The sequence below is a fragment of the Enterococcus sp. CWB-B31 genome, from assembly GCF_020567645.1.
In the GTDB taxonomy this organism is placed as follows: Bacteria; Bacillota; Bacilli; order Lactobacillales; family Enterococcaceae; genus Enterococcus_L.
In genome coordinates, this window is the sequence record NZ_JAJDJW010000002.1 from 57672 (window position 1) to 115342 (window position 57671).

The 57671-nt window shown below is 34.9% G+C and carries 56 protein-coding genes, 4 pseudogenes and 1 other annotated feature (2 of these 61 cut by a window edge); of the genes and pseudogenes, 17 read left to right on the plus strand and 43 right to left on the minus strand.

Annotated features, from left to right (window positions below):
• Positions 1-215: pseudogene (locus LI954_RS02890) on the plus strand (tyrosine-type recombinase/integrase); its annotated part reaches 301 nt to the left of the window's first position; the annotation flags it as partial.
• Between the two features lie 306 nt (positions 216-521).
• On the opposite strand, the gene LI954_RS02895 reads toward LI954_RS02890, so the two are convergent.
• From LI954_RS02895 to LI954_RS02910, 4 genes are all read right to left on the minus strand, one after another.
• Complete coding sequence (locus LI954_RS02895) at positions 522-1226, minus strand: hypothetical protein (RefSeq protein WP_229443526.1); 705 nt, start codon at positions 1224-1226, stop codon at positions 522-524.
• Positions 1227-1431: 205 nt separating this feature from the next.
• Positions 1432-2568 carry a helix-turn-helix domain-containing protein gene (locus tag LI954_RS02900; protein ID WP_229443529.1) on the minus strand — a complete coding sequence of 379 codons (1137 nt, stop codon included), beginning with the start codon at positions 2566-2568 and terminating at the stop codon, positions 1432-1434.
• A complete protein-coding gene (locus tag LI954_RS02905; protein WP_229443531.1) occupies positions 2546-3211 on the minus strand; it encodes a hypothetical protein in 666 nt (221 codons plus the stop codon). Before LI954_RS02905 ends, LI954_RS02900 begins: the two co-directional genes overlap by 23 nt.
• Positions 3212-3376: 165 nt before the next feature.
• On the minus strand, positions 3377-3619 hold the full coding sequence (locus tag LI954_RS02910) for a helix-turn-helix domain-containing protein (RefSeq protein WP_229443532.1): 243 nt from the start codon (positions 3617-3619) through the stop codon (positions 3377-3379).
• A 113-nt stretch (positions 3620-3732) separates the two neighbouring features.
• Between LI954_RS02910 and LI954_RS02915 the strand changes: the two genes are divergently transcribed.
• The 3 genes and pseudogenes from LI954_RS02915 to LI954_RS02925 all read left to right on the plus strand — a co-directional run.
• Entirely contained in the window at positions 3733-4026 is a 294-nt protein-coding gene (locus LI954_RS02915; protein WP_229443533.1) for a hypothetical protein, read from the plus strand.
• Positions 4027-4126: 100 nt separating this feature from the next.
• Positions 4127-4558 (plus strand): annotated as a pseudogene (locus LI954_RS02920) (transposase); the annotation flags it as partial.
• Positions 4554-5218, plus strand: a pseudogene (locus LI954_RS02925) (site-specific integrase); the annotation flags it as partial. The pseudogenes LI954_RS02920 and LI954_RS02925, both read left to right, overlap by 5 nt.
• A gap of 291 nt (positions 5219-5509) precedes the next feature.
• On the opposite strand, the gene LI954_RS02930 reads toward LI954_RS02925, so the two are convergent.
• From LI954_RS02930 to LI954_RS02940, 3 genes are read right to left on the minus strand one after another with little or no spacing between them, the layout of a single operon-like run.
• A complete protein-coding gene (locus LI954_RS02930; RefSeq protein ID WP_229443534.1) occupies positions 5510-7234 on the minus strand; it encodes an AIPR family protein in 1725 nt (574 codons plus the stop codon).
• Positions 7231-9117, minus strand: coding sequence for an FRG domain-containing protein (locus LI954_RS02935; RefSeq protein WP_229443536.1), 1887 nt, complete (start codon positions 9115-9117; stop codon positions 7231-7233). The genes LI954_RS02930 and LI954_RS02935 overlap by 4 nt, the downstream gene beginning before the upstream one ends.
• A gap of 14 nt (positions 9118-9131) precedes the next feature.
• On the minus strand, positions 9132-11006 hold the full coding sequence (locus LI954_RS02940; protein ID WP_229443537.1) for a Dam family site-specific DNA-(adenine-N6)-methyltransferase: 1875 nt from the start codon (positions 11004-11006) through the stop codon (positions 9132-9134).
• A gap of 928 nt (positions 11007-11934) precedes the next feature.
• On the opposite strand from LI954_RS02940, the gene radC reads away from it, so the two are divergent.
• The gene (gene radC / locus LI954_RS02945; RefSeq protein ID WP_229443538.1) at positions 11935-12579 is read left to right on the plus strand and encodes a RadC family protein; all 645 of its coding nucleotides are present in this window, start codon (positions 11935-11937) and stop codon (positions 12577-12579) included.
• A 265-nt stretch (positions 12580-12844) separates the two neighbouring features.
• Here radC and LI954_RS02950 read toward each other — a convergent pair whose 3' ends face one another.
• Positions 12845-13180, minus strand: coding sequence for a helix-turn-helix domain-containing protein (locus LI954_RS02950; protein ID WP_229443539.1), 336 nt, complete (start codon positions 13178-13180; stop codon positions 12845-12847).
• A gap of 159 nt (positions 13181-13339) precedes the next feature.
• Here LI954_RS02950 and LI954_RS02955 point away from each other — a divergent pair, with 159 nt between their 5' ends.
• The 6 genes from LI954_RS02955 to LI954_RS02980 all read left to right on the plus strand — a co-directional run bounded on the left by LI954_RS02955 (position 13340) and on the right by LI954_RS02980 (position 19058).
• On the plus strand, positions 13340-14188 hold the full coding sequence (locus LI954_RS02955; protein ID WP_229443540.1) for a hypothetical protein: 849 nt from the start codon (positions 13340-13342) through the stop codon (positions 14186-14188).
• Positions 14189-14253: 65 nt separating this feature from the next.
• Positions 14254-14490: a hypothetical protein gene (locus LI954_RS02960; protein ID WP_229443541.1), complete on the plus strand. Its 237-nt coding sequence runs from the start codon at positions 14254-14256 to the stop codon at positions 14488-14490.
• Between the two features lie 74 nt (positions 14491-14564).
• Positions 14565-15908 (plus strand): CAP domain-containing protein, encoded by a 1344-nt coding sequence (locus LI954_RS02965; protein ID WP_229443543.1) that lies wholly within the window; start codon positions 14565-14567, stop codon positions 15906-15908.
• A 1817-nt stretch (positions 15909-17725) separates the two neighbouring features.
• Positions 17726-17962 carry a hypothetical protein gene (locus LI954_RS02970; RefSeq protein WP_229443545.1) on the plus strand — a complete coding sequence of 79 codons (237 nt, stop codon included), beginning with the start codon at positions 17726-17728 and terminating at the stop codon, positions 17960-17962.
• A 32-nt stretch (positions 17963-17994) separates the two neighbouring features.
• On the plus strand, positions 17995-18558 hold the full coding sequence (locus tag LI954_RS02975; protein WP_229443546.1) for an antirestriction protein ArdA: 564 nt from the start codon (positions 17995-17997) through the stop codon (positions 18556-18558).
• 110 nt (positions 18559-18668) lie between these two features.
• The gene (locus LI954_RS02980) at positions 18669-19058 is read left to right on the plus strand and encodes a hypothetical protein (RefSeq protein ID WP_229443547.1); all 390 of its coding nucleotides are present in this window, start codon (positions 18669-18671) and stop codon (positions 19056-19058) included.
• Positions 19059-19095: 37 nt separating this feature from the next.
• Here LI954_RS02980 and LI954_RS02985 read toward each other — a convergent pair whose 3' ends face one another.
• Together LI954_RS02985 and LI954_RS02990 are read right to left on the minus strand one after the other, a co-directional pair.
• On the minus strand, positions 19096-20703 hold the full coding sequence (locus LI954_RS02985) for a DNA primase family protein (protein WP_229443548.1): 1608 nt from the start codon (positions 20701-20703) through the stop codon (positions 19096-19098).
• A gap of 119 nt (positions 20704-20822) precedes the next feature.
• Positions 20823-21017 carry a hypothetical protein gene (locus LI954_RS02990; RefSeq protein WP_016633611.1) on the minus strand — a complete coding sequence of 65 codons (195 nt, stop codon included), beginning with the start codon at positions 21015-21017 and terminating at the stop codon, positions 20823-20825.
• 114 nt (positions 21018-21131) lie between these two features.
• Here LI954_RS02990 and LI954_RS02995 point away from each other — a divergent pair, with 114 nt between their 5' ends.
• Both LI954_RS02995 and LI954_RS03005 read left to right on the plus strand, forming a co-directional pair.
• The gene (locus LI954_RS02995) at positions 21132-22358 is read left to right on the plus strand and encodes a hypothetical protein (protein ID WP_229443549.1); all 1227 of its coding nucleotides are present in this window, start codon (positions 21132-21134) and stop codon (positions 22356-22358) included.
• Between the two features lie 380 nt (positions 22359-22738).
• Positions 22739-23935, plus strand: a complete 1197-nt coding sequence (locus tag LI954_RS03005) for a site-specific integrase (protein ID WP_229443551.1) — start codon at positions 22739-22741, stop codon at positions 23933-23935.
• Positions 23936-24095: 160 nt separating this feature from the next.
• Here LI954_RS03005 and LI954_RS03010 read toward each other — a convergent pair whose 3' ends face one another.
• From LI954_RS03010 to LI954_RS03030, 5 genes are all read right to left on the minus strand, one after another.
• The gene (locus LI954_RS03010; protein ID WP_229443552.1) at positions 24096-25100 is read right to left on the minus strand and encodes an NADP-dependent oxidoreductase; all 1005 of its coding nucleotides are present in this window, start codon (positions 25098-25100) and stop codon (positions 24096-24098) included.
• A gap of 64 nt (positions 25101-25164) precedes the next feature.
• The gene (locus tag LI954_RS03015) at positions 25165-25905 is read right to left on the minus strand and encodes an SDR family NAD(P)-dependent oxidoreductase (protein WP_229443553.1); all 741 of its coding nucleotides are present in this window, start codon (positions 25903-25905) and stop codon (positions 25165-25167) included.
• A 19-nt stretch (positions 25906-25924) separates the two neighbouring features.
• On the minus strand, positions 25925-26497 hold the full coding sequence (locus tag LI954_RS03020; RefSeq protein WP_229443555.1) for a TetR/AcrR family transcriptional regulator: 573 nt from the start codon (positions 26495-26497) through the stop codon (positions 25925-25927).
• Between the two features lie 494 nt (positions 26498-26991).
• Positions 26992-28344, minus strand: coding sequence for a hypothetical protein (locus LI954_RS03025; protein WP_229443557.1), 1353 nt, complete (start codon positions 28342-28344; stop codon positions 26992-26994).
• A 167-nt stretch (positions 28345-28511) separates the two neighbouring features.
• On the minus strand, positions 28512-28826 hold the full coding sequence (locus LI954_RS03030; protein ID WP_229443558.1) for a helix-turn-helix domain-containing protein: 315 nt from the start codon (positions 28824-28826) through the stop codon (positions 28512-28514).
• 153 nt (positions 28827-28979) lie between these two features.
• Here LI954_RS03030 and LI954_RS03035 point away from each other — a divergent pair, with 153 nt between their 5' ends.
• Positions 28980-29267 carry a hypothetical protein gene (locus LI954_RS03035; protein WP_229443560.1) on the plus strand — a complete coding sequence of 96 codons (288 nt, stop codon included), beginning with the start codon at positions 28980-28982 and terminating at the stop codon, positions 29265-29267.
• A gap of 170 nt (positions 29268-29437) precedes the next feature.
• On the opposite strand, the gene LI954_RS03040 is transcribed toward LI954_RS03035, so the two are convergent.
• The 9 genes from LI954_RS03040 to LI954_RS03080 form a co-directional block, all read right to left on the minus strand.
• A complete protein-coding gene (locus LI954_RS03040) occupies positions 29438-30718 on the minus strand; it encodes an FRG domain-containing protein (RefSeq protein ID WP_229443562.1) in 1281 nt (426 codons plus the stop codon).
• 173 nt (positions 30719-30891) lie between these two features.
• Positions 30892-31776 (minus strand): AP2 domain-containing protein, encoded by an 885-nt coding sequence (locus LI954_RS03045; protein WP_229443564.1) that lies wholly within the window; start codon positions 31774-31776, stop codon positions 30892-30894.
• A 49-nt stretch (positions 31777-31825) separates the two neighbouring features.
• On the minus strand, positions 31826-33265 hold the full coding sequence (locus tag LI954_RS03050) for an SMODS domain-containing nucleotidyltransferase (RefSeq protein ID WP_229443565.1): 1440 nt from the start codon (positions 33263-33265) through the stop codon (positions 31826-31828).
• Positions 33266-33269: 4 nt separating this feature from the next.
• Positions 33270-33998, minus strand: coding sequence for a DUF6602 domain-containing protein (locus tag LI954_RS03055; RefSeq protein ID WP_229443566.1), 729 nt, complete (start codon positions 33996-33998; stop codon positions 33270-33272).
• A 217-nt stretch (positions 33999-34215) separates the two neighbouring features.
• Complete coding sequence (locus LI954_RS03060) at positions 34216-34389, minus strand: type II toxin-antitoxin system RelB/DinJ family antitoxin (RefSeq protein WP_229443567.1); 174 nt, start codon at positions 34387-34389, stop codon at positions 34216-34218.
• Between the two features lie 439 nt (positions 34390-34828).
• Positions 34829-35086, minus strand: coding sequence for a hypothetical protein (locus LI954_RS03065; protein ID WP_229443568.1), 258 nt, complete (start codon positions 35084-35086; stop codon positions 34829-34831).
• A complete protein-coding gene (locus LI954_RS03070) occupies positions 35055-35504 on the minus strand; it encodes a hypothetical protein (protein ID WP_229443569.1) in 450 nt (149 codons plus the stop codon). Before LI954_RS03070 ends, LI954_RS03065 begins: the two co-directional genes overlap by 32 nt.
• 174 nt (positions 35505-35678) lie before the next feature.
• Positions 35679-36704 (minus strand): hypothetical protein, encoded by a 1026-nt coding sequence (locus LI954_RS03075; RefSeq protein ID WP_229443570.1) that lies wholly within the window; start codon positions 36702-36704, stop codon positions 35679-35681.
• A gap of 144 nt (positions 36705-36848) precedes the next feature.
• Entirely contained in the window at positions 36849-37139 is a 291-nt protein-coding gene (locus tag LI954_RS03080; protein ID WP_229443571.1) for a DNA-binding protein, read from the minus strand.
• 186 nt (positions 37140-37325) lie between these two features.
• Here LI954_RS03080 and LI954_RS03085 point away from each other — a divergent pair, with 186 nt between their 5' ends.
• Positions 37326-37877, plus strand: a complete 552-nt coding sequence (locus tag LI954_RS03085; RefSeq protein WP_229443572.1) for a helix-turn-helix domain-containing protein — start codon at positions 37326-37328, stop codon at positions 37875-37877.
• Between the two features lie 47 nt (positions 37878-37924).
• Positions 37925-39079, plus strand: a complete 1155-nt coding sequence (locus LI954_RS03090) for a site-specific integrase (RefSeq protein WP_229443573.1) — start codon at positions 37925-37927, stop codon at positions 39077-39079.
• A 98-nt stretch (positions 39080-39177) separates the two neighbouring features.
• Here the strand turns inward: LI954_RS03090 and sufB are convergent, their stop codons facing one another.
• From sufB to LI954_RS03120, 6 genes are all read right to left on the minus strand, one after another.
• Positions 39178-40572, minus strand: coding sequence for a Fe-S cluster assembly protein SufB (sufB, locus tag LI954_RS03095; protein WP_202064483.1), 1395 nt, complete (start codon positions 40570-40572; stop codon positions 39178-39180).
• A 169-nt stretch (positions 40573-40741) separates the two neighbouring features.
• Complete coding sequence (gene sufU, locus LI954_RS03100; RefSeq protein ID WP_229441671.1) at positions 40742-41203, minus strand: Fe-S cluster assembly sulfur transfer protein SufU; 462 nt, start codon at positions 41201-41203, stop codon at positions 40742-40744.
• Entirely contained in the window at positions 41190-42425 is a 1236-nt protein-coding gene (locus LI954_RS03105) for a cysteine desulfurase (protein ID WP_229443574.1), read from the minus strand. Before LI954_RS03105 ends, sufU begins: the two co-directional genes overlap by 14 nt.
• Positions 42422-43708: a Fe-S cluster assembly protein SufD gene (gene sufD / locus LI954_RS03110; RefSeq protein WP_229443575.1), complete on the minus strand. Its 1287-nt coding sequence runs from the start codon at positions 43706-43708 to the stop codon at positions 42422-42424. The genes LI954_RS03105 and sufD overlap by 4 nt, the downstream gene beginning before the upstream one ends.
• Before the next feature lie 17 nt (positions 43709-43725).
• Positions 43726-44499, minus strand: coding sequence for a Fe-S cluster assembly ATPase SufC (gene sufC, locus LI954_RS03115; protein WP_229441674.1), 774 nt, complete (start codon positions 44497-44499; stop codon positions 43726-43728).
• 346 nt (positions 44500-44845) lie between these two features.
• Positions 44846-45784: an amidase family protein gene (locus tag LI954_RS03120; protein WP_229443576.1), complete on the minus strand. Its 939-nt coding sequence runs from the start codon at positions 45782-45784 to the stop codon at positions 44846-44848.
• Between the two features lie 685 nt (positions 45785-46469).
• Between LI954_RS03120 and LI954_RS03125 the strand changes: the two genes are divergently transcribed.
• Positions 46470-46997, plus strand: coding sequence for a hypothetical protein (locus tag LI954_RS03125; protein WP_229443577.1), 528 nt, complete (start codon positions 46470-46472; stop codon positions 46995-46997).
• Between the two features lie 337 nt (positions 46998-47334).
• Here the strand turns inward: LI954_RS03125 and LI954_RS03130 are convergent, their stop codons facing one another.
• The 13 genes and pseudogenes from LI954_RS03130 to LI954_RS03185 all read right to left on the minus strand — a co-directional run.
• Positions 47335-48189 (minus strand): MetQ/NlpA family ABC transporter substrate-binding protein, encoded by an 855-nt coding sequence (locus LI954_RS03130; protein ID WP_202064505.1) that lies wholly within the window; start codon positions 48187-48189, stop codon positions 47335-47337.
• A gap of 17 nt (positions 48190-48206) precedes the next feature.
• Entirely contained in the window at positions 48207-48893 is a 687-nt protein-coding gene (locus LI954_RS03135; RefSeq protein WP_202064506.1) for a methionine ABC transporter permease, read from the minus strand.
• Positions 48886-49920 (minus strand): methionine ABC transporter ATP-binding protein, encoded by a 1035-nt coding sequence (locus tag LI954_RS03140; RefSeq protein WP_229443730.1) that lies wholly within the window; start codon positions 49918-49920, stop codon positions 48886-48888. Before LI954_RS03140 ends, LI954_RS03135 begins: the two co-directional genes overlap by 8 nt.
• Positions 49921-50017: 97 nt before the next feature.
• Positions 50018-50281, minus strand: a binding site (T-box leader).
• A gap of 58 nt (positions 50282-50339) precedes the next feature.
• A complete protein-coding gene (locus tag LI954_RS03145; RefSeq protein WP_229441684.1) occupies positions 50340-50666 on the minus strand; it encodes a glycine cleavage system protein H in 327 nt (108 codons plus the stop codon).
• Positions 50663-51022: an arsenate reductase family protein gene (locus tag LI954_RS03150; protein WP_229441685.1), complete on the minus strand. Its 360-nt coding sequence runs from the start codon at positions 51020-51022 to the stop codon at positions 50663-50665. Before LI954_RS03150 ends, LI954_RS03145 begins: the two co-directional genes overlap by 4 nt.
• Positions 51023-51042: 20 nt before the next feature.
• Positions 51043-52227, minus strand: a complete 1185-nt coding sequence (locus LI954_RS03155; RefSeq protein ID WP_229443578.1) for an FtsW/RodA/SpoVE family cell cycle protein — start codon at positions 52225-52227, stop codon at positions 51043-51045.
• A gap of 1082 nt (positions 52228-53309) precedes the next feature.
• A complete protein-coding gene (locus LI954_RS03160) occupies positions 53310-53729 on the minus strand; it encodes a pyridoxamine 5'-phosphate oxidase family protein (RefSeq protein ID WP_229441686.1) in 420 nt (139 codons plus the stop codon).
• A gap of 412 nt (positions 53730-54141) precedes the next feature.
• Positions 54142-54282, minus strand: a pseudogene (locus LI954_RS16310) (IS3 family transposase); the annotation flags it as partial.
• A 443-nt stretch (positions 54283-54725) separates the two neighbouring features.
• Positions 54726-55553, minus strand: coding sequence for a peptidoglycan amidohydrolase family protein (locus tag LI954_RS03165; protein ID WP_229443579.1), 828 nt, complete (start codon positions 55551-55553; stop codon positions 54726-54728).
• Positions 55540-55788: a phage holin gene (locus LI954_RS03170; protein ID WP_202064515.1), complete on the minus strand. Its 249-nt coding sequence runs from the start codon at positions 55786-55788 to the stop codon at positions 55540-55542. The genes LI954_RS03165 and LI954_RS03170 overlap by 14 nt, the downstream gene beginning before the upstream one ends.
• On the minus strand, positions 55785-56123 hold the full coding sequence (locus LI954_RS03175; protein ID WP_202064516.1) for a hypothetical protein: 339 nt from the start codon (positions 56121-56123) through the stop codon (positions 55785-55787). Before LI954_RS03175 ends, LI954_RS03170 begins: the two co-directional genes overlap by 4 nt.
• A gap of 15 nt (positions 56124-56138) precedes the next feature.
• Positions 56139-57440 (minus strand): hypothetical protein, encoded by a 1302-nt coding sequence (locus tag LI954_RS03180; RefSeq protein WP_229443580.1) that lies wholly within the window; start codon positions 57438-57440, stop codon positions 56139-56141.
• 43 nt (positions 57441-57483) lie between these two features.
• Positions 57484-57671, minus strand: partial view of a hypothetical protein gene (locus LI954_RS03185; RefSeq protein WP_229443582.1) — the 3' end only. The gene runs 709 nt beyond the window's last position; the window shows 188 of its 897 coding nt (coding positions 710-897); the start codon falls outside the window, past its right edge; the stop codon is at positions 57484-57486.

Genomic DNA, 57671 nt, shown 5'->3' on the forward strand with positions numbered 1-57671 from the left:
ATTTAAAGAAACGTATCACACTTCATGAGTTTCGTAAAACTCATGTCTCTTTGTGTGCAATGGCTGATATGAAGCTTGAAGATATTATGTACAGAGTCGGTCATAAAGACTCAAAAATGACGAAGCAGGTTTACAACTATTTCTATCCTGAGCGAGAAGAACGCAGCGCTGATAAGTTCGCACAATTTATCGAAACAGAAAAAGATTTATTCTAAAAAAAGCCCATTGGTGCTAGAATTGGTTCTACTTTTATTTTTTAGCATTAGAAAAAGCTAGGAATACCTATATAACAGCGTTCCTAGCTCATATTTTGTTATTATCCAACTGACCCTTCCATTCAGAAAACACCATTTCACGCTGTTTCAGACACAATTAAATGAACGAATAAGCCAAAACAAAGAACACACAAATTTCACTTACTATCATGGAATTTTTTCTATTCCGGTGTAAGTATCGGTGTAACTAAATTCTCATAAGCGTGGGGCGCTAAACATAAAAAATGCGAAATACCTTCATTTTTGCTATTCGAGTTTTATAGAGTAACTCAATACATCTTCTAACACATTACAAATATACATTTTCTTTTTATTTATTCGATAAATGTATCCTCCTACCGTAACCCCATAAACTGATAGTGCTACAAAAAAAGGAATGCTTGATTTTAAAGTTTCAAAGTTAAATACAGTTGCTATTGTTGCCAAAACAGTCAAAATACCAAAAATATTATATCCTGAGAAAAGGTTAAAAGTATTACTATTATAGTTTTTGATATGTATCAAGGCAATTCTCTTTTGGCTAGGATCTAGTTTTCTTACTCCTAAATCTAATCTCTTTATGAAATCAACATTCTTTCCCCTTATTCCTTCACCAAGATACACACCTTTGATAAATTCATTTGGAAATGAAAAATCAAAATTAGAAGTGTCTCCTTCATATTCTTGCAACAATTTATCTAGATCTCTCCACTCTTTTGTATATAAATAGTAAGTGAACATGAATAATTTAACTAACGCATAGAACGCCATAATTAAAGCTACCCATTGAAATACCCAACTGTAATTTTTATATAGCTTTGGGGTAAAAATTTGAAATAGCACGATTGCTATTTGTAAAAAAAAGATTTGAATTGCCACTTTATAAAGAGGTAAAGTTTCTTTGAATCCTTTTTTTATGCTTGGAAAATGTTTTTTTATCGTTCTATACAGTTTTTTTATTTTTTGAATCATAATAATAACTCCTATCCGAATTGAATAATACTAAAAACACGAAAAATGGCTATAGTATTCTGAATTGTTTCACCCTTCTAACAACGTAGATATCTTTAATGGCACTTTGCCAATAATCTTTTGTATTCACTTATATTAGGAATTTTAAAACTGATAAAAAATACATAAAAAAGAGGACTTGCTTAGCCCTCTTTTATACTAAAAATTATTTAATTAGTTTAAGCAAAGGTTTTTGTTTTTCCTCATTATCAAAATCCATTATAGAAACGCCAATAATCTTTTCTATCTCGTCTCTAGGTATTTTAAAGGATGTATTTAATTCATTGCGCTGTAAAACATTGTTTTCCACAATCATTGAATACACTTTTTCTAATAATTCTGGCTTCTCTACCTTCATGTCATCATCAAAGGGTTCTTTTGTTCTCCATTTATTCCATGATATCTTTTTATTTAAATATAATCTTTGATCATCGTTAATTAACCCGAGAAAATGAGTCTTAAAAATCATTGCCTGAATGGAAACTTTCCAATATTTTTTTAAATCTACATAATACTCTAGGCTTGTTGATAACAAAGATTCCTCAAATGCTTGTGAAGGTAACAAGAAGTGAGAGGCAAACATATTTGCTTGTTTCTCAATTATATTTTTCAATTCTTGAGGTGAATAGTCATGAATACTTTCAACACTATTATGCAATATAATGTGTCCTATCTCATGTGCGATATTAAACCTTCTTCTAACAGCTGATTCATTATTATCTGTAAGCATGATAAAAGGCCTGTCAACAATCCATCTAGATACTGCATCTAAATGCTTATCAGACATATTTGCTTCTGAAATAATAATACCATTTCTTTCCGCTAATTTTACTATGTCATTTATAGGCGATACTGAATCAATGCCCCATACCTCTCTTAGCTCGCTAGCCTTAAGAGCAATGTCTTCTTCAGTAATATTATGGACATCCTTTTCAACGAGTTCAGGTAGATTAACCTCAGGAAAATTCACATATTTAGAAAGAATCTGAAATACTTGATATAAGTATTTCAAACGTTCTTTTTGCATATCTCTAACTTTTTTAGTAGCTGCACTTTGGCTCCTAAAATAAATCGCACCTGAGTGAACTTCCGGCATATCACTTGAAAAAAAGTTTCTAGGAAAATTTAAAACTGAAATTAAACTTAATAAGCTCTCTGCCTTTGGCTTTGTTTTACCTGTTTCATAGTTTGATATCATTTGTCTAGACAAGCCGGACTTCTCCGCCAAGTCTTTCATAGTCATACCTCTTGCTATTCTAGCAGATGTTAACTGTTTAGGATTAAACTCGATCCTCGTTTGCATATTCTTCACCTCTTCTAATTATTTCTTCTGCTTCAGACGTGAAAGTTAAATGTAAATCATTTCTAATATCTTGGGAATTAGTTAATAGTACAGGAGCATTAGTTATATCCACTTGATCAATCCAACCCACAACATCAAGATTTGGTATACCAAGTCTAACAAAATCTAGTTTATGATTTCTCCCTCCGTATGTCAACAATAAGAAAGGAGGAGTATTTTCATCATATTTCTCATTAATATCTTCTGGTTTATCGAATAAATTATACTGCTTATTTAATAAACTTCCTTTGCTACGAAAAATAGCTTTTCTAGGAATTGAATCTTTATTTAAAACTTTAGCTGGAGTTAAAATGGCTCCTCTTGCTTCGACCATTAAATAGGTGTGCCCATTTGCATACTTACTACTTGCTTTATCTGCAATCTCATGTTGAATATTAGAACTCTGTAAAACTTGTTTGATTCCAACATCAACTAATCCATGTCGAACATGTCCCCACACTTTTTTCATTTCAGTTCTTTGAAATATTTTCTCTTTGGTAACTAACTCATCTAAAAAGCGATATGCTTCTCTAATACTCAGCGATAAAACACCTGGCAGTTGAGGATCACAATTACTTTTTAAGTGACTTGATAAAATTTCCATACAATCTCTCCTCTATTAACATACTATATACCATGTTAATAGTTTGCCATTTTTTTAAAAAAATGTCAACACTTGAGTTTATTTTTCAATAAGCTTTCATAATCTATGCAATTCCTTTTTCCATTATGAATGATATCTAAATTTTCTTCATACATAGAACTACCTTCAAGGCTTACCCTGTTTCTTCGATAGTTTCAGGATTTTTGAAATATCATCAATCTCCAAAGCATCTGCGATCCGTTCGATATGCTCTAAATAAATCCTCTTCCGTTTTCCATTCGCAAGGTTACTTAAATTTGATGGTTCTATACCGGATAGCCTTGCCAATTCTCTTAATGACATATTTCTTTCGGCTAATAGCTTATTTATCAACACTTCCACCTTTATTTCACTATGATCTGCACTCATTAGAATTTCCCCTATACTCAAAATTTTGTTGTCTGTATGAACATGATATAGTAAGATATTCTTACACTGTTGTTTATATAGACATGAGTTTTAGAAGTATGGAGGTATGACAGATGGAAGAACAGCCAAACAATGTGATTAAGGACACGCAACCGATCAAAAAAGTTACTCACCAAGATATTTATACATTGTATGATCTGGTGGAACAACTCAATTCATGGAAAGAGCCGCTAAAGCTATTAGAAAAATTTTTCAGCGATACAAAATGCCCTGTTAATAAACAGCAGATCGCCAAGCAATACTATACACAGGCGAAAATTTTCAATGCTTTCGTTTCCGATTTTCATGAGCTAACTAATAAGATGGATAGTCAAATAACTATCTTAAGAAGCAGCGAAAAGCTCTAACGGAAGTAAACTTCAATTTGAACAAAAGAAAAAACCTTACTTCTATGTACCGACCCCCAAAAGTTAGACCTGAAAATCTAACTTTTGGAGGTTTTTTTGCATGGCAAAATACAGTTTTGAATTTAAACTTAAAATTGTCCGTGACTATTTATCTGGTCAAGGAGGCACATTGTTTCTCGCAAAAAAGTATGGATTTAAAGATAATTCTCAAATAAGAAAATGGATTAATGCTTATAAAGAATTTGGTGAGGAGGGACTACTTCGTAGTCGAAAAAATAAGAATTACTCTGTTCAATTTAAGTTAGATGCGATAGAGTTGTATTTAACTACGGAGTTGTCCTATCGAGAAGTAGCTAATTGTCTCAAACTTAACAATCCATCGCTAATTGTGAATTGGCTTAGAACTTACCGGAACCTTGGTATAGATGGACTCTCTAAACAGAAAGGACGTCCAACTAAAATGCCTAAGAAGAAATCAAAAAAGAGCAATTCATCGCAAAGTGAACAAACACAAGTAGATAAGCTGGAAAAAGGAAGTACAGCAACCCATCAAATTTTACACAAAGCCAGAACTGCAGCAATTCTTTAAGCATCTCCAAGAAATGCAGTCAGACAAGCTTTACACGTTCTTTAGGTTGCTGGCGTTTACTGGTATGAGGAAATCGGAGGCCTTTGCATTACAGTGGAAAGACCTAAATTTTTTCAATAAAACCTTGTTGATTGGCAAAACTATAGCGATGGATGAATACGGCAAAGTTATCGTACAGGAGCCAAAAACAACGAACTCTAACCGGACCATCAAGCTTGATGATATAACCATCAGCCAGCTGCTAAAATGGCAAGCAATCCAAAAAGAAACCTATTTGAAGTTAGGCATAACACAGCAAGTGAAAACCAGCTTATTTTCACCAATAGACGGAATGAATTGTATTATCCACAGGTTGCCAACGATTGGATGAACTGGATATATGAAAAGGCAGAAAAGAAAGAGCTGGAGATGACCAAGATTACACCTCATGGCTTCCGGTTCACTCACTGCAGCTTACTCTTTGAAAGTGGTGCATCGATCAAAGAGGTTCAATCTAGGTTAGGTCATAAGGACGTTCAAACTACCATGAATATTTACGCTCAGGTTACCCCTCAGATGATCGAGGACACCGGCGAAAAGTTCGCAAATTATATCGGTTTTTAGTCGTGACGGTGTAAGTTTCGGTGTAAGTCTTGAATACAGGCAAAACAAAAAGGCTCTAAACGCTGTCGCATCAACGTTTAGAGCATATCTTTTACTATTAACCTACACTGCCTTCCAGCAAAGGGATAGTGTTTTCAACAAGTTTTAACAGCTTCTAAATGCTGTTAGACCAACATTCGTTGTTTTTGGCGGTGCCATGAAATTCTATCGAATTTTCGGGATTGGTGCTAGTTTGGGTGTTAGTTTTTTATCTAAGCTATCCTTAACTTAGTTAGACTCGTATACTTTATTTTAGCCTAATAGAACATTTAAAAACTCATAATCCTTTTGGTCGTATACTTCTATCATAGCATCATACATCTTTTTTGTTTTCATACTATTCACACTAATTCCAACATTTTTTTTATTCAGATTATCGACTACCGTTTTAACAAGTTCTTTAAGCAAATCCTTTGTTAATATTTGCAATTTCTTTTCGTCAAGATCCCAATCACTAAAATCGGATATCTCCCCTTCACGCAAATGATATATTATGAATGATACCAAATACCATTTTCCATTACTTATAAATATTTTTTCAGACTCATCTTTCGTTTCCAATTGAGGTAGGGTATCTTCTATTCTGGTCGAAAGTTGGACACAATAATTAAAAGGTGAATATTTTTCTTTGAATATGCGATCAGAGTTTTCTTCATTTAGCAGAGGAAATATATCTTCATCTTTAAACATAGAACTATCTTTTTTCATTTCGAGTAATGTTTTGGTACTAGAAGTTCTCGATTTAGCAGGGTCTTGAGCTAAATAAGCATTCACTACTTTTGCAAATGTTTTTAAAGAGTATTCTCTCCTTCGTTCACTAACATCTTCACCTCTACGAGTAATTTTGAAATATATACTATTACCTTGATTTCTATCAAACTGATCTCCCAATTGATTAATTCTTGTAATCAATGGACTAGTATAGACTATATCTTCTTGTTTTATAGGTTTTTGTCTATTAAGAGCTATCGAGATTTTTTCAAACTCGGATTTTTCCTCATCTTCTTTTATATCATTAATTACACGATTTTCTGAAGAATAGTCCAAATAAATTACTCTTAATAAAACTTTTGCATTTTTTTTTGCTTTTTCAATATTTTCCTCAGTATAATTTCCGAAAAAAAACTGGCTAGATGCACTTATTGTTTGAGCACCATTAATAACTGAAATATTTTTAAATTGTTCGTTTTTGGTTACTTTTAACTTAATATAATTAGATAAATTCCTTTCTATGGAATTATCCGTCACAACCAAAGTAATTCCATTATTTAAAAACCAAAAATTTTCAGGATTTTGAATCAAAGTATTTATAATTTCTTTATTAACTCCTAGTTCATCATCAATTCCATATCTCAAATTTTTTGAAAATAACTTATTACCCATTTTTGAATAAATTTCAACCATATCAAATAGAGGTACAGAATAAATCAATCCATTGACACTATAATAACTCGCTCGATTCGCCTGTTCTTCTAAGCTATCAACTCGATTTCCAATATTGATTAAAAACTCCATATCGTCTTCAAGTTTAGAAAACATAGCTAGAAATAAGTTCGATGAACTAATTTGTTTTGAATCAGCTAATGTTTCTTTTATTTTTGAAAAATCATTAATTAACTTTATCTTATTCGAAATATTTGAGGTAGCCACTAATAAATCAACTTTCGATGTCTCATCATCCGACTTAACATTTTTTTCCCAGTATATATAAACATCTTTAATAAAAAGGCTAAAATTATTCTCATTTAAGATATATCCATCATGTAAAATAGCTACTATAACTGAATGCTTTTCACCTTTCATGTTAGGTAAATTCAGTCCTATTTCTTCATCCTTAAGAAAAGCATACTCATTCGATTTATTTAATTCAACTATCTTGTCTAGTATTTTCTTCTCAGAATGTTTGTCTGAAGACATTTCACCCAACTCATCAGTTATACAATCTAATATTGCATTTTTTACAACTTCAAAGTTCAAATTTTATTCCCCCTATCTATTAACGATTGTTTAATATCCAATTCTATTCCATATAAATCTAATAGCGTTCCCAGACTTACTGGGATACTCTCTACCAATAGATTAAACTTTTCATATAAATTTTCTATTGCTAGGTTATTCTTTGAATAGAAACATTCATTTTCTTTTAAATCTAACAATTCTAATTTGTACGTTTTTACTTTTCTTTCTAATTCTAAAATGCTTTCCAACAATGTACTTTGGGTCAGCTCATTTTGAAAACTTTTCTTGTATATAGTATCTAATTGATTCTGTAAATCTTTTTTTATGGTTTTCAAAGAAAGAGTTAACTCACTCAATTCATTAAAATCATGATCATCTATATTTTTTGTTTTTTCTACAATTTGATTTACTAAATTTCCAGCTTCCGGATAAATACTCCCTGTATGAATCCCAAAAAGCTTCTTTAAATCAATCTCAATTCTTCTTTTTGCAGAAGAAGCAATGATTATCTTCTTTATAGATTCTTTTTCAAAAGGAACAAAATTATTTCCTTGAAAAAGAATAAACGCCCCTTGCTGAGCAATTATTCTTTGATTTGAACGAACATGATCTATCAATTTATGATTTCTATTAAATAATTCAAATTTGTTAATCCAAGCATCTTTTTCTCTCTTCACAATCATATTATAGGCCTCTGTTATATTCTCTCCAGAAGGACAAAACATTTGATCTATTGAAAATAGATAAACACTACCATCTTTATTATACTTCTCTTCTCCCTTTTTATCCGTAAAATGTGGTGTAACTGCAAACTGTAAAGCAACTAAACTATTATATGTCACATCTAAAAGTCTGCTTGGGAATCCACCATGTTGAGCGTCAACAGCCTTTACTAAATAAGTTCTTGCATCAGATAAATTGTTAGCAGTCATTTGATCAAAAATATTTTTTTCAAATTTAAAATCTTCATTCAGACTATTGGTTCGAAATATATTAGGGCAACAAGGTACATCATATATTTCTGTTTCTCCTCTGAACACACTAATGTTTTTGCCGTTTGAGTTAACATACTTATTAATTACAGAAATGTATTCTTCTAGAGAGTTAACAACTATAGCATCACTGGTTATACTTGAAATTAGTTCGTATATCTTACCAAAATCCATATTTTTTTCTAATATTTTTTTAATAACTTTAGTTTTAGTTTCATCGACTTTAAGCATATCTTTTTCTCTATAAAAGAGTCCTGTTTTAACAAGGTACCTAAAGGAGGCATCAGCATATGTTTTTACTGTAGCAAATTTGGGACGTTCGAACTTTTTCTCCAGAGACTGAACAAAATTCTTCTTACTGTCTTTATCCCCAAGCTTTTCATTATTTAACCTAAAATAAATTATTTCTTTTCCCATCTCTTGTGCTGTCTGAATATCGTTTTCGTTCTCATTATTTAAAACAAATAGAGCCATCTCTTCTTGCGTCAAATAACGACCTACTCCTGAGCCATCAATATACCTAAAGAGCATTAATATCTTTATAAGCGGATTAAAACTACTAACAGGATTTATATAAATTTTTTGCTCCAATAAACCAATAGTAAAACAAGCATTTTTTTCTTTCTCTGTTCTCGCATTAACAAATTTTCTCCCTAAATCTGTCAACAAATAACTGTTTGATGGTTCAATAAAAGATAAGCGTTCAAAAGCATTTTTCCATTTTCTCGCTAGAGTATTATCTCCTTTCTTTTTATTTTCATTTAAGCCTTTTTCTTCAAAAAGTTTAACAAATTCTTCTTCATTATCAGAATTTAAATTTCCATATAAACTCGAATTAGCATATAAAACCAGTCCTTCCCATAAACGGTCAGGATTTCTCATCCCTGTATTCGCTATTGTCCAAACCAAGTTAAATCCCTCCTTTAATACGCTATAAAAATATATTCCTTCACCTTATTATTAGGGTTTCCCTCTCCCTTATTAGCAAAGGAATAGGTATATTCGACTGGCAAAACCTCAACTACACGTTTAAATTTAGACAGTAAACCGATCATTTCTTCTTTTGTTGGAAATGAATTTGAAGAATATGACACCATAATTATACTTTCTTTGTACTTCTTAAACAGTTTTTCAAAAGCTTCATACGCATTCGCACGATTACTAAAAGGAGTTGGATAATTTTTTATTTTTTTAGTTTTTGTATTTTGTTGTATATCTACTCCTACCCAGTTCTTTGATAATCCTTCTACAAAATGATATCTTCTAACATATTCATTATCAGAGAGGGGGCTATAATAAGGAGGATCTAAATAGACTAAATCTACTTTCTTTTTTAGATCCATTGCATCAACATTGAAACTTTTATTTCTTTGTTTATTATCAAAGACTGCATCATTAAATTCTGTCACAGCATTTTCAAATTGCTTTTTCAGAGAGAGCTTTACATCTTTTCTGCCATCATCATACTTATCAAGTCCAATATAAGTAAAGATTCCTCTAGGTCTTTTCTTCATACAAGCTCTAACAAGAGCTGACATTGCTAGTGCTCGCTTATACTCATTGTCTAAATTTTGTATATTATTCTTAGTTCTATCAATAAAACTGTTATCAACATCAGAAAAGTATAGATGTTGAAACGTATTAGAAACAAATCGATCTTCATCATTTTTATTTTCAAGTAAGTAGTTAATATCATCACTATCAAGTCTAACTTTATTATTTTCTATCAAAGCTTTGGAAAACAAATAAGAAAAATGCATGTAATCATTAGAATATACTTTCTTACCCATTGTTTTGAATAAATATGATACAATTCCACTGCCAGAAAATAAGTCCAAAACTGTATCAAACTCAAAATGAGAGGATACGTCATAAATTATATCAATCAATTTACTTTTACTTCCCATGTATCTAGTTGTCGGATAATTTCTTATATTTAATGGTACATCAACATCATTAGATAAAACTATGTCTTTTTTAGGGTCAAGTTCTATTACAACATCTTCTCCAGTTCTTTTAGAAGCATCACTATTAATTCTTCTCGATGTACTATAGACTGTAATTGTAGTTCTTTCATGACTAAATAAATCATATACCATTTCATGATTTGAATTAGTAATAACAACCGTACATGCTCTATTTCTCATATTATGTGCTATATCTGCCAGTTCCTTATGATCTTCAATGTAAAATTGCTCTTTTGTATAACGTTTAAAGTCAGAATATTTGCTAATAGGGAGATATGGAGGATCTAAAAATATGAAATCTCCAGCTTTACAATATTTATCAAGAACCTGTTTATAGTCAGCACAAATAATTGTCGCAGTTTTAAGAAGTTTACTTGCGCTTCGTAGATTATCTTGATCACAAATTTTTGGATTACTATAATTACCAAAAGGAACATTAAATTGTCCCTTCTTATTAACTCTATACAAGCCATTAAAACAAGTCCGATTAAGATAAATCATCCTTGCTGCACGTTCAACCTCAGTCAAATTTTCTACTTTTTCTGCTCTAACTAACAAAAAAAATTCTTTATCATTAATCATTTGATTTAGCAAATAGATTAATCCTTCCACATCATTCACAACTGTTTTATACATATTTATCAGCTCTTCATTTGTATCAGCTATAATTGCATTTTTGGGTTGTAAATGAAAATAGAGCGCACCTCCACCTATAAACGGTTCAATATACTTTCCGTAATTAGTAGGAATAGTTTTTTCCAGTATTTCTATCATCTGACTTTTGCCACCAGCCCATTTCAAAATTGGCTTAATTTTTGTTTTTTTTTCCATCTATAACATCTCCACATCATTTCACTTTTACAAATATTTTTACCTGCGAATAAATGTACCCTATCTACATCATTAAAAAATTGATATGGCTTATGCATCTAAATAGATTAACTTAAATTACCTATCATTTCTATTATAAACTTATTTTAAATTTTTTGTGTACTTGTACAATTAATTAAATACAGATATACCAATTCATTTTAACATAAAAATGTTTCAATTTCGACATAATAAACACCCGCCAAGAGAACGCTAGTTCTCGTTTGACTTTTAACTATAAAAGTACTTTTCAACATAATGAATTAAGATCATTTGGTTACGTTAGCAAGATGAGAAATACTCGTTATTAGTCCACGTCCATACCAACAGATACTTATCAGAATAAAAATTCTATTTCAAAAGAATTTAATAAAAAATAGAAACCTACGAGAGCAATCTTATGAAAACGGACTGGAAAGCTCTTATTTTTAGCTCTTTCCTTTTTCTCGCTCATCAAGTCATCAAGATTACTGAAAATTACAGATAGTTACTTAAAAAAATACACTTTTCAATTCTCTAATCCCCTATAAACACTCACTTTTTTGATGAAATTACACTTATTACACTTTTTTATAATAAAATATATAAAATTGTATCTATGAGTGTATATCGATATAAGATAAGAACTTCCAAAATATGTAATTTTGTAATCACAACAGGAATTGCATTAGAAATGCTATCACATCAACCTTTTAATGATTACAGTAAAAGGTAATATTTATTGCAAAAATACACTTCTGTCCTCTTATTCTAGATTACACGAGAACCAAGAAGAAGCTGTCTATACTACTCTGTTCTTACTTCCATAATGAAACCTTTCTTTTATAAATCAATGCAAGCCATGCTTGCCAAAAAGAATGATGAATAAATAGAAAAGGAATGATGAACAATGGCAGCAACAGCAGAAAAAAATCTAAAAAAGCAGCTAATAGCTTCTAATGTGTTTAATAATCGAATAAGAACGACAAATTTTACTGAGCTAAGCACCCAAGAATTAATTGAACTCTCATTCAATCTAAAACCTTCAAAAGCAGCTGAACTATTAGAAAATATAGATACTCTAGCAGATTTGAGAAATGGACTTACCGAATTTCCACCAACTATGGAATTCCAATTTAAGGCAAGCTTTGAACTATCAAAACGTATTTTACAATTTGATGTAAAAAAGGAGAAAATAACAAGCTCGTATGGACTTGCTCAACAATTAATTCAAGAAACACGTGATTTAGAACAAGAGCATTTCATTCTCCTAACTTTGAATACTAAGAATCAAATTATCAGAAGACGGACATTATTTATTGGAACATTAAATCAAAATATTGCACACCCTAGGGATATCTTTCGGGAAGCAATAAGGGATAATGCTGCACAAATTATCATTGCACATAACCACCCCTCAGGAGATCCAACACCCAGTGAAGCTGACTCCATATTCACATCACGACTAACAAAAATTTGTGAACTGATTGGAATACAAATGCTGGACCACCTCATTTTAGGAGAATCGACTTACTACTCTTACGCTGAAAACTAATCAGTAATTTTAGTCGATTTGACAAAACTTGACACGTATATTAAAATTAATTTTATTCAAAAATATTTATTAGATTAACGAAATTAATTCATGAACTTTTGAGCTATTCACAAATCAAAAATAATGTTGTATTCTAGCCTTAGCTGTTTTAGCTAAGGTTTTTTTGACGTCAAAAATCTTCTAATTCAGCACAATATGAAAGTGATGATTGCTTAGATTTAGATAAAAAATAAAAAGATTACACAATTGTAATCTTTGAATTTTTCTATTCAGATAAATCGACGATGTTTTCAATCAGCTTAGTCATTTTCTCTCTTTTTGGGGAACCCTTGACTTCTCGCATTAGATGGGCTAATGCGGGATCATCACTTTCTAAATCTAAAAAACTAAAAAATTCAGATGGAGTCATCTTCAAACCAACAATAATTTTGTCTAAGGTATTCAATGTAATGTTAATTTCATTACGCTCCACTCTACCAAGGTAGGTGTCATCTATTCCCGAAGATTGAGCCAATTCAGCTAAGGTCATTTTTTTATTCGTACGATACGTTCGTATTTGATTTGCAATCCGATCATTTAGCACACCATCACCTTCTTTCAATTTAATGATATATCCTTACAGACAAAAAAATAAGATGACAAATGTATTCTTACAACCTATAATATGATATATATGTATTTATTTTTAAATTTAAATACATCTTGGTATGGTAAGTGAGTAATTTCAATACTGTAAAAATAAAAACGAGGAGTGATTGAATTGAAAAAACTAGTAATGACAGCAATATTTTTTTGTGGACTTGCTCTGACAGGGTGTAAAAATGAGAGTGCTGATAAAGAGCTTTCGGCCTCGGGTGCTGAAAGGAGTACCGCAATTCCAGAAGAAACAACGATTAGCGAAGCATTAAATAAAAAGGGACGTCAGATATGGTATAAAGTAGATGAGGAAACTAGCAAAGATTCTAAAGCTTCCGTTTATGTATTTAAAAATAATACTTTGCGTGTATATAGCCTCGGTGCTCGTGGTAATTTGACTATAGGCGATCTTAGCAAAATGACAGACGATGAAATAATTAAAACAGTTCAAGAAATGGAAATTTTACAATTACAAGATGATATAAATTCTAAATTAAGTAGCTATGAATTATCGCTTTCATCAATAAAACAATCTAAATCAAAAGGCTATAATCCAACAGGTGACACTACCAAAATAGAAGCTGTTATATCAGCTCTTAAAGAAATATCTGCCAGTGACTTTGAGATACCAGCTGTTAAATACTCACTCAATATTGAAAGTGACTCAACTGGAAATAATACTGAAACAGAAGAATTCATTTTCACTAAGAATAAAGTATCATTACCAATTTACACCAATGGTGACGATGTAGGAAATAATTTTAATGTTACAGCTAGAGTTGTTCAGGAAAAAGATGAAACGAAACTGGTATTTGAATCTGGTTATTCAAAATTTCAAATTTATGATACCTGGTACTCAGGTCTAAAAATGAAGTCCGGTGATTATTTCGTCACACGTGATCAAAATAAAGATGGCTCAATTTCTTTCGTTTTAGACCAACCAGGTACAAAAGGAGTAACAGTTGATGAGTAGATTTTTATATTATGCTCATATTATTGATTATTCAGGTATTTTCAATGACTAAAAACGAGGAATTTATGATGGAATTACACGACTTTAAACAAATTTGTGCTTATGAACGTCAATCTGCTAACTACCAAAAAAAGTGGTTGGAAATTGAAAAGCAGATTGGGGCTCTTTCGTTAGAGATTCATGAAAAAGAAATACAACGTCATTTTTTAGAAGAATATCGTGACTATATTGAATCTCTTCAAATAACTTCTAATAAGTATGCTCAAGCAATTCGTAACAAATCATTGGGAGAAAAATCATGAATTGGTTATATTCATTTACCTATTTATATCTTCAAAACTTCTAGCCTTACCATCAGAAAAAGGAGCCTATCATCATGAAACCAAAATTTAAAACATTAATCGTAACAACATTAACTATTTTAGCACTAAACATTTTAACCCCCGCAGCTACTTTCGCTGCAACTTGGAATGGAGTCGCTGGCGTATCAGATGCAGTTGTAAATTCAATCACTCAATACGAGAATGAAGCGGCAAGCTACAATTCACAAATTATTACATTGACTAACGCTATCAATATGAATCAAGGTGCAATCACTGAATCAGAGAAAACGATTAAATTTCATCAAGACACAATTAATTCCAACGCATCCGAAGCAACAAAAGAAATTGCTCGACAAGCGATTATAAACGAACAACAACGAATCGAAAATAACCGTGGACCAATGAATCAACGTATTGCAGAACGAAATCAATTATATGCATTGCAAAATCAAGCATTAGCAAACGCTGCAAATGCACGCGCCCAAGCAGACGCTGAAGCGGCAGCCATCACAACCAATGATGCGGGAAACGCTAACGGTGGGTCAGCAGGTGGCGGAACAAGCAATCCTGGTACAGTACCAAGTGAGACACAACCGTCAGAAACAAGTCCTTCTGAGACAACACCTTCTGAAACAGTGCCAAGCGAAACTGAAACGTCTGAATCAACAAAACCATCAGAGTCTACAGAAGAATCAAAAATGCCTGAAAAAGACAAGGATAAAAACAAAGATAAAGACAAAACAGAAGAATCGAAACCTAAACCAGACAAACCTAAAGACGAATCTGAGGCTGGCGAAATCGTCATTGACAACAAGAACGAAATCAAAGATGAACTAAACGACTTCGATCACAGCAAAACTGTCGAAGAATTAGTCAAAGAAAATGTTAACGGGACATATACAGTGACAGAAGAAGCAATGCGCAAAGCCATTCTGGACAAAATCAATATGTACCGTAAAGCAAATGGTTTAAAAGAAGTTGAAGTATCTGATGCTTTAGTCGATTATGCGGCATCAAAAGCAGAAGACCACAAGAACGGTTTAGGTCACTGGGACACAGAAAAATCAAAACAAGAAGAAGCAAACATTCTTGATATGTTCTCAAATGTCCTATACGTAACAAATGACTTAGCAACGTTCCAAAGCGACTTTGACTCACGAGAAGTCAAATCTATGGAAAAAGCATTAGCACTTGCTGACAAGATCGCAGAAGGAATTGTCGGAGAATACGGCGGTTTTCTATCAGATGGACACAAGTTCGACATTCTCGACCCTAATGCGTGGTTAGCAAACTTGATTTTAACATCAAAACAAGAAGCATACACCGATGTATGGACTGGTGAAACAAAATACACGACTGTTTGGTATTTAGCATATGTATATACTGCAACAAAATAACTTCATAAAAAATATTCTTCAAAGCCAATCCTAATTTCTGGATTGGTTCTTTTTTTAACACCAGATAGACCCATTTCCTCGCAAATCAGAGTACAACTAATTATCTACCCCTAAATAATACCATTCTACTGACTTTTTGAAGCAATTTTACATCAACACACCCTCATTTTTATAACGAAATTGCACCAGATTGCTACCATCTTTTCTTTTTTTATTAGACCCTTGTCATAAGACACGTTCATCTCTTGATTCTTACCATCATTCCTTCATTGGGTCCCCTTCCTTTCGGCTATTCCCTTGGTATCACTACGTTTTCCGGCTCAAGTCAGCCCAATAAAGCAATAATATACTAGGCTTCAAAATGAGCAGGGAACCCCTTCGCCTCGGCTAATTGTTTAGTAACCTTTCCAGTGTCCGGCTCGGCTCAGCCCTCTCCCATTTTGTACACCCACTACATATTTTAATAGGCTTGCAGCCGGCTTTTTTGTAATAGGTTTCGGCACGAAACCTTTACCACCTTCAGGACGTATTATATAAAAGCTTCACTACGTTACGCTACCGCCTTGTGCACGATCGGGGCGTCACTACGTTCTCGCCCTAAAATTCATTTGATCAATCGACTTTCTAATATTGCAACACCTATACAGTGAATATTTTGATACTCCTCGACATGACGCTGCGCTATTTTGTTGAGAAACGCTCGATACTCCCTGTACAGCAGAAGACCCTTCATTTTTGCAATATTATACTCCTGATTTTAACGGGGCAATGCGGCTTACAGCCTGCCCCAGACGCCTGATACTCCTGAGACGCCCAAAAATCACCGCAGCGATGCTCGCTGTGAATGGCGTTATATCAATGATTTTTAAATATCAGGCGTATGATGTTGCAAAATCGGTACGCCCAAGGAAAGAGCATAAGGGGGATGTATGTACAATCAAAACTTCGTTTCAATTGTCCAGTCAGCATAGCTGACCATCCCCCTTACTGCGACACTACAAAAACCTCTGCGAGCTTTTCTCCGGTCTTGCCCTTCACTACGTTTCGGGTGCTCTTTTGTTGCATTTCATTGTCTATCGACAAGTGAAATCCTAACAAAAAACGGAACAACATGTATGTTGTTCTACAGGAGCTTCATATAAAACAAAATGGCTTATTAACACAAAAACATTAACTCATTACATCTTCGTGACAACAAATACAACGTATGTACACAACGCAATCACAGCCAAAAGAATGGACTGAAATTGATCGTAAAATCCATTGTGTAATTTGCAGCGAGTGACAAAACAATTTAATAAGAAACAATGTGAAACATAAGCCGATTAGCAACGATTTTATAATAGACCATCTAAAAACCATTGCCTGAGCTTTGTTATTTTGATAACAAAACAAATTGTTGGAAGCAACGGTGCACCGTTGCTAATGCTGTGATAAATCACAGCCAAAAATATGAATGCACTAATAAAAAAGAAAGTAGTGATAAAAATGAAACGACTTATTTCTTTACTAAACTACTCCTACGATGGACGTAAATCTCAAAGAAGATTTTTACTAACACTTAATACTTATCTAACTATTAAGCTAATTCAATTTATTAATTTTCTATTTTACTCACCACAAATTCAACCAACACCTTCAAACGCTATTCAAACGATTCATTTTGTACTTCTTCTATTCATTCTTACTTGGTTCTTTGCAATTAGACCGTTACGAAGTGTAAAAAGAGCTCAATGGAATTTTCTAGTAATTACATTACGTTGGAAAATAGCACTACTTACACTTAAAGTAGAACAAAAATTTAAGGAGGTGATTCAATGATTCTAGATACGAACAAACCCAAAGTTAATGACATCTTTTGGATTAATAATGGTGATAACACTGTTCATGTGATTGAAAAAGAGAACAACTTATTTGCAGCTATTCATTCTGGAGATAGTAATTCCTCAATTATCGAAGGTCTTTCACTAAGTGCAGAAAAGACTTATGTAGAGCAAGGCTTCAAAATTTGGAAACCAAGCATAGTTCTTACAGACGATGAGCTATTACCTTAAATTTACAACAATAATAACGTAGGTGATGACAAATGAAGAGATTAGTAACTGATACTATGATGTTAGAAGCGAATGGGCACCGATTTGGTGGAAGTAGCGAGTACTGGATTTATTTAACTAATTTAAAGGCTTATAATGAAGGATGTTTACTAGGCGTGTATCTACACTTTCCATTCGATCAATCAGATTTAGATGAAACCTATGAAGCAATATGTGTAGGCAACGAATTCATAGATAGGTTTGGTTACCCTTACGAAGAATACTTTATCACTGATTATGATGCTCCCTTTTCTGTAAAAGAGTATGATTCTCCAAAATCATTAGCAGAAAAATATGATTGCTTGGAAGAATACATGAATTATCCTGATGAAGTTGTTCGAGTAATTTCAAATTACGAAGGTGAAAATCCTACTATTTATGACCTTTTCGAGGGTTCAACAGACGAGGAAAAACTAGGCTATGTTTTAGTTGATAACGGACTGATAATCGTTCCAGAACATTTACGAAATTATGTTGATTATGAAGCCATTGGTCGCGACTACGCACTTAATACGAATGGCGAATTTGCTGAAGAACATTTTATTGAGTTTTTGTAGAACAGCCAGAGATGTTTTAATTAAGCTTTTTCCAACTACTTTGCCACTTCTTCTCTCTATAATGTATTATAATACGATTGAGAGTATTGAAAAATAAAGGGGATAAAAGGATGTTTGATCACAAGGCTTATTTACAAAAAAATGATTCCATGACTTTTGATGAGGCAGTGGAAATTTACAATTCGATTTTTAAAATTCTGGAATGTAACGATGAATACTTGCATGAGTTGTGGAAAGAGGTCATAGATTCAGCATTGGTCTACTCTAATATGAGAGTAAGTTGGAATTACTTTTCTCGTGAAGAGAAGCATGAAAAAGATAATTTACGAACTAGCTATCACAATACGTTTATGATCAATTTAAAAGCATTTCATAAATTGAGCGAACAACTAAAATTAGATGGCAATTGGATAAAAAAGTTAGGCTCGTCAGAGAACAGAAAACGTTGGGGCGATTTTGCAGGGTACATTTTATGTATTGAAAATATTAAAGCAAGATAGAAAAAAGCATCTCAGACGACGAGATGCTTCTTTCTTGCTATAGACGTACGAGACAGCTACGATAAGTATTTGCTCGAACGAAGGCTCGTTGTTGTGGTGGTGGACTACTTGCTGCTTGGGAATCCATCCACTTCACAAGGTTGTATTCTGTAATGAGTGGTTCATCAGCATCCATTTTTTTTCCTGTATTGACTGTGCCGTTTTTAAAGAGCCAGACATCTGATTCCTCAAACAACTTAGATATGTCTTCTTTGAAAACCTTTCTACTTGTTGGTCGACCTGCTGGATTTGTTCTTTTGACCCACGACACATACAAATCGTATAAGAATGCAATTGGAATTAAATCCCATTTCAGCTCAGGCTCAGGCTCAAGCTCCTTCCAAAATTGCAGGACTGGATTGTTATCTTCTTTGAAATCACCCAACAGTTCTTGACAAACTTGTGGAACAATATATTCATCAAAATCCACTTCCAACGCTTTTTTCAGAACATATTCCAGCACTTCTTCACGATAAATGTACTCTTCTTTTATATATTTGCACTCGCCATTATTCGTAAATGATTTCAGGAATGGTACAAGAATAATCCGACGATAAAGTGAGTCCGTCTTATCCTTGGTTCGTGGTAATCCATTCATCATTTGTATATTCGCACCAAAAAACTGGTAAGCAAATGCTTTTTCATATTTGTCATTGATGATGATATCATCTGCCGTCACACACGCTTTAAAGTCCTTGGCTGAATCAAGATATGCACTCGTGTCATTCTCATCAGCAATATTCGCTGCCTTACCAAAAATTGTTGCTCTTTTCGCATCATTTTTAAATTCATTAATCGCGATTGCCGAGTAGTTCCCTTTACCCAAAATGTTTTTTATAAGCTGTCCTAGTGTTCCCTTACCATTATTTCCCGACTCCGAATAAAAGATAACTGCTTTACCGCTGGAGCTGCTAATTGTTATGCAATCCCGAATTACCTGCCAAATTAATGTTTGAACATCGCTGTCTGCCGCAAGCTCGCCAATCCATGAATCAACATCCCATTCCGTCCCATCCTTGTGTAAAATCGTAGGATTGGTTGCTTGAGGATTGTATGCAACGGCTAATTTTGTTAGAAAAACAAAATCAGGAGTGAATGGCAGAAGCACTTTGGCATGTGTATCATAAATTCCATTCTTTAAAGGGATTAAATATTTTTCATGATTAATATTAACTGCTTCACCAGCATTAAGTTTGAGGTGATGCAAAACTGTATAACATTTTTGTGGATCAAAGGTTGGTGATACCTCACAAATTTCCTTCATAATCTGATCAGAGTCTGTAGTATATATTCCATCTTTATACATTGCTAGTCGTTTTACTTTTCCGTTTCCTTCTGAATCACTTGTACGAATAATACGAAACTCTTTCGTAAATAATAGAAGCAATGCAGTTTCTAATGGATCTAAACACTTAGGAATACGTTCTCTATCTCGACCCTGCAAAGTACCATTGCGATCCTCTATATCCTTTGCTTTTGCGTTCAGTACTGCTTTACCAAGGTTCAATAAGTCATTTGATTGAACCAATTTTTGATTTGCTGTATCCTCTAAAAATTCTCGAAGATACGGTTGCGCCTTTTCTAAGTTAACATTTTGTTTTGACATAGTTGTGTCGTGTCCTTTCGCTTACCCCACAGATAGATATTAAACTGCTCATATGTTAAAATAGCATTGTCGAGATACTATTTAAGAAACGATTCGCGGTTCATCTGTGGGTCGTTTTTTTACTTTTTCAATTGATTAAATACTGCTTTTACATCTTCCACATCATAATATTTTTGCCGTCCAATTTGGACTGCTTCTAATCCAAGCAAGCGTAGTTCTTGCAATGTAGCGAAGCCAATATGAAGCTCCTTCAATAATTCTTTTTGATTGATATACTGACCTAATACTGCTGATTTATTCTCCGATTTCTGCATACTCGCATTCACCTCCTTTGACTCTTTCAGACTACCATTGTTTTTTTAGATCATCATCGGTAAAATTAAAGGTGAAATTTTGAAAAAAACTACTACAGTTTCTAGGAGGTTCTAATGATTAAACTTCAACGCTATTTATATAAAAATATTGGAAAAAGAATACGGATATATCGAAAAAAAATTGGAACTGATAGCATAGAGAATTTTGCAGAAAACATGAAAGAAGATTACAACCTTTCCATTGATAGAGTTCTTTTATCAAATATAGAAAATGGAAAAGCTATAGCAGGTAAAAATAAGTACCTATTTTCAGCAAGCTTGTTAGAGGGTTTCTGTAACATGATGGCAGTTACTAGAGATGAATTAATATTCGGTGATACTGAGCAAAAGGAACAATTAATAAAACTCATCTTACTATCTCTGCTTATGAATGGTGATAAGGCTGCTGATGATACGGCTATTGATGATGATAACAAAACTCTGATTCCTTTCATCGAAACGGGTGACAGCATTGAACACTACATGACAAACGATCGACACTACATCTTAGATCAGTTGTTTTATTCAAACAGAATAGACACCTCTTCTACAGATGAATATCCATTGAGTTTAGAAAATATCGAGCAATTTTTATCCAAAAATTATCCATTTTTTTCAAATTCCCAATTTCGAAAAAGCTACCTACTTCTCACGACAGAAAAACAGCAAGATTTTACAAAGCTATCCAATTTACTACTAAAACTACTATTTGGAAGCTTAGATTTCGCCACTGACTTCATTGAAAGATTTCGTCTTCTGTATCAAAATCAGGATTTACTTGTTTCAGAAGCACAAATATTTTTGCAAAATAGAGGTTGCTACGGAAGCCTAGCAACAGATTGGACTAATTCAAACTTTTACTTATTTGTAGATGCATTTAACAGTTTTTGGACACGACACAAACAGGATATAATGACTTATTTTGAAGAAAATTTATTTGATTTAAACAATAAAAACTTTAACCAAAATAGAATTATGTGGCATTTAACTGATGAATATTTTAACGAGCTCATAACCTCAAAAGATTTTGAAACCTTATTAGAAAATCTACTTACCACCGATGAATACAGCGAGCAAACAATGATTGGACATAATCACGTTAGAAGTGTCATCCAATCTGCCTTAATGATAGACCCAAATATTGGATATATGAACAATCCAACTATTAAAGGTTATGACTTAAACAAACTCAATTCAGATATGCAGAGTCTGACACGTTTTTTTGAAGAAATAAGCAAGAATAATCATAGTAAAGCTGTCATATTACCGCTTTTTGCTAGTAAATATGCAAAAATCCAATGATAAGGATTATTAAAATAAAGAAAATTACACCTCTTGCTTATCTTGCAAAAGGTGTTTTTTGTAGTAGTTTTTTTCACATTTTCTACTAAAAACCTCCTGTGGTTTAACGTTAAGACATCGAAGTAAAATAAGGGCATAGCTTAGCTAAGCAAAAAACGAAAGAGGTAAACTTTTATGCAAACACTTAATAAAACAAAATTGATCTTGGAACGATATGTTAATCAAAAAATGCTGCTTAAAGAACTCGGGATTGGCTATGAAACTCTGAAGGTGCTACACCTACAAGGCTTGCAGGTCATCCATCTTGGTAGACAACGTCTTTATGATATAAACGACGTAAACGAACTACTTTCACAGCTAAAAAATGAGGTGTGAATGGTATGGCGATTACTTCTTTGAAGCAATATGAAAAACGAAAACAAAAGCTTTGGAAATTCAAGTGCTATTTGGGAAAAGATGAATTTGGTAAGGATGTGCGAACAACACGCAGTGATTTTAAGACACAAAAAGAAGCCAAGCAAGCATATCGTGAATTGCAAATTGACTTTGATAAGAATAAGCTGAAGCAAAATGGCAATATCACCTTTGAAAAGCTTTATGAAGAATTTTTACAGAGCTACCGAAACAAGGTTAAACCCTCAACTATTATGATCCTGCGACGTGCAATTGAGGATCATGCTCTTCAATATATCGGTAAGAAAAAAATTAAGGATATTAATGTTCGTTTATGTACTCGAATGAATGAAGAATGGGTCTCAGATGGATATAAGCAAGCATATTACTTTCGCAGAGCCGTTGCTCAAATCCTACAATATGCCGTGCAGCAAGAACTAATTTATGAAAACGCAATGCGTAAAACTGCCCCTATCAATCGAGCAGAAATAGATGAAAACCTCGTAGACACCGAAACAATCAACGTATATACCCCAAAAGAGTTATCAGAATTCCTTCACTATAGCCAAAAGCATGGCAATCTAAAAATTGAAGCTTACTTTAGAACTCTAGCCTACACAGGAGCGAGAAAATCAGAAATTCTTGCTCTTGAATGGAATGATGTTGACTTTGAAAACAGCAAGCTAACAATCAGTAAAACCCTCGCAGAAGTAGAACTCAACCCGAAGACTAAGAAAACAAAGGTTGCTAGCCAAAGTGCTAAAACTAATGCTGGAAAAAGAACCATCTCTATCGATACAGAAACCATGATCCTTCTGAAAAAATGGAAGGAACAACAAACTATCCATCATACTATTCAAGGATTCGATCCTTTAATTCCACACCAACTAGTTTTCCCAAACAAATCAAATGAATTTTGTCGTCCAGGTCAACCAAATGATTGGTATGACATGATTGTTAATAAATACAATTTAGAGAAACGTATTACACTTCATGAGTTTCGTAAAACTCATGTCTCTTTATGCGCTATGGCTGACATGAAGCTTGAAGATATTATGTATAGAGTCGGTCATAAAGACTCAAAAATGACGAAGCAGGTTTACAACTATTTCTACCCTGAGCGAGAAGAACGCAGCGCTGATAAGTTCGCACAATTTATTGAAACAGAAAAAGATTTGTTCTAAAAAATGTCCATTGGTGCTAGTATTGGTTCTACTTTCATTTTGGAGCATTGAAAAAAGCTAGGAATGCCTATATAACAGCGTTCCTAGCTTTTAGTTTATTTGGTTCCAATCATCTTTCAGTCGTATTTTATATTTGGATAAATCACTTTTTCACAGATATTCACTCAAACTTAATCAGCACTTTTCCTTTGGGATGCCCTGATGCAACCAGAGCTAAAGCCTTATTAATATCTTCTAGCTTAAATTCAGTTGGGTCAATCGCAGGTACAATATTATTTCTTTCAACAAGATCCGTAATCCGACTTAACTGTTTTCCGTCTGCACGGACAAATATAAACCGATATTCAATTCCTTTTTCTTTCGCTTGCTTATCATATTTTGAACCCGCTAAGCCAAATAGAATCTGTTTCCACTTTGCCAGCTTTTTATCTACTGCAAATTGCTTATTTGGACTTGTTCGCAAGCTCAATAAGCGCCCACCTGACTTAATGACTGACAATTCATGCTCAAATTCATCCGGACCTAACGTATCAATGACAAAGTCTACCGGCTCAAGTGTTTCCCAATAGTTCTCTTCTTTATAATTAATATAACGATCCGCACCTGCTGCTAAGGTTCTCTCTTTCGCTTCTGGGCTCCCCGAAACAATCACCTTCACCCCTATCGATTTTGCAATCGGAATCGCCATTTGTCCAAAGCTACCTGAGCCACCGGGGATAAAAACTGTTTGACCTGATTTAGCAGCCAACTCTTCATGTAAGGCTTGATAAGCAGTTAAGCCTGTTAACGGAACAGCCGCTCCCGTTGTAAAATCCAAATTCTTAGGTAAATACCCTATAGCATCAACACCAACAGCAGCATATTCTGCAAAAGCACCGATACTATTCACTGGCAATCTACAATATACTGCTTCTCCTACTTTAAAGCCTTGAACATTTTCCCCAACTTTTTCGATGATTCCTGTTAGTTCATTTCCCAAAGTTAATGGCATTTTATAATCTTGGATCAGCTTTACAGCTCCTGTAATATTCAAAATCTCAAGAGGATTCACCGCAGAAACCTTCACTTTGATTAATACCTGATCAGCCGATATCTCTGGGATAGGAATATCTACTATTTTTGCCATCAATTCTTTGGAATACTTTTCTATTTGTGCAGCCTTCATGTTTATAGTCTCCTTAATTTATTAATTTTTTTAGAACGTTCATTCTAGTTTTGTTCAAAAAAATTTATAGTGAAAACGTCGGAAAAATTGAGTCCTTTAGTAAAAATTCGTTGTGTTCATTTACAAGTCCAACTGTCTTCTCACTTTCATACAATCTTATCAGGAAATTAGCCACTTCTGTTGGCGTACGCAACTGTAGCTTTTGATTGTTCATGCCAGCGTTACTAGCTTGTTTAATAAAATCTGTGGCTGTGAGTGCAGGAGCTAATACTTTTGCGTTTAATTCAGCGTCTTTTAACTCCCCCGCAAGACCTTCAGTTAAAACACTAACAAAAAATTTTGAAGCTGAATAAGCCACATTTCCTAAAGCAATAACATACCCCATTGCAGAAGATACATTGATGAGCTGTGTTCCTTTTACATTCGCATAATCTTTTACATAGAGGGTCGATAGGATTGTTGTTGCTTCTACATTTACATGGATGAGTTGTTCAATTTTTTCTAAATCCGCATTCATCAACACTCCCGATGTCCCTAAACCAGCATTGTTAATCCATGTTTCAATGTTGTAATTGGTCAAGGAGTGATACAATTCATAAACTGCTTTTCGATCTGACAAATCACTTTTTCTTAATACAATATCTAAATCAGGATACTCCTTTTGAATCCTTTTTTTCAAAGAATTCAACCGATCTTCTCTTCTTGCAACTAAAATAAGATTTTTTTCTTTCTTAGCAAAAGCAAGAGCTGTTTCATAGCCGATACCAGAGCTGGCTCCTGTAATGACTGTATATTTTTTCTTCATTTCTATTCCTACTCTCTTTTTATAAAATGGACAACGTTACTTTAACAATTGAACGCAGCTTTTTCTGATCATTGGTCGTTTTCGCTAAAACTCTAATCCCTACCCACGCATTATGTAAGTAGCTAGCCAATTCGTGTAAATTTTGCTCTTTTAAAGCTATATCGTTCTTTTCTGCTTCAGATAGTAGCTGAAAAATATAATTCTCACTCTTAGAAAATGCACCCTGAACCTTTTCTGTCACTTCCGAATCCAGTAAAGCTAGCTCAGTAGCTGTATTAACAATCAAACAACCTTTTGGATGATCAGAATTTTCTTGTATAACAATTGAAAATAATTCCTCAAGCTTTTCTTTTGTTGACATTGTCGGCTTTAAACGTTGGGAAATTTCTTGCTCTAACTCAGTTTCGTATTGGTCAAGAGCCTTCATAAAGAGCGCATGCTTATCCCCGAACGTATCATAAATACTCCGGCGATGAATCCCCATGTTATCGACTAAATCCTGCATAGACGTCTTTTCGTACCCTTGTTCCCAGAAGGTCAGCATTGCTTTATCCAACACAACTGATTCATTGAATTCTTTTGTTCTTGCCATTGACTCAGTCCCCCTTTTTTTATTATAGAATGATCGTTCTTATATTAGCAACTATTTATATAGATGTCAATGAATCAGAATTGATTCCTCCATTTCAAAAAGATATGTCAGCTTTAAAAGTTTGTATAATTCATCAAAACAGAAAAAGATTGGTTCTAAAATGCCCATTGGTGTTAATATTGGTTCTACTTTTATTTTCAGACATCAAAAAAAGCTAGGAATGCCTATATAACAGCGTTCCTAGCTTCTATATTGTTATTATCCAACAGACCCTTCCACTTGATTTTCAAGTGGTTATTGCCTTTCAAAAAGTAGTAAAATCGTGGTATTAATAGTTTTTGATAGAGTTATAAAAGCATATACTATCACTGAATTTCACACTATTCGTATTCAAAACCGTATTCAAAAAATTGAGGAGCTATCTTAGAAATTAATTACGAAATTAAGATATTTGCTAAAAGTATACAATCGTTTTCATATTTAAGAAAATTAAGTCATCTTTCAATTTTAAAAAAAGCCTTAATAGTCGGTCTATTTAATTGACTTTTTAAAAACTCTACTTGTTCTGCTAACCCTTCTATCTGGTAATAATTTTTGAATACACCTTTTTTAGTATTTCGCAAAACAGAATCTAATCTCTTTATTCTTTTTTCAAACTGATACTCTTCGATGTCATTTAGTGATGCTCTAGCTGCTTTTACTGTTTTTATTGCTTTTCTTAAAAGCTCTTCTTTCGTTTTTAGCAAATTATCGTAATCGTTTACGTAAGCTTTCCCCTTTCCAATTTCAATCACAGTATAAGCCAATTTTCTTTCTATAGATTCATGTTTTGAATATCTATAGAAAAAAGAAGGAACTTCTTTTTCTAATATTTTTTCCAACTCAAAAATAGTTCTTCTTGCATTACTATTATTAAATATTTTTACATCTACTTCTATCTCATTAAGACTTACAAACTTCTCTAATTGAATCTTTAAGGATGAAAGATCTGAATAATCTTGATTTGACAGTTCCTTATTCAAAATACTAACTTTACTATCTTCTTTCTTATACTCATTTTGTAATTTTGCTTTTCTACTTTTTTCTTTCCTCTTTATTTTCAAAAGTTCCTTATAAACTTTTAACTCTTCAGCTGATAGCTTAGTTGGATCAACTTTTTTATTGGAGTCATTTTTTTCAACTTTCTTTTTATTAGAGCTAGACGGGCTAATTTGAGTTAGTGCTCTCTTGGATAATTCTACATTTCTTTTTCTCTCTTCTCTTTTTAAAACTTTTGATATTTCCTCTTCATCAGCAATTAAGAGTGGTAACTTTAGCCTTCTAAAATTTAGTAATCTGTCTACTAATTTTTTATTCCTTATGTTTTTATCAAGTCTCATATAAGATTGATATAGAGACTCAGGAAATTCCTTATCCTTTGATAGTTTCAAAAGCACTTCATCAACTCTAAGGTTTATAATATTTACGTGATAATAAATTTCTTTTCCTACACGTTCATCTATTCCAATGTGTTCACTGAAATGATTGATTCCTAAAGAAAGTAATTGCTCTGTTTTTTTAGATTTAACTATAAATTGATATTTTAATTCTCTTCCACAAATGCAAAACAATTTCTTTTTTATATCAATTTCAGGAATTTTGTAATATGGATTTTCTTTATACTCTACAAATTCCCATTCACAGTCTTTAAAATAATTCTGCGTTTCAAAATGCTCAAGTATTTTGTACCTTTTTAGACTATTAAGATAAATTATTTGTTCATCACTTAGTTTATTAAGCAATTTTGATCGCTCTTCTAAACTAAGTGCACTCTCCATCTTAGGTGTCCTTTTTAGAAATTCCTTCATAGTATCCTCCTTCTTGAAGTAATCACTGTGACCAATACAATAAAATCTATTATCATCAGATTAACATAACAGTCAAAAAGAGAAAACTAAAAAATGAAAAAACAATTTTGTTTTTCCCACCATCAATACTACTTTGAGAGCTTCATTCTCAAAAATCAATTTACAATCTATAAATTTTTTAACATTCCTAAAATGTATTCTAACTGCTCACTTTCAAGATCAGATAACTCTTTATTTATCTCTTTTAGATAAAACTCTTTCGATCTTGTTTCTCTTAAGAATTCTTCTACTGAAATTTCTAAATACTCACAAATAATATATAGCATTTGAATAGAAGGAGTAACACGCTTATTTTCAATTGAATTAATATAATTATCACTTTGTCCGATTGCCAAACTCATTTCTCTAGCACTAACATTTTTTCTAGATCTAAAATAGCTTAATTTGTTTGCTAAAAAATCTTTTAACTCAGTCTCATTCATCGTTCTACCTCCTTATATGCAATTTTACAGCACACAATTCGATATTTATGAGTTTTAAAAATCAATTTAGCTTGAATCACACTTTAAAAAAGTTTATAATAGCTATAATCTCTATTTTTAACGAATACTTTGAAAGTCGGAGGTATTAAACTAATGGATAAAAAAATATTAACAAAGAATAAGCAACCTGTTAAAATAATTTCCCACCAAGACATCTATCTTTTAAGCGATACTTTTGAACAATTAATTTCTTGGAATGAACCTCTAAATCTCCTAGAAAACTATTTTTCTGATAAAGATAGACCAGTAAATAAACAAAAGCTTGCAAAACAATACTATGCCTATTCAAAATTATTCAATGTTTTCTACACAGATTTTAAGCACCTTTTAGAAACAATGGATAAACAGATCAGTGAACTTAGGTCTAAAGAAAAACTATAAAATATATCTACTACATTGAATTTTAGTAGGTCTCAGACTGAGACGAATTAACTTTGTCATTTTTCTTTATTAGATGTTTTATAAAATGTACTTTCCAGATCAGAAAATCATTTGGAGTAGTTTTGCTTTTCTAATAAATATGAGTTTATCTATTCATTATTTTGCAGCAATCAGACACTGCCATTACTAGATTTATTATTGAAGGTGCTCATTATATATGACGCAATGCTATCGGCATCCCCGAACATAGTTGCCTTATTCACACCAATCTTATCAAGCTCAGCTAATATAGTCTCTTTTGAATTACCGTCGATAACAATTTTTTTAGTATAATTTGCCTGACATTTCAGCAATTGTCTTGGTGTCATTTGATGTGGTTTCATTGTGTCCACATCATTTATTAGGTTGAGCTCGTGCTTGTCAAATAATGTTTGTGAGAAGAACGCACTTTCCTGACTCAATCCTCTTTTGAACGTCATTACTGGACGATATAATAAATTTGGCAGGAAATCCATTTTCAAATTATCCAATTGAATTATGCTTGCTAAATTCCCCACTGCACTTCTATCGTATAAAAAGGCAATTAAACACTCCAACGATATTAAATATTCCCTTACCTCAAGATCAAATTCTCTGTATTGTTCATTATAATAACTATATCGTTTTTCCTTGTATGGGTGCACGAAATCAATAGCAGGAGTATTTTCTGTATAATCGGTTGGCAACAACATAGTAGCCATTTCTTCCTTACCTGAGACTATCTTAATTATCCAACTTTTTATCCCACAAATCAGAGAATTGAGTTTTTCTTTTTTTTCTACAAATGAGCTATCTTCTTTAGAAATACCTCTTCCAATAGAATGCTTAGAGTGCCCACCACACAAATACTTCTGTCGATATCGCTCAATGCATTTGCCAAAAGAATTAAGCTCATCATGTTCGATTGAAAGGTAATTTTGCTCATTAACATGATCTTCTTTCTTAGACGATATTTGGGAACTATGTAACATTAATTGATCGCTTAACATATTCACATGTTTTAACAATTCATTCTCTAAGTCAAAACGTGGATATTTCTCAAAGATTTCAGTTGCATCCGCATAATCATCAAATACATAAACATAGCCATCTGAAGTATCATTTGCTTTTTGACAGGCAAAATATAACGCAACAAGTGCATTTGAAGTTATATCTAAAAGTTTCGTTGCAAGACCGCTATGTTGAGCATAAGGAAGAAGCAAGTCTGGTTTGTCAAACAAGGCATTTTCTCGTATCTTTCTATCAAAAAAATCAATTCTACTTGAATACATATCATAATTTAAAGCATCACGTATAGCCATTGCAGTACAAGCTGTTTCACCATAATCCATGCTCTCTCCCCGATAGAAAACCGTTTCAGGATATTTCATAGTAAAGTCCAAAAACTCAGATATATGCATTATTTTATTCATTATTACCTCCGTAAATTTAATTGAGTAAATTACATCATGATCAAAACAACGTAATAGTATTTAATACCATTCTATTAAATCGATTTTATTTGCATTCTAAAGCCTACTATATTGAATTTTAGTAGGTCTATTTTTACAATTTGATTTTTCAAATCCAAGATAGTGAAACTATCTCATTTTTTCGTATATTTATTAAGTATAGGTATATGGTATAGTTCTTCTCCTTTTTGCCTAGCCTCAATCGCTTCTTCTTTTGTATTGTAGTAACCAAGTGACTGTTGTTTTCCTTTTAGCGTAATATAAGCTCGCCATTTTCTCTCTCTTTTAGCATATGAGACGCCAGGGTAGCCACTAGTGTTAGTCTTAGGTGGCTCTGTTTTTGCTAATGCACATAATCGTGTGCCATTTTCAATACCATCATTCTCTTTAAAAGTCTTTTTTCTTTTTTCTATAATCTCTGGCTCCATAGCTATGGTCTTAAACTGTTCTCTGGCTAAATCTAGTAGACAGCCACAACTTTTCGTATGACCATTCGTCAAATGGCTACTTTCTACAACAGTATTTTCTCCACAATCACAAATACAATCCCAAAAGGCTAAACCTTTTTCTTTATTCTTATCTGATCGTTTCAAAACTAGTAGTTTACCAAATTTAAGGTTCGTTAAGTCTAAAAAATTGTGTCCAGCAATTGCCTTCTTATTTTCTGCTTCTAAGCACCCACAACTTTTCTTTTTTTGAATTTTCAACTCCGCCGTAGTAGCAGTAGTCATATTGCCACAACTACATTGACAACTCCAAAGAATGGACTTCCCTTTTGAATGAATATTTAAAACAGTTAAACGCCCAATGACTTTACCTTTAAAATCAGGAGTTCTTAAACAACCACAGCTGCTGGTATTACCTTGTGTAAGATAGTTTAAGGGTACTTCACAAAAATTTCCACAATCACACCTACATTTCCAAAAATAAGTAGAGCGTTTCTTTTTGTTAAGCCGTTCAACAGCAATAAGTTTACCGAACCGCTGACCAGTTACATCCTTATAGCCTTTATTAACCATATATTCATCATACCTCCTTTGGTAAGAATTAATTATATTTTTGATTTACTTATGAATTTTCTTCAAGTAACTTTAGTGCTTCTCTGAATGATTCCATAGTGTCAGAGTAATCCCCTTCTTTTATACTAACTTTTAACGCCTCTTTTAGTGTCGTTCTATAAAAAGTATTTTCGATAACATATTTCACTTCATAGATTGAAAGAAAGAAATTATCTTCTACCATAGAACACAAGGAGTTATAGTATTCTAAATCCAGTTCAAGTGCTTTATAGATTGTTGCCAAGTAACTGTGCTCATACCCTTGAAAAACACGGTTTCTTTTTTCGTTAATAGAATTTAGAGTTTTAATAATATTCAGCCAATATTCTCTTCCTAATCCTTTTATTATGGTGTCAGAAAGACTTCTATGAGCATCTTGAAGGAAGCCTATATAGATATTATATTTCACTTCATCTTCTTTTTCTTGAATACTCCTTTCTCTCTTTTCTACTTCTATTTTTTTATTCGTATACTCTTTGATTTCTGTACTAAGTCGAATTGATTTATCAATCACTTGATCTAAAATTTTATCCATTTCTATTTTAATAGATAGTGAGTAGTCCTCTTGAATTTCCTCTAAACTTTTTGAAGGACTAGGCCCCAATACTTGGTTCCATGATTCAATAGAAAATTGGTTGCTTTTTACGGTTACTAAATCTTGTTGAATTATTTCTAAAAATTTTGAAAAATCAGCTAATGTATATTCTTTAAGTAAATCATTTTCCTGTAGAGCAGGATCGTATACTGATGGAATTAAGCCTTTATCTATATATTCTGCTTGGTAGTTAGCTATAATGTTATTCATAGTTGTTACTAATAAATTTTCTATATCATATTTGGGATCACCAATATTGTCAGCAATTATTTTCTCTAATAGAATTCCTTTTGGCAGTTTCAAATTTTCTGTTTTCCTTTGTTTTCTCCACCACTTGAAAATTTTAACTAAAGGCTTGAATTTATCCTCATTCTTCAAGTTTGTTTTTGCTGACCAAGAAATATGTTCTTTGGGATTAGTTAAAATCCAAACATCTTTTTCCGAGTCTCCAATGTAGAATTGATTGTCTTCGATAATTACAGGAACAACATCAATATGATAATTAGCCATTTCAACTCCGACAGACTTAGATTGTAGTCTAACTTTTTTGTATTTACTATTATTACTTAAAACTTCTTTTAACTCATTCAAAATTTGAATTGGAGGTGTATCTTTTTTATAATTTGTTACCACTACAATATCCACATCTTGTTTTTCTTCATTTAAAGTGGGGCGTATTGAAGTTTGTTTTGCATATGATCCAGAAATAAAAGTATCTAAGTGTTTCGATTTATATTTTTCATGCCTATTTAAGTACTCTCTTAGGTTCTTTTGTATACTACTAACATATGATTTAGTTGTCTTACTAGGTTCAATATTGGAAAGTAAATCTGTAAAGTATTTATAATTTCCCATAATATTAAACCTCTCTTTTCAATTGGATGCTATCTAATGAAAAGTCAGCGTAATCTCTTATATCAACAGCGGGACTAGTACCTAGCTTATACAATTCATCAAGTATAATAAAAAAGAAGGATAGTACAGTTTCATCAGCACTTGATTTTATTACATCAATAGTTTTATTATCTTCATTTTTAATAGTAAGAAATGAGAAATGGTTAATTGCACAGCCCAAATCAATTGAAGAAAACTCAGACAAGTTTGTTTTGAGAGTGTCTATTGCAACAGTTCTAGAAGAAAGAATTCCTCCTAAAATTTTTGTTAATCCTCGTGCAGGTACTTGTTTTCCAGCAACAATCATTGATCTAGAACTTCTATATAGAGTTCTAACAGACATTATTTTTTTATGAGCATATTCTAAGTAACTCCTATTAATTTCTTGTTTAACTTCAAATATCGCATATACACTTTCTGAAGTGATGAATTTTTCGCCCGCTTCTGTTTCAAAAATTAGTGGAGTATAAAGAGAATCATAGATAATAACATCAATTTGTTCACTCATATTTCCAGTGGAGTCAAAGATGAATCCTTTATCAACAGCGTATTTACTTGGTAGAAAACTTCTAAAAAAATTAATCCATGCTTCTTCACTGTTATCACCTTTGGAAGTAGGATGATTTAAATCTGCTTCTAACTTTGCTATTAACGTTTTTTGTTTATTTCCTAACAATGCTTTAATGGAGGTCATAATTGACTCCTTTCTAATCAAATTCTTAAATAAAGTATATCATGCTTTATTTTTTTTTGTTAATTTTACTAAACAATTAAGTTTTATCAAATTTCAATTATTTTTAAAATAGCGACTAACAGATTAGAGAAACTAACGGTTTAAAAAATACAAATAAATTTTCTATAATTGATGACGATAGCAAGTTTATTTGTAGTTATATTTAACCCCTAAAAATTTATTTATCACCTTTTAATATTTCAAATGGAATCGCTTGATCCCAAACAGCTTGTTCTAAAAATAACTGGATAGCACTTTCCACACCCAACCCCAATTTTTGAAAAATATTTTCTGCTTCCTTTATTAATTCTTCATCCAAAAAAATTTGAATAGTTGTTTTTTGTGTCGACATCTCAATCACCTTTTCTCATTTTTTTTATTGTAACATACGATAAAATTCTCTATATCAAAAAATTTGTTATAGAGAATTTCCATTATTTTAGCTGTTTCTCAAAAAACATATTTCTATAATTGTTAATACATCTATATTGTTCATTCTAGTATGCTTAAGTATGCAGAAAGGTATGCTCTGGTATGCAGCTATAGTATGCTAAAGTAAGCGGAGCGAGAAAATTTGACGGTTTTGGAAACGTTGATACAATCAACTCCACACAACTTGTGGGGACAGTTTCCCTTATGCTCTTTTCTTCAAACATACCTTAGCATACCTATTTTTAGATTCCACCACTAAAAAGCAATTCTATGGCTAATTTATTTAGTTCTTTTTTGCATACTAGAGATAAAGCAAAATAGACATACTTTGCTTAAATACACGTAGGCATTCTTTTGCATTATTGAATTGTTTCAGCTTCAGTAAGATCCAATAATTCACTCGAATATTGAGTGAGCCTTTTCCCAATAATTTCCAAATTGTCTATCACATTTTCCAAGCCATTCATCCTCAATCCCTGTAAAATTAATGGTAATTCTTTTACACTCTTTTCTTTCGGTAATTCTAAGTTTACACATTCCAGATAATTCAAAACAAGAGAAATACTTGTATTTAAATCTTCTAATTTATACGAAATTTGTTTTACTTCTGTGTTCATTTTTTTCATCCTCATTTCTATTCTCTTTTGCTATTATTTGGCTAGAGAGTTTCCGTAATTCCTTCTCATACATTTTCCATGCATTTAAGATATTTTGGAATTTAATTTCATCAAAAGAATCAAGGACAGAGAGAATTGGCAACAAAGGATAACTCCTATTTATTTCCTGCTTTAATGCAGCTTGAACAGGATAGTGACCAGTTAATATGGCATCTGTTCGGATGATGGCTGGAAGAGCTGTAACAAATTCCTCCCCTTGATAAAAAGATAAACAGACAGAACCTCTTTCAATTTTGTTAAAGTCTTCGTGATTGACTGGGATCTTGAAATAGTAGCTCCCTTTTTCTTGACCAACTCCAGTTAAATAGACACCTCGCACAATTTTAAATTTAGGGTGTACTCGAATCTCTTTTTTCACCTACATCTCTCATTTCATTTAAAAATGGTGACCCATTGAAATTATTCAGACTTTAAAACATTACTCATATGATAAAAACGATTTTAAGGTATATTACAGGTGTTTTAAACTAAAATCAGTATAATTTATCAAATCAGAGATAAACACCCCTTAAAATTGTTTTTAAGCAACAATTCATTTTACTTTCATTTTTTGCTCTTTCAAAAAATCTGAAAATGATTGTCCGTTATAATGTGTACGCTCTTTCCCATAAATAAAATTGTGGCGTGCTTCTTTAGAATCAAATTTGCAATCATACAAGAAATCCTTGTATTCCCAATCTTCATAAATAATATCAACACCATAAAAATCATCATTTAGTAAACAGTTTTCCCAAAACGTACGCATAACCACTCTGAAATAGCTTTTCAAATTGTTGATTTTCTGGTCTTTCGCATTTTTTAGTTTATTTTGTAAAATAAACTCGTTTACTTTTTCTTCTAAAAGTATTGAGAAGGCATCCCCATCTAGTTTAAAAGTACCTAGTCCTTTTTCTTTAGCAGATATACCTAATTTTCGATTTTCGTTTTCTCTGTAATTCTCAACTTGGTATTTTGTTTGGAAGATGATGTCAATTAATTCTTTAGAAAATCTCACATCTCCAAAAAGATTTAGCTTCTCAATTGTCTTCTTTGTAATAAATTCTCTGTTAAAATTGTTAACGAACAAATCAGAATAGTCTATACTAATCTCTTTAGAAGTATCATTAGATGTATCATTATTATTTGTTAAGTAAGTATTTGTATTAGTGTTTATTTGTAGCTGGTGATTATCCACACTCGGGTTTTCCGCAATCGGGAAAATCGAACTCGGATTATCCGATTGCGGAAAATCGACATTCGGTGAAAACCTCGGTATATCGCTAACTAGCCATGTATAACCATCAAATTTTCCATTTGAAAAGCGTTGTTGTTGTCCATATACATATCCTCCATGAATCAACTCTTTCCAGCCAGTATTAAAAGCTGCATATCCATCTGTTGAATGACGTGCAATTTCCTCCTTAAAAATAATCCAATCACTTGGTAAACTAGCTAAATAGCAAAGAATCCCTCTTGCTTTCCATGATAAAGTTTCGTCTTGAACTGCTGCATTAGCAATTTGAGTAAATTTGCCACTTGAAAAATTACTTATAATGCGTTGACCTTGTTTTTTCATCATTCAGTTTATTCCTTTCTCATGTTATACTGAAAGGGAAATAGAGCTATATTACTCTATTTTTCCAACTGGACTTAGTGGATTCTGCCAAGAATATTGCACTAAGTCCTTTGTTATCTTCAGTCTGATTTTCATAGATTTTTCCTCCTAATTTGCTATCTTCTTTTGTTTTGAAAGCATAAATTCACGAATAGCGGTTTTAGAATAGAACTTTCTTGAACCCATGACAGTTACTGGCAATCCGAACCTATTGGAATAGTCTTTTAAAGTATTCTGACTTACACCGAGATAACTAGCTGCTTCAAATTGATTCAAGAAATCTTTATCCAAACTTGCATCTCTTCTTGCTTTTTCTGCACTTTCTAAAACTAGTGAATAAATTTCTTTGCGAAAATCCTCTGCTTGTTCTTCAGATAATAAAACATTAATATTTGCCATACTCTCTTCCTCCTTGATTTATAGATAGCTCCTCTAGTGCAGTTTTTTTGTTTTTTTTCTGCACAAAGCAAGCATAAACGTTCATTCATTATTTGTCAACAGAAAAAAAATTATTTTTCTGCACAAAAATATCTATTCATGTTATAATCATCTTAAAGAATACAAATACATAGCTAGGAGGTATTTATGAACACCAATATTAAAAACAAAGAAGTTGGGCTACGAATAAAGAAAATTAGGAATAATTTGAAATTATCTATGAGGGCTTTTGGAGAAAAAATAGATAAGAATGCTTCGGGTGGTGCTGTTGGAAATTGGGAAAGAGGCGATAATCTACCTAACCAATTTAGACTGCATCAAATAGCCAATATTGGGAATGTGTCAATAGCTTACTTACTTTATGGAAAAGAGTTTCACCAAATTTTAAACGAAAAGATGGCTGCATTGCTTGAATGTGAAAATAAATTACATGAATTAGGGATCAGGTTGTCTATTTCATATATAGACGATCAATCATTAGACGAGCATAGCTACCTATCTGACGGAAAAAAATCATACAACTATAAAATTGATTCCACATTAGATACTTCGGATTCAAAAGAGAGCAATAAAAAAAATTCACATATTTCAAGTATTCCCAAAGAAAAGCAAGGTTATGTATATGAACTAATTCAAAACAGAAGGGATCTAATCAGGGAAATAAAAGATATTCTTGATGAGATGGAATACCAAAATTAAATTGATTTCTAAGATAGCTCCTCAATTAACTATTGGAGGAAATCAATATGGCAAAATTTAGTCAATATACAAAAAAGAATGGCTCTACCTGGTGGTCATACCAAGCTTATTTAGGCGTTAATGAATTTGGAAAAGAAATCCGTACAACACGGCGGGGCTTTAAAACAAAGAAAGAAGCACAATTGGCACTAAACCAATTGTTAGTAGATTATCAGAATGGACAGCATCAGCAGAACAAAATAATGACGTTTAAAGAGCTGTACGACTTGTGGCTTGAAAATCATCGGCTACGAGTTAAGAAGTCCACTGTAGCTACAAATAGACGTTTTATTGAACAGTACGTGCTAAAATATTTGGGCGACATTGAAGTAAATAAAATTTCTGTCGTACAATGCCAAAAAATAGTAAATAAATGGCATGAGAAGTATAAACAATATGCGTATTTTCGTAAAGTGACTGCACAAGTTTTACAATTTGGTGTCCAGCTAGAAATTTTAGCAGATAATCCCATGAGAAAAACGCTGCTTCCACGAAAAAAAGAAGAAGATACATTTCCCAATTTTTACACCAAAGAACAACTTGAACTTTTTTTCAGTTGTCTAGAAGAACACGTGAAAAATGATGGGCGTACTGGATTAAAACTTCAGGCTTTCTTTCGTATCCTTGCCTTTACTGGCTTACGAAAATCGGAAGTTCTATCTCTTCAATGGGAAGACATAGATTTTTTTAATCAACAATTAAAAGTTGGAAAAACTTTAGCTGTTGATGAGCATGGTCGAATAATCATTCAAACACCAAAAACAGAGAGTTCTACACGTACTATCGCATTGGATAGGATCACTATTAAGCTGCTACAACAATGGCGTAGTAATCAAATGGAGTGGTATTTAAAATTTGGCTATAATACTTCTTCAGAACAGCAATATCTTTTTACCAATAAATTTAATGAATTGTACTATCCTCAAGCACCAAATGATTGGCTCTATAATATTCTTGAAAAATACAACTTACCAAAAATTACGTTGCATGGTTTTCGTCATACACATGCAAGTCTATTGTTTGAAAGTGGTGCAACACCAAAAGATGTTCAAGAACGATTAGGTCATAAAGACATAAAAACCACAATGAACATCTATACCCATGTAACACCAAACAAGATTAAAGAAACTGGTGAACAATTCGCAAATTATGTTAACTTTTAAAATGAATCGTATTCAAAACCGTATTCACTGTGTAACAATAGATAAAAAAAGAAGCTAGAAATGCTATGAAATCAACATTTCTAGCTTAAAGCGTAGGTCTAGCCGACGCTCCCTTCCATCTCATACGAGATCAGTCTGTTCAATTCCACCGCATATTCCATCGGCAGTTCTTTTGTAAATGGTTCGACGAAGCCCATGACGATCATTTCCGTGGCTTCGACTTCGGTTAAGCCGCGGCTCATCAGGTAATACAGCTGTTCTTCTGAGATTTTTGAAACCTTGGCTTCGTGTTCCAAAGCGACCTGGCTGTTATGAATCTCGTTGAACGGAATTGTATCGGATTTTGATTGATCATCCATGATAATCGTATCACATTCGATGTGAGAGATAGAGCCGGCACTTTCTTTGCCGAAGGTTACCTGTCCGCGATAGTTCACTTCACCGCCATCTTTGGCAATTGATTTTGATACAATCGAGCTAGATGTATTTGGTGCATTGTGAATCATTTTCGCTCCTGTGTCCTGAATTTGGTTGGCTCCGGCGAAGGCAATTGAAAGCATCGTCCCGCGCGCTCCTTTTCCATCCAGATACACACTTGGATATTTCATCGTTGCTTTGGCTCCGAGGTTGCCGTCAATCCATTCAACAGTTGCTCCTTCGTAAGCTTTGGCACGTTTTGTTACCAGATTGTACACGTTATCTGACCAGTTTTGGATCGTTGTGTAACGCGTGTATGCATCTTTTCTGGTAAAAATTTCAACAATCGCCGCATGCAGACTGTTGCTTGAATAGGTTGGTGCGGTACAGCCTTCCACGTAGTGAACACTGGCACCTTCATCAACAATAATCAGTGTCCGTTCAAACTGACCAGTATTTTCTGCGTTAATACGGAAATAGGTTTGCAACGGCACATCTACACGTACCCCTTTTGGTACATAGATAAATGTTCCGCCAGACCAAACTGCTGAATTCAATGCCGCCAGCTTGTTGTCTGTCGGCGGTACAAGTTTGCCAAAGTATTCTTTGAACAGCTCTGGATACTCTTTCAATGCAGAATCTGTATCTGTAAAGATGATTCCCAGCTTTTGGAATTCTTCTTTCATGTTGTGGTAAACCACTTCTGATTCATACTGCGCGGAAGCGCCGGCTAAATACGCACGCTCTGCTTCCGGAATCCCGATTCGCTCAAAGGTTTCTTTAATTTTTTCAGGTACATCGTCCCAGTCTCTTGCCGGACGATCACTTGGTTTCTGGTAATATTTTATTTTGCTGAAATCGATATCGGACAAATCCGGTCCCCACGTCTGCATTGGCATTTTATTAAACTGTTCCAATGATTTCAGACGGAATTCCAGCATCCAGTCCGGTTCGCCTTTAACACGTGAAATTTCTCTGACTACATCTTCTGTCAGTCCGTTTCCTGTACTAAAGACCGGTTCCACATCATCGTGAAACCCAAATTTATATTCTTCTAACTCTGGTACACCGCTCATTGTTTCACGCTCCCTTTATTCTAATGTTGGAAAATTGAATAATACCAGTGCTTTCAAAAGTAAAAGTGCTCCTTTATCACTAGAAAGACTCTCTTCATTTTCCATCTCTGACTATTTCTTTATTTGAACTTATTCTACTTCGGTCTGCTTCATTACCAATAAAAGCGAATCAGCAGTGCAACTGTCCAGCAGTTCCTTCGCCATCATTTTCAATGGCCTGTTCCAATGCTTTCCATGCTAATGTGGCACATTTGATTCGTGCCGGGAATTTACTGACATTTTTTAAAATCAGTGCATCGCCTAGCTTATCTGCTTCAGGAAGTTCATTCCCCTGAACCAGCTGTGAAAAGTATTCTGCCATTTCTTCTGCCTCTGCCACAGTTTTTCCAATCACTGCATCAGTCATCATACTGGCACTGGCTGTGCTGATTGAACAGCCGCTGCCGGTAAATGCGATATCTTTGATCACATTATCCTGAATGTCTACTTGAAGCTCAATGACATCTCCGCAGGTGGGATTGTTCATTTCAATTTTTTTGCTTGAATCTGCCAGCGTGCCGTGATGATGAGGATGACTGGAATGATCCAGAATTACCTGGCGATATAAATTTTCTAATTTAGATAGAGCCATATTGGAAAAACTCCTTCGTTGCAAGAATTGCTTCAACTAAACGATCGGCATCTGCTTTCGTATTGTATAGATAGAAGCTTGCACGTACTGTTGCTGGAACATCCAAATATTTCAACAGCGGCTGTGCACAATGATGCCCTGCACGTACAGCCACTCCTTCCATATCCAGCGCAGTCGCCGCATCATGGGGATGCAGACCGTCCAGATTAAAAGCAATCACACCTGTATGCTCTTCTGGGCTTTGCGGTCCGTAAACCGTCAACCCTTCAATTGCCTGCAGCTTCGGCAGTACATAAGCGACTATTTCCGCTTCATGCTGATGAATGTTTTCCAGACCAATTTCTGTCAGGTAATCCACCGCTGTACCTAAAGCAATCGCCCCGCCAATATTTGGTGTTCCTGCTTCAAACTTCCAAGGAAGCTCTTTCCAGGTGCTGTCGTAGAGATTAACGAAATCGATCATTTCGCCGCCAAACTCAACAGGCTCCATTTGCTCCAGCAAAGCTCGTTTTCCGTATAATACACCTATTCCAGTTGGTCCGCACATTTTATGTCCGCTAAATGCATAAAAATCTGCATCCAGTTCCTGCACATCAACCGGCATATGAGGAACAGCCTGTGCACCATCGACGACCATAACAGCCCCGTTCTTATGGGCAAGCTCTGCCAATTCTTTTACCGGATTGATCACGCCCAAAACATTGGATACATGTGCAACAGAAACAACTTTTGTCTTCTCTGTAATTTGTCGTTCAGCACTTTCCATGTCTAGAAAACCATCCGGCGTAATATCAATATATTTAAGTGTTGCGCCTTTTCGTTCGGCCAGCTGCTGCCAGGGAATAATATTGGAATGGTGCTCCATGTAGGAAATAACAATTTCATCTCCAGCATTGACAGCCATATCTCCATAGCTTTTTGCAATCCAGTTCAGAGCGGTTGTTGTTCCACGAGTGAACAAAATTTCAGCTGTTTCTTTTGCATGAATCAGCTCTCTGACTTTTTCTCTTGAGGCTTCATATTCTTTAGTTGCCCGTTCTGCCAGTGTATGAACCCCCCGGTGAACGTTAGCATTATCATGTTCATAATAGTACGTCAGCTGCTCTAAAACAGCTTTTGGTTTTTGCGTTGTTGCTGCATTATCCAGATAAACAAGGGCCTCGTCATTGACTTCTTGAAACAATATGGGAAACTGCTGACGAATCTTCTCCACGTTTATCATGCGTTCAACTTCCTTTCAATCACTTCGATAAATTCTTTTTGGACTTCCTTCACAGGAATAGCTGTAATCACTGAGCCAAGGAATCCACGGATAACCAGACGTTCTGCTTCTGCTTTAGGCAGCCCGCGACTCATCAGATAATACATTTCTTCTGGATCGACACGTCCCACACTTGCTGCGTGACCAGCCGTTACTTCATTTTCATCAATCAGCAAAATCGGATTAGCATCGCCCCGTGCTTTATCAGACAACATAAGCACACGACTTTCCTGCTGAGCATCGGCCCCCTTCGCTCCTTTAAGGATATGACCGATCCCGTTAAAGGTCAGAATGCCTCGTTCACGGATAACCCCATGCTGTAAAATGTGTCCTACAGAGTGAGAGGCTTTATTGGTTACACGAGTGTCAATTCCCTGCGTTTGTCTGCCGGCACTGATTGCCACCACTTTTACTTCTGAATGAGAGGCTTCACCCACCAGATCAGAATCAAAGTCTGCCACCACATCGCCATCATTCAGCACACCCAACGCCCAGTCAACAGACGCATCACGCATGATGTGTCCACGGCGGTTCATGTAGGTCGTCAGATTTTCACCCAGCTGATCCATTGCTGAATATTTTACTTTTGCCCCTGCTTTGGCAATTACTTCAACCACAATATTGGCTGATACTTTTTCCTTGCCTTTGCCTGTCGTCATGAAGCGTTCCAGATAATTAATTTCACTGTGTTCATCTGCCACAATCAGTACATGCTTAAAGAATGACTGCTTACTTGTAGAATCCTGAATGAAAATTGATTCGATCGGTTCTTTAATAACAACATTTTTTGGTACATATAAAAAGACACCGCTGTTCATAAAGGCTGCGTGGAATGCAGTGAGCTTGTCTTCATCCACTAAAACAGCTTTCGTCATATAGTATTCTTTCACCAATTCCGGATAGTCCTTCATAGCTGTAAACAGGTCTGTAAAAATAACGCCTTTTTCTGCCAGCTCTGTTGAAAGCTGTTCAAAAATTGTCACAGTATTTTGTTGAACCAGTACAGGATTGTCTTTCATTTCTGTAAATTGAACGGCAAAGCCTGCATCAGGCATGTAGTCTTCCAGCTGAACATCAAGTAATGGCCAGCGATGAAACTTCACCCGCTCAATCTTTGGCAGTTCAAGTACATCTGTTTGCTCTAAAGCAGACTGACGGATTTCATTCATCCATGATGGTTCTTCCATTTGAGCTGAAAAAGCATTGATGTCGTCAAGATAAGTTTTTACATTTGTGTCTTTCATTTATCTTGTCCTCCTCCCTAAGCTTCCTCTTCTTTGTATTCAATACCTAATTCTTTACTGATTCCAGCATAGCCTTCTGCTTCAAGACGTTTTGCCAGTTCTGCATCGCCGGTTTTAACCACTTTCCCGTCCATCATAATATGAACTACATCCGGAGTGATATAGTTCAACAGACGCTGATAGTGCGTAATAATCAATGAGCCGAAATTTTCTCCGCGCATTTCATTTATACCTTTGGCAACGACCTTCAATGCATCAATATCCAGACCAGAATCAATTTCATCTAAAATGGCAAATGTTGGCTCAAGCATCAAAAGCTGCAGAATTTCATTCCGTTTCTTTTCGCCACCTGAGAATCCTTCATTTAGATATCTCTCAGCCATTTCTTCCGGCATATTTAACAAGTCCATTTTCTGATCCAATTTTTTCAGAAAATCCATCACAGAAATTTTATCGTCTTCATCGCGCTTGGCATTAATCGCTGCACGCATAAATTCAGCATTTGTAATTCCAGGAATTTCGCTTGGATACTGCATTGCTAAAAACAGACCCAGACGCGCACGCTCATCTACTTCCAGCTCAAGAATATTTTCTCCATCTAAAAGAACTTCACCCTCAGTAACTTCATAGTTTGGATTTCCCATAATCGCAGCTGATAAGGTTGATTTACCCGTTCCATTCGGTCCCATGATTGCGTGAATCTCACCTGTTTTCATCGTCAAGTCTACGCCTTTTAAAATCTCTTTATCTTCAATAGATACGTGTAAATTTTTAATTTCCAAAATTGACATGCATTGTTCCCTCCGCTTTCAAAATAAATATTTAATCGTTCTCAGTCATTTTATCCTAATTGATAATGAATCGCAATGTCTTTGCAACTAAGATTCCTGATTTTTCCATACTTTCTTAATATAAGGAAGCACTTAATTATACTATTTATAACTTAATAAGAACTTCGGATAACAAACAATAACTTAACAGAAAATGATAATTATTTGATTGCCATAGGTGACAGCACTTTTTTGAAAAAAATCATAAAATTTTCGCTAAAAAGCTCTCTTCAAAAAATTACCACAAAAAAAATACGATCAACCATAGCAAAAATACTTCCATGATTGATCGTGTACGACTCAACTATTATCCAAACTCTTTTGGATAATATTCCCTACAGTCAGAAAAGTAACGAGTGTAAGGATTTTTCACCTGTGACCATTCCTCAGAAAATTGCAGCATTTTGCTGATTTTCTTTGGTGTTGACTCACAAATCAACAGATATCCTACAGCAAATTCTTCTGCCGGCAAAGTGATCGCTGTCGCACCAAGCATATTGACAACACGTAAATTGCCTTTTTTTCCTTGACGCTGCTGTTCTTGCGTCCGCTGATCAAAATGTCCCAGTACCGTATCTCCTAGCCCATCTGTATCTATCGGTCCCTCTTTACTAATCAGTACATCGCAATTTGCCAGTAATTCTTTTAGCTTTGGCATCACACGTTCTCGTGCATCAAATTTGAAAGATAGATCCTTGACGGAGGTCTGCCCTTCCCAAGCGTCTATTTCCTTCTTTGAAAAGTCTACAGGATCATAAATAATCTCAATATTCATTTCACTTACCTCCTCAACAGGCAGCATGACGTTCACTACCTTCTTCAGCAAATCAAACTCTTCTGTGATAAACCCTAAAGAAGGCTGGAAGGCGATCCCATCGGTCGATATTTTACTTGTAAGCCTTTTCCTATTTTCTTGATCCAACAACGGACTAATAAAACCAATCAGGTTAACCGCCATTGCCGGAGCAAGGACTGAGCCGCCCCCATCTGTACCAATGCCAATATCATTGATTCCCAAAAGAACATTGATTGCCGTCCCGCTAGACGATCCTGTCATCGGTCGTCCAGTGTAAGGATTTTTTAAGTGAATGTCTATTGCTCGCCCTGCTGTTGCTGCACGATCCAACGTATGCAAATAGATACCAATTTCTTCTAAGGATTGAACAAAAGCTGATGATATTTGACTACGGTTTTTGACACCTGCATAATAGATTGACCCATTCTCTTTAAATTGGTCGATGATCATTGGATATACTTTTTCTACAGAATCATATGGATTTTTTAGAGCAATAAAGCTTTTTTTTGCACCTTCTATTGCATTTAATTGGCTCTATAATGCGGCTGCACGTTTCTTGGATTAGAAGCATAACTTAGTTTTTAATTTGGTCAACACATCAGTACTTTTTATAGTTGAAAAACCAAGAAATACTCATGCGCATAAAACGATATTACTCAATATCAAAATATTCGAAAAATTTTTTTACAAAAAATAATATTAAAAAGCTTTTTACATGAATAACACAGTCACAAAATCTTTAGAATCAAATGAAAATGAGATTGTCACTGAGAGTCTGGTATGCTCCCTCTATACAGGACATTGAAATATAAAAATGTCTTGTATAGGGGGAGCGCACCAGTCTTGCAATAAAGAAATTCTCTACCTGAATATAAAACACTTCAGAGAATACCTGTTGTTTCGTAGTATATAACTAAAATTTGCAGCCGCCAGCTTAAATTTTTCATTTCCTGATTATTTCAGTACAAAATACTCATACTGATTGATCAGCTTTCTTTCTCTTATTTGTACCTTTATGCAGTAGAAACAGATGTTTTTTTATAAATTAAAAATGGTATAATTAACCAGTATGGTGCTGGTTATTGTTTAAGTAATGTGCACTATACAAAAATTATTTAATAAAAAGGGGTATTTTATGAAAAAGAAAATTATTGGGGTTTTATTTGGTGCGTTAGTTCTCACAGGTCTATCTGCCTGTTCAGGGAATCCGTCCACGCAAGCATCCAGCAACAATGAATCAAGTGTGTCTTCTGAGTCTACCGAACAGCTGGCAGAAAGCTCATCATCGTCCAGCTCTTCAAGTGAAAGTAAAACAAGCGATTATGATCTCTTTTCACTCATGATTGAAAGTGCACAATCACAAATTCCTTCATTAAAAGAGCAATTGGGCGAGCAGTTTGGGGAGATCACTATTGAAGAAGGAGCAGATCATACAGTTATTTATAACTATACCTTTGCTCAAGAGCAGCCCTTTGAGATCGATGCTGAAGCAATGAAACCAACATTGGTTAAAGCATTGAAACCTGTATTTGATGGTATTGTAGCTGTAATCCCAGATGTGCAGATTGAAATTAACTATATGAATCCGGACGATTCTGTTTTAGCTACTTTTAATATCACACAGGAAGACATCGATCAGCTTGAAGATTCCAGTCAAGAGTAGCATTTTATTTAATAGAAATATGAGTAATGAACATTTTCAAAGGTACACAGGACTTGCTGAAAAAGATAGTTTAAGATGTTAAATAAAAGAAGGGATTCCTTGCCTGAAAGTACAGCTTTCAGAAAGAAGAATTCCTTTTTTTTATGCGTTTATTTCCCACAATTTTATTCTTATACCAGCAAACGACGGTCAGAACCTCAAAGCTGTCTTCCAGGCTCTGACCGCCATTTGAGTATCGATTTTCTTTCATATTTATTTACACTACGCAGAAAAAAGGCAACAAATCGCTGTTCAACGCGGATTTGCTGCCTTTTTATATTAATATATTAACTTTATATTATTCATTTACCGGTTTCACTGAGCCGTCCCATTTCTCAAGAATCCAGTCTTGGATTTCTTTACTGTGCAATGCATCAACCAGTTTTTGGATGGCTTCATTGTCTTTGTCTTCAGAACGGACTGCGATAATGTTCACATATGGTGAGTTGTCTGATTCAAGCAAGACAGAATCATTCACTGGATTCAGTCCGGCATTGTAAGCAAAGTTTGCATTGATTGCCACTAAATCCGCTTCATCATTTTGGTAAGTGGTTGCCAATAATTCAGGATTGACATCATAAACAAATTTCAGATTTTTAGGATTTTTGTCAATATCATCAAATGTCGCTGTTTCCAAGTCCACACCATCTTTAACTGTTACTAAATCAGCATCCTGTAAAATAGTGATCACACGACCCCAGTCAGATTCAGAATTTGAAGCAATTACAGTTGCACCCTCTTCTAAATCTTTGATATCATTGATTCGTTGAGAGTATAAGCCCATTGGCTCAAGATGAATACCGCCTGCATTCGCAAAATCATAACCGTTTTCTTCTACAGAAAGATTGAAGTAAGGAATATGCTGGAAGTAGTTCGCATCAATTTCCCCATCAGCCAATGCTTTGTTCGGTAAAATATAGTCATCAAATTGTTTGATCTGCAGATCAATGCCTTCTTTTTCCAAAAGCGGCTTCACCTGTTCCAAAATTTCAGCGTGCGGTGTTGGTGATGCCCCTACCGTTAAAACTGTTTTTTCTGCTTCACTATTGGCTGTGTTTGAGCCGTCTGTACTACCGCTGCCATTGCTGCCGCATGCAGCCAAGCCAAAACTTAAGGTGATAATTGCCGCTAATCCTGCTAATTTTTTCTTCATAATTAATTCCCCCATTTTTATCGTTTGTCTGTTCGTTTTGCCAGAAAATCTCCGACACCCTGAACAATAAATACTATCAATAAGATAATAACTGTCGCCACAAAAGTAACGGTCAGATTATTTCGTTGATATCCTTCCTGCCATGCCAAACCACCAAGACCTCCGGCACCAATCGCTCCGGCCATTGCCGTAAACCCAATCATTGAAACAGTTGTTACTGTTAAACCTGAAATCAGAGCCGGAATACTTTCCGGAATAATCACTTTTCTGACAATCTGCCAGTAGCTGGCACCCATTGCTTCCGCTGCCTCAACGACACCGGAATCCACTTCACGAAAAGCAATTTCAACAAGTCGAGCGTAAAATGGTGCGGCTGATAATACCAGCGCCGGAATCGCTGCTTTTGCACCAAGCATTGAGCCTACCAGTATTTTTGTAAATGGTATCAGCAAAACCATCAAAATCATAAATGGTGTTGAACGGAAAATATTGCTGATAATAGAAACTGCGGTATATAAGAACTTGGCATAGGACTTTTCATTTTTCCCTGCCGTATAAAGCAGCAACCCCAAAACCAAACCAATCACCAGTACACAAATCATAGAAAGGACTGTCATATAGATGGTATCAACAAATGCCTGCTGCAGCGTTTCTGTATTCACCCTGCTGAAATCAAAATACGTTTCCACGAATCCCTTATCCATGATGAATCACCTCCACGCCAACTTCTTTCTCCTTGAAAAAGTCCAGAGCATTTTCAACTTCTTTATCCACTCCGGTAATCATCACCGTCAACGAACCAAAAGCACCTTCTTTAGTCTGCTGAACCTTTCCATGAACCACATTGATATCAATATCAAACAGGCGAATGGCCTGAGAAATTATCGGTTCATTGGCATTTTCTCCTTTAAAGTGGAGGGTCGTTACAAAGCCTTCCGGATTTTCACTAATCAGTTCAGAAAGCAATTCCTCCAAATTATCTTCCGGGTCCAGTTCTCTCTGAACAAAACGTTTCGTCACTTCCTGCTTAGGATTCCGGAAAACATTTAATACTTCGCCTTCTTCAACAGTTTTCCCAAGCTCCATCACAGCAACCCTGTTACAGATTTTTCTGATAACATGCATTTCATGAGTAATCAGCACTATGGTTAAGTTCAGTTCTCTGTTAATCTCCAGCAGCAAATCCAGCACTTCATCCGTGGTCTGAGGATCTAACGCACTCGTTGCTTCATCACAAAGAAGAATTTCCGGATTGTTTGCCAACGCTCTGGCAATCCCGACTCTCTGCTTCTGTCCACCTGACAGCTGACTTGGATAAGCATTTCCCCGTCCTTCAAGTCCGACTAATGTCAACAGCTCCTCTGCTCTTTTCAGCCGCTGTGCTTTAGGAATTCCTGTCAGCTCTAAAGGCAGCATGATATTTTCAACAATCGTTCGTGACCATAGCAAGTTAAAATGCTGGAAGATCATCCCGATTTTCTTTCTGAAACGTCTTAAATCTGCCGAACTCAATGAAGTGATTTCCATATCCTGAACCACAACTTCTCCTTGGGACGGAAGCTCCAGCCCATTCAGCAAACGAACCAGCGTACTTTTCCCTGCTCCGGAGTAACCGACAATTCCGTAGATATCCCCTTTGTCAATGGACAACGAAACATCATCTACTGCTGTTACTTTCCCTGCTTTCCCGGAAAATTCCTTTTTTACATGACGCAGCTCAATCAAAGCCATGCTTTTCACTCAACTTTCTCTCTTTGTAATCAATCTTTCCTGCTTAATCAGAAGCACTAAAAAAGCTCTCATCCTTCTACTGATATTTATTTATCAATACAAGGACGAAAGCTGATTCTTTCGTGTTACCACCTTTATTCGCAGTTACCTCACAGTAACCGCCTTATACAGTACTTGCCGAAACCTATCGTTTCTCATCGCATACTGCGGTGCTGTAACGGGCACTCCCGTAATAAGTTCACATCTGCTCACTCATTCTGCTCTAAGACCATCTTCCATTCCAAATCTGTTACCTCTTTCCAGCAAATCAAGGCTCTCTATAAACATTTTTGACATGTACTCTTCTTTTCAGTGCTTTCTTTTTATTAAACAACGATTGATGAAATTATAGCAACATCACTCTCACGTGTCAACGATTTTTACCGGAAATCTTCATTCACATCAGAAAATATAGCCAACCAGGCATTACTTTCTTCCACGTCATCCAGTACCGCAGGATCCTTGTCAGCCCCTTCATTAATATGAACTATAGTTCCAGTCAGCGGACTTGAAAATTCACTGACAGATTTCTCCGCTTCCAGTTCGACAAATGCATCGCCCTTGGTCAACCGCTGTCCTACTTTTGGCAGTGTAACAAAACTGATACTGCCCAAGTCATCCTGTGCCTGATTTGTCAGACCCACTTTATATCCCTCGGGTGTTTTTTCAATCCAGAGATTGTCAATGACTGTTCTTTCCGTACTCATGCCTTGAAAGCTCCTTCGTAATCGGATTCCTTAAACCCGTTCGTTATAAATTCACCATCTTTAACTAAAATAGGTCTCTTATTTAACATCCCGTCTTTTGACAGGCGTTTGCTTGCTTCTTCCACAGAGAAATCGTTGACGATATCCTTCAAGCCCTGCTCTCTATAGTGACCGCCGCTAGTGTTGAAAAATCGTCTCACAGGCAACGGACTTTTATTCATCCACTCTGTCAGTTGTTTTTCTGTTGGCGGTGTTTCAATCATATTAACCGTTTTATACTCTACTCCTGAGGCATCCAGCCAAGCCTTGGCTTTTTTACATGTTGAGCATTTTGGGTACCAGTAAAAAGTATACATTTTATTCCCTACTTTCAGATTTAATATTCTAGACCTGTTGACGCTTCCTTTTGGTATTTCATCGAAAGTATTAGTCCCACACCGATCATATTTCCCAGTATTGAGGAACCGCCCTGACTGATAAAAGGCAGAGGAATCCCTGTTAAAGGAAGCAGACCAATGTTGGCGCCAACATTCTCAAATACGTGGAAAAGAAGCATCATAATAATTCCTGTTGCCACATACGCATAAAATTCATTATTTGTTTCGAAGCAGACACGAATCATTCGATAAATCAATATAAAGTATAACAAAATGATGAAACAACTTCCAATAAAACCGAAATTCTCACCAATTACTGTAAAAATCATATCTGATTCCCGTACAGGAACATAAACGTTGCTGACGTTGAAGCCTTTACCAAACAATCCGCCTGACCCAATCGCAATAATGGCACTGGCCGGCTGGTAGGAGCGGGTAGGATCACTGTGGAAAGGATTCAGCCACAAGTCAATTCGCTCAAACTGATACGACTTAACCCCTACCTTATACAATAAATCTCTTCCCATTTCTGTAGTTACGAGATAAATGACACCTCCGCCAACTATAATTCCGACCAAAAAGAACGGTAAAATAATCTTCCATGATATACCGGACATTAAGAAAACACCGGCAAAAATTGCAACGAAAACCAGCATTGTCCCAAAGTCTTTTTGCAAAAGGATCAAGACAATCACAGGGAGTGTCACCATCATCAGTTTGGCAATCAGCCAGCCGTCCGTTTGCAGCATGCGGTCTTTATAACGCACATTGTGCATAGTCACCACATAGGCAAGCATCAGCGCAAAAGCGATTTTCATCAGCTCCGAAGGCTGAAAAGTCATCCCGCCGATACTGATCCAGTTTTTTGATCCGGTCAGTTCATCCAGATTTTTGTCATAAAACTTCAGCAGCAGAAGCATCATCAAAAGTCCAATCCCATAAGCAAATGGTGTCATTCGCCACAGAAGTTTAGAATTGAAATGCATGATAACAACTATTGAAACGGCTCCGATTAGATACCAGATTCCCTGCCGCATCAGCATCGGAAAAATTTCCGGTCGATTTGGGTCATGTGTCAGCGCTACATATAAAGATAAAATTCCGATCAATGATAGTAAAAAGACCGGTAGTATAAGTCCATAATCAATGCGATTATCCAGATTTAATTTTCTTGTTTTGTCCATTTGTCATCTCTTTTCTTTAAATCATACGCTCTTTATTATATCGCCCTTACCCCTGAAAAGAAAGTACAGACTTGGAGATTTGAAAAAAACTTTAATTCCTTATTTTCGGATTTGCGAAAAGTCTACTACTTTTTTTTACCCAGCACTTTCTCGGCAAATTTTACAGGTTCGCCTATTTTAATCCTCATCACATCGGTGTAAACAAAAAGCGGAAAATAGTGCACCTCAGAAGCAAGAAGCTGAATTGAAAAAATGCTCGATCCCTGAATTATTTGAAATGGCTCTATCATTTTGAAGAGGGGAATCCTGCATTGGTACTGCCAATTCTGGGAAGTTGCCAAAAGAAGATGACGGCTTTTGTCATGCACTGAAAGTAGATCTTTAGAATCCATATTCCTCACAGATGTAAACGTGGAAAGCTGTAGAAATAATCTATGCGTTGGGTATTGAAGACTGAAATTATCCTACGATTCAGGGAATTTTATACTTTTTGGAAAGTGAAAAAAATTTTTCCACAACAAATAAGTTTACATTATCCCACCCAAACAAGAATTATCACCCGATTCCTTGAAGGCATGACTCTGTTTATCTGCCTGAGAATAGCCAAATACCATATGTTCTGCCGGGGGTGTGGATTATGCTGAAAAAGGTCAGAGCTTTACAGCAAATGTGAGCTGATTATTCAGGAAGCTGTTGTTTATTATCTGGAGCACCGCTGCTTTTAGACATTTATGTCATAACGAGTTATATCCGCATGACAGATTATTTGTGAAAGAATAAGCGAACTGATTTTAATCACGACGATGACATTGAAAAGAAGCTGGAGCTGGACATCCAGACAAGGCTTAAGAATAAAGCAGAGAACTAGGCAGATGAATGACTAATTGAATGTACTCTTTCTGCCTAACTTTTCATAATTATCCAAACAAGGATTATTTCAATTAATAACCTGCTTAGCCTTTTTCAGTTCTTTTTGCTGAATGATTTTTTCTATATCCTTTGTTATTACCGGGGTTGTTTAACCCAAAATTTTATAGTCCCGTTAACATTAAAAAAAGACCTCGAAATGAGGTCTTGGTTTTCTATTCATCAAGTTCTGCGGCTCTTGTTTGTCTCCCGCTGTGGATTTTTACCGCTAGCGTTTCAAATGAGATAATAACTGGATACTTATGGTTCAGTTCCTTTTGATATTCGGCCAGCTTATCTTCAATTACTTTATAATCCTCAATTTCATGAATCGTAAAGCGTCCTTTCAGCAGCAGACTTTCTTTCGCTTCTTCTTTAAAACAGCAGACACTCCCCATTGAGTTATTCTCCACATTTTGGGCTGTTTCACCCTCACCGTCAATATAAAATTTCAGACTGTACATCCCATGTCGGATAATCGGTGCCGAAACGACAATCATACCCGGAAATCCGTTTCTGTCAATAGTACTTAAAAGAAATGAACTGCCTTCAGATAACATGCATTGCGCTTTTTCACTTAATTCCTGAATATCCATATACTATCTCCCTTTTATAAAAATCCAGTTTATAATTCTTATTATATATTTTTTTTTACCAATAAAAAACACTTTTCTTAAAATTCAAAATAAAACAAGTATCTTTTATCACAATCATACCAAAAATAATGGTTTTAGAAAAAATAAAACACATCATTTGTTTAAGAATATTTCATTTGAAAGAGATATCCTATCATTTGATAAGAAGAAACCTGCTTGTCAAAGTAATTTTTGTGAGCTACCCGTCAATAGGACAGTGAAATAATTAAATATTTTGAAAGCTACTCTTTAATTTGTGAAGGGTAGTTTTTTGCTTTATTTGAAGAAACAACTGTCGCATTATCGTTTGACTGTCGTATAAGTTTTATCTGATAAATTGAACTTATTTATCAGATAAAACTTATACAAGAACTTAAGCTGCTTTGTAGTCCTGGTTGTGGTATTCCATTGGTGTCAACACTTGTAATTTTCGCTGGTAACGACCATTGTTGTAGTAATCAATATAGGAGTTGATCATTGTTACTAACTCGTTACGATTCGTAAATTTCTTACCGTAATATTTTTCTCATTTAAGTATCCCCCAAAAACCTTCTATGCGGACCATTCAATACATTCTTTTTTTAGAAAATCTATTTGATTTTAATCGTTCAAATGTCCAAATTGGTTATTTTCAATTGGTTCTTGAATTGAAAAAATTTGAGCCTTTTTAGAATTTTTCTTTTTAATATACTTTTCTTTCATTCTATGATATTGGCCAAAAAATTTCTATGTATCTGTTTGGTGAGACAAACTCCTATTACCAGTATAAAATACTCCAACAGAAAAACGAGGTTGTGACAGAAGTGTTCTGTCTCAAGAAATAAGTCGGAATATACGAAAATAGCTACTCATATTTTCAGTATAGTTCGACTTATTTCCGAAGAGACAGCTTCTGGAACACCGTTTATTCGGCTTTAGGGATCTCAGACATACTTATGTCACAGTTCCGTTCATTCATTATCTGTATACCAAATGCTTTTTATCCCAGGTACTTAACCAAACCTGACCGCCGTTTTTGAATTGAATAGAGCTCCAGTAATAGTTGCCGCTGCCTTTTTGCGCCTGACTCACACTGCTCACATTACTTTTAGGGATAATAAAATAACTTCCCTTTTTTGTAACCTGATCAGCAAGTATTTTCCCATTTTCATCAGTTAATATAATATCTGCACAGGCTATGCCGTTCTGGGTCCAGTTAAATTCAACTGGACATAAATAATCACAACGAATCTGCCAAATGCCGTTGACGTGTGCCAATTCATTCACCTGATACACTTTATTCTCGTTTTTTTGCACAATTTTTGACGTAGTTGTATTTTTTGAGTCAGAAGTATTCGTACTTTCAACACTTCTTGGGTATCGGTAGATCGTAACAGCCGGTTTGCCATTATAGCTCCAGATTGTATCGTGATCATTGACTGTGATGCCGTTATAACCAAAATTGCAGTGGATCATCTGATCATTTGAATCAACAAAAATCCCTGTGTGACCATTTGCTCCGCCGCTGGCTCCACGACTTCCCCAGATAAAAATATCTCCGCGTTTTACATCGTAGCTTCCTTTTGAATTCAGTCCGAGCTGTTTCCAGCCGTTTGATTCCAAATGTCCAAATAATGAATCTGTATTTCCCATTGTGCCGGATGGTAAAAAACTGCCCGCTGCTAAAGCGAAGTAAACCGCCGAACTACAGTCATAACTATCCGGACCTAAACGTCTGTTCATGGAATACGTTGCTTTCCCTTTCCGATCATCCATCCATTTAATCATTGTCTCAAGATTCGCCATCTTTTTTCAGCTCCTTAAGCAGTCCATCTGCTTCAATGGCAGGTTTAGTAAAGCTGTTGTTCTTCCACCATGCTGCAGTAGTTGAACCAATTGTAAAAAGTAAAGACACGATCTGATACACATCATCTTCGATGATATCAAGCGCGCCTTTCCCTGTAATTGCCAAGATTTGATTAAATAATGCTAAAACTAAAACGACCGTTCGTGCGATCGTATCTTTTGTTACCTGTTTCATTTGCATCGCTCCTTTTTAAATAATGTTTTGATTCGTTCATCATGCTTAATCACAGTGTCTTCAATCTCACCTATTTTTCCATCATGGCTATCCAGGCGTTCAACTACCTCAGAATGACGTTCATGAATCCAATGCGACTCCTCTGCTACATTTTCCGATAAACGTGTGATAGCTTCAGATAAACCGTCAAGATTTCGCCTGATTGGATCAGTTATATTATCTTTGATTGAAGCATAGGCTTTTCTGGTAAGCCATACCAGCCAAGCTCCGACAGATCCTGCAACTGCAACAACTGCAGCAATTTCTGCAATTGTCAGACCAAAAAATTTCATCACACACCAACTTTCCTGTTAAATAATTTTTTCAATATAGGCAATGATTCCTGTTCCGGCTGATTTATTCATCATTGACGTCATCTCATACAACGTCTGCCTATCACCGCGAATTACTGCAATAAAATGTGTATACGTACTGAGCATCGCCGATCCGTAGCCCAAATATATGGAATCCGTATCCAGTGCCTTGCTTGTTTCTTCAAATTTCAATACAATCGGGGCGTTTCGACTGTTTCCCCCTGTCTGCTCACGACTGCCATAATCATAGAAATGATTGTAGTAGTAGGCAACTGTAATATCCTCTACACCATTGTTGCTGACAAAGACACCCCACTGTTCATTTGCCTGTTTTACGAGTGAAAATTTTACCTCGTCTAATGTAGCACTGTATTCAGTGTCGGCATCGGTGTCAAGTGAATTAGCCAACGTGATTCTGTTGGAAGAGCCTGTTGCTGTAATGTCTCCTGTCCCAATAAGCGACTGCCCATTTACCGTTTTAAAGCTTGGCTTATTTCGAATATAGCAAGGCGACTTCTCATTTTCTTCCTTATAATCCGACTGAATCAGCTGATACGAATAATAACGCTTCGAAGCTGAATCCTTACTGATTAGAACTGCACTGTATTCTTCAAGCACATCAATATCAGCTAACTCCAAACTAAATTGAGTGTAATCCTCCTGTTCCAGATAGATTCCTTCATACCGCTTATCGGTCAGCACCCCACTGGAACGATGCCAAAAAGCTGCTGCAATAGCTGTCTCATGATTACCTGCTACTGCAATTTGTACACTCTCTTCAGTAAAGAGCGTTTCTATCACTGTCAGCGGCAGTTCAGCAGAGATGACATTATTTTCAATGGTGATGTGCTCACCAGCAGTCAGCCCCTCTTGTTTATTGTTCCAGATCATTTTTTCTTCTGTAGTCACATGGATCGCCTGATCCTCTATATGCTCAATGAACGTTTCCAATTCATCCTTTATTTCTTTCATTCCCAAATTAGTCGCCAACGTATTCATATCCAAATCCGCCTGAACATTATATGTGCCGCTCCCGATTATTTTGATGTTTCCATCCTTGTTTATGATCTGCGTGGGCTGAGCATCCCCACTACTCCCCCCAGCATTTATCTGAACCATTCCTGTCCCTTCATGATTTAAAACCCAGACAGATTCGTCTGGCAAAATATATGCATGATCTCGGTTTGCTTCCTTAATATCGGACAGTTTGTTGACTGGTACTTCCCAATAGCCTTCGTCACAAAACTCCGGTAACACGGGGCTTTGCTTCGTTGAATCACATATTACTGGTCTCTTCATTCTTTTTTCTTCCTTTCTAAACTTGTTTGCTGAGCTTCAGCTCTTACGCCGTTACATACGTCATACTGATAAAGTGCGTATTGCCGACTCTAAAATTGTAGGTCGGACCAGTCGACACATCAGAAGTGTTTACCAACATGATCTCTCCATTTGTTTCAATAATAACCGCTGTATTGGCATAAATTACCGTACTTAGATTTTCAGTTACTATATTTACAGCCATTCTTACTA

Bases quoted from the DNA above. Each gene is read 5' to 3' on its own strand.
- LI954_RS02895 (WP_229443526.1), bottom strand. From the start codon at position 1,226: ATGATTCAAAAAATAAAAAAACTGTATAGAACGATAAAAAAACATTTT.
- LI954_RS02900 (WP_229443529.1), bottom strand. From the start codon at position 2,568: ATGCAAACGAGGATCGAGTTTAATCCTAAACAGTTAACATCTGCTAGA.
- LI954_RS02905 (WP_229443531.1), bottom strand. From the start codon at position 3,211: ATGGAAATTTTATCAAGTCACTTAAAAAGTAATTGTGATCCTCAACTG.
- LI954_RS02910 (WP_229443532.1), bottom strand. From the start codon at position 3,619: ATGAGTGCAGATCATAGTGAAATAAAGGTGGAAGTGTTGATAAATAAG.
- LI954_RS02915 (WP_229443533.1), top strand. From the start codon at position 3,733: ATGGAAGAACAGCCAAACAATGTGATTAAGGACACGCAACCGATCAAA.
- LI954_RS02940 (WP_229443537.1), bottom strand. From the start codon at position 11,006: ATGGAAAAAAAAACAAAAATTAAGCCAATTTTGAAATGGGCTGGTGGC.
- radC (WP_229443538.1), top strand. From the start codon at position 11,935: ATGGCAGCAACAGCAGAAAAAAATCTAAAAAAGCAGCTAATAGCTTCT.
- LI954_RS02960 (WP_229443541.1), top strand. From the start codon at position 14,254: ATGATGGAATTACACGACTTTAAACAAATTTGTGCTTATGAACGTCAA.
- LI954_RS02965 (WP_229443543.1), top strand. From the start codon at position 14,565: ATGAAACCAAAATTTAAAACATTAATCGTAACAACATTAACTATTTTA.
- LI954_RS02970 (WP_229443545.1), top strand. From the start codon at position 17,726: ATGATTCTAGATACGAACAAACCCAAAGTTAATGACATCTTTTGGATT.
- LI954_RS02975 (WP_229443546.1), top strand. From the start codon at position 17,995: ATGAAGAGATTAGTAACTGATACTATGATGTTAGAAGCGAATGGGCAC.
- LI954_RS02980 (WP_229443547.1), top strand. From the start codon at position 18,669: ATGTTTGATCACAAGGCTTATTTACAAAAAAATGATTCCATGACTTTT.
- LI954_RS02985 (WP_229443548.1), bottom strand. From the start codon at position 20,703: ATGTCAAAACAAAATGTTAACTTAGAAAAGGCGCAACCGTATCTTCGA.
- LI954_RS02990 (WP_016633611.1), bottom strand. From the start codon at position 21,017: ATGCAGAAATCGGAGAATAAATCAGCAGTATTAGGTCAGTATATCAAT.
- LI954_RS02995 (WP_229443549.1), top strand. From the start codon at position 21,132: ATGATTAAACTTCAACGCTATTTATATAAAAATATTGGAAAAAGAATA.
- LI954_RS03005 (WP_229443551.1), top strand. From the start codon at position 22,739: ATGGCGATTACTTCTTTGAAGCAATATGAAAAACGAAAACAAAAGCTT.
- LI954_RS03010 (WP_229443552.1), bottom strand. From the start codon at position 25,100: ATGAAGGCTGCACAAATAGAAAAGTATTCCAAAGAATTGATGGCAAAA.
- LI954_RS03015 (WP_229443553.1), bottom strand. From the start codon at position 25,905: ATGAAGAAAAAATATACAGTCATTACAGGAGCCAGCTCTGGTATCGGC.
- LI954_RS03020 (WP_229443555.1), bottom strand. From the start codon at position 26,497: ATGGCAAGAACAAAAGAATTCAATGAATCAGTTGTGTTGGATAAAGCA.
- LI954_RS03025 (WP_229443557.1), bottom strand. From the start codon at position 28,344: ATGAAGGAATTTCTAAAAAGGACACCTAAGATGGAGAGTGCACTTAGT.
- LI954_RS03030 (WP_229443558.1), bottom strand. From the start codon at position 28,826: ATGAATGAGACTGAGTTAAAAGATTTTTTAGCAAACAAATTAAGCTAT.
- LI954_RS03035 (WP_229443560.1), top strand. From the start codon at position 28,980: ATGGATAAAAAAATATTAACAAAGAATAAGCAACCTGTTAAAATAATT.
- LI954_RS03040 (WP_229443562.1), bottom strand. From the start codon at position 30,718: ATGAATAAAATAATGCATATATCTGAGTTTTTGGACTTTACTATGAAA.
- LI954_RS03045 (WP_229443564.1), bottom strand. From the start codon at position 31,776: ATGGTTAATAAAGGCTATAAGGATGTAACTGGTCAGCGGTTCGGTAAA.
- LI954_RS03050 (WP_229443565.1), bottom strand. From the start codon at position 33,265: ATGGGAAATTATAAATACTTTACAGATTTACTTTCCAATATTGAACCT.
- LI954_RS03055 (WP_229443566.1), bottom strand. From the start codon at position 33,998: ATGACCTCCATTAAAGCATTGTTAGGAAATAAACAAAAAACGTTAATA.
- LI954_RS03060 (WP_229443567.1), bottom strand. From the start codon at position 34,389: ATGTCGACACAAAAAACAACTATTCAAATTTTTTTGGATGAAGAATTA.
- LI954_RS03065 (WP_229443568.1), bottom strand. From the start codon at position 35,086: ATGAACACAGAAGTAAAACAAATTTCGTATAAATTAGAAGATTTAAAT.
- LI954_RS03075 (WP_229443570.1), bottom strand. From the start codon at position 36,704: ATGATGAAAAAACAAGGTCAACGCATTATAAGTAATTTTTCAAGTGGC.
- LI954_RS03080 (WP_229443571.1), bottom strand. From the start codon at position 37,139: ATGGCAAATATTAATGTTTTATTATCTGAAGAACAAGCAGAGGATTTT.
- LI954_RS03085 (WP_229443572.1), top strand. From the start codon at position 37,326: ATGAACACCAATATTAAAAACAAAGAAGTTGGGCTACGAATAAAGAAA.
- LI954_RS03090 (WP_229443573.1), top strand. From the start codon at position 37,925: ATGGCAAAATTTAGTCAATATACAAAAAAGAATGGCTCTACCTGGTGG.
- sufB (WP_202064483.1), bottom strand. From the start codon at position 40,572: ATGAGCGGTGTACCAGAGTTAGAAGAATATAAATTTGGGTTTCACGAT.
- sufU (WP_229441671.1), bottom strand. From the start codon at position 41,203: ATGGCTCTATCTAAATTAGAAAATTTATATCGCCAGGTAATTCTGGAT.
- LI954_RS03105 (WP_229443574.1), bottom strand. From the start codon at position 42,425: ATGATAAACGTGGAGAAGATTCGTCAGCAGTTTCCCATATTGTTTCAA.
- sufD (WP_229443575.1), bottom strand. From the start codon at position 43,708: ATGAAAGACACAAATGTAAAAACTTATCTTGACGACATCAATGCTTTT.
- sufC (WP_229441674.1), bottom strand. From the start codon at position 44,499: ATGTCAATTTTGGAAATTAAAAATTTACACGTATCTATTGAAGATAAA.
- LI954_RS03120 (WP_229443576.1), bottom strand. From the start codon at position 45,784: ATGATCATCGACCAATTTAAAGAGAATGGGTCAATCTATTATGCAGGT.
- LI954_RS03125 (WP_229443577.1), top strand. From the start codon at position 46,470: ATGAAAAAGAAAATTATTGGGGTTTTATTTGGTGCGTTAGTTCTCACA.
- LI954_RS03130 (WP_202064505.1), bottom strand. From the start codon at position 48,189: ATGAAGAAAAAATTAGCAGGATTAGCGGCAATTATCACCTTAAGTTTT.
- LI954_RS03135 (WP_202064506.1), bottom strand. From the start codon at position 48,893: ATGGATAAGGGATTCGTGGAAACGTATTTTGATTTCAGCAGGGTGAAT.
- LI954_RS03140 (WP_229443730.1), bottom strand. From the start codon at position 49,920: ATGGCTTTGATTGAGCTGCGTCATGTAAAAAAGGAATTTTCCGGGAAA.
- LI954_RS03145 (WP_229441684.1), bottom strand. From the start codon at position 50,666: ATGAGTACGGAAAGAACAGTCATTGACAATCTCTGGATTGAAAAAACA.
- LI954_RS03150 (WP_229441685.1), bottom strand. From the start codon at position 51,022: ATGTATACTTTTTACTGGTACCCAAAATGCTCAACATGTAAAAAAGCC.
- LI954_RS03155 (WP_229443578.1), bottom strand. From the start codon at position 52,227: ATGGACAAAACAAGAAAATTAAATCTGGATAATCGCATTGATTATGGA.
- LI954_RS03160 (WP_229441686.1), bottom strand. From the start codon at position 53,729: ATGGATATTCAGGAATTAAGTGAAAAAGCGCAATGCATGTTATCTGAA.
- LI954_RS03165 (WP_229443579.1), bottom strand. From the start codon at position 55,553: ATGGCGAATCTTGAGACAATGATTAAATGGATGGATGATCGGAAAGGG.
- LI954_RS03170 (WP_202064515.1), bottom strand. From the start codon at position 55,788: ATGAAACAGGTAACAAAAGATACGATCGCACGAACGGTCGTTTTAGTT.
- LI954_RS03180 (WP_229443580.1), bottom strand. From the start codon at position 57,440: ATGAAGAGACCAGTAATATGTGATTCAACGAAGCAAAGCCCCGTGTTA.